General features: G+C 42.8%; 54 protein-coding genes, 1 tRNA gene and 1 pseudogene. 11 read left to right on the top strand and 45 right to left on the bottom strand.

Annotated elements, in window-relative coordinates; genetic code table 11:
* The 4 genes and pseudogenes from AB5542_RS11720 to AB5542_RS11705 all read left to right on the top strand — a co-directional run.
* Nucleotides 1-216: pseudogene (locus AB5542_RS11720) on the top strand (N-acetylmuramoyl-L-alanine amidase); the annotation flags it as partial.
* A 21-nt stretch (nt 217-237) separates the two neighbouring features.
* Nucleotides 238-861, top strand: a complete 624-nt coding sequence (locus tag AB5542_RS11715) for a hypothetical protein (RefSeq protein ID WP_279040813.1) — start codon at nt 238-240, stop codon at nt 859-861.
* 30 nt (nt 862-891) lie between these two features.
* On the top strand, nt 892-1,533 hold the full coding sequence (locus AB5542_RS11710) for a DUF6266 family protein (protein ID WP_270543485.1): 642 nt from the start codon (nt 892-894) through the stop codon (nt 1,531-1,533).
* A 134-nt stretch (nt 1,534-1,667) separates the two neighbouring features.
* Nucleotides 1,668-1,922 (top strand): hypothetical protein, encoded by a 255-nt coding sequence (locus AB5542_RS11705; RefSeq protein WP_229128143.1) that lies wholly within the window; start codon nt 1,668-1,670, stop codon nt 1,920-1,922.
* A 73-nt stretch (nt 1,923-1,995) separates the two neighbouring features.
* Here AB5542_RS11705 and AB5542_RS11700 read toward each other — a convergent pair whose 3' ends face one another.
* Nucleotides 1,996-2,934, bottom strand: a complete 939-nt coding sequence (locus tag AB5542_RS11700) for a ribose-phosphate pyrophosphokinase (RefSeq protein WP_027201316.1) — start codon at nt 2,932-2,934, stop codon at nt 1,996-1,998.
* A 336-nt stretch (nt 2,935-3,270) separates the two neighbouring features.
* Between AB5542_RS11700 and AB5542_RS11695 the strand changes: the two genes are divergently transcribed.
* The gene (locus tag AB5542_RS11695; protein ID WP_118304581.1) at nt 3,271-4,644 is read left to right on the top strand and encodes a dipeptidase; all 1,374 of its coding nucleotides are present in this window, start codon (nt 3,271-3,273) and stop codon (nt 4,642-4,644) included.
* A 61-nt stretch (nt 4,645-4,705) separates the two neighbouring features.
* Here the strand turns inward: AB5542_RS11695 and AB5542_RS11690 are convergent, their stop codons facing one another.
* The 9 genes from AB5542_RS11690 to rbfA all read right to left on the bottom strand — a co-directional run bounded on the left by AB5542_RS11690 (nt 4,706) and on the right by rbfA (nt 12,808).
* A complete protein-coding gene (locus AB5542_RS11690) occupies nt 4,706-6,175 on the bottom strand; it encodes a COG3014 family protein (RefSeq protein ID WP_279040811.1) in 1,470 nt (489 codons plus the stop codon).
* Nucleotides 6,176-6,240: 65 nt separating this feature from the next.
* Nucleotides 6,241-6,837: a penicillin-binding protein activator LpoB gene (locus AB5542_RS11685; RefSeq protein ID WP_087419101.1), complete on the bottom strand. Its 597-nt coding sequence runs from the start codon at nt 6,835-6,837 to the stop codon at nt 6,241-6,243.
* Nucleotides 6,838-6,947: 110 nt separating this feature from the next.
* Entirely contained in the window at nt 6,948-7,814 is an 867-nt protein-coding gene (locus tag AB5542_RS11680; protein ID WP_270543481.1) for an N-acetylmuramoyl-L-alanine amidase-like domain-containing protein, read from the bottom strand.
* Nucleotides 7,815-7,891: 77 nt separating this feature from the next.
* On the bottom strand, nt 7,892-8,914 hold the full coding sequence (gene pheS, locus AB5542_RS11675; protein ID WP_027201321.1) for a phenylalanine--tRNA ligase subunit alpha: 1,023 nt from the start codon (nt 8,912-8,914) through the stop codon (nt 7,892-7,894).
* 74 nt (nt 8,915-8,988) lie between these two features.
* The gene (locus AB5542_RS11670; RefSeq protein WP_279040810.1) at nt 8,989-9,930 is read right to left on the bottom strand and encodes an aldo/keto reductase; all 942 of its coding nucleotides are present in this window, start codon (nt 9,928-9,930) and stop codon (nt 8,989-8,991) included.
* Between the two features lie 52 nt (nt 9,931-9,982).
* Nucleotides 9,983-10,408, bottom strand: a complete 426-nt coding sequence (locus tag AB5542_RS11665; RefSeq protein WP_279040809.1) for a VanZ family protein — start codon at nt 10,406-10,408, stop codon at nt 9,983-9,985.
* 1 nt (nt 10,409) lies between these two features.
* A complete protein-coding gene (locus AB5542_RS11660; RefSeq protein WP_087419097.1) occupies nt 10,410-11,234 on the bottom strand; it encodes a peptidylprolyl isomerase in 825 nt (274 codons plus the stop codon).
* 14 nt (nt 11,235-11,248) lie between these two features.
* On the bottom strand, nt 11,249-12,457 hold the full coding sequence (locus AB5542_RS11655) for an ABC transporter permease (RefSeq protein WP_279040807.1): 1,209 nt from the start codon (nt 12,455-12,457) through the stop codon (nt 11,249-11,251).
* A 12-nt stretch (nt 12,458-12,469) separates the two neighbouring features.
* A complete protein-coding gene (rbfA, locus tag AB5542_RS11650; protein WP_087419095.1) occupies nt 12,470-12,808 on the bottom strand; it encodes a 30S ribosome-binding factor RbfA in 339 nt (112 codons plus the stop codon).
* A 92-nt stretch (nt 12,809-12,900) separates the two neighbouring features.
* Between rbfA and AB5542_RS11645 the strand changes: the two genes are divergently transcribed.
* Nucleotides 12,901-12,976: transfer RNA gene (locus tag AB5542_RS11645), tRNA-Pro, on the top strand.
* A gap of 136 nt (nt 12,977-13,112) precedes the next feature.
* Nucleotides 13,113-14,327 (top strand): tyrosine-type recombinase/integrase, encoded by a 1,215-nt coding sequence (locus tag AB5542_RS11640; protein ID WP_288215049.1) that lies wholly within the window; start codon nt 13,113-13,115, stop codon nt 14,325-14,327.
* 70 nt (nt 14,328-14,397) lie between these two features.
* Here the strand turns inward: AB5542_RS11640 and AB5542_RS11635 are convergent, their stop codons facing one another.
* Nucleotides 14,398-14,802, bottom strand: coding sequence for a type II toxin-antitoxin system HicB family antitoxin (locus tag AB5542_RS11635; RefSeq protein WP_288215050.1), 405 nt, complete (start codon nt 14,800-14,802; stop codon nt 14,398-14,400).
* A 53-nt stretch (nt 14,803-14,855) separates the two neighbouring features.
* The gene (locus AB5542_RS11630) at nt 14,856-15,044 is read right to left on the bottom strand and encodes a type II toxin-antitoxin system HicA family toxin (protein ID WP_118304682.1); all 189 of its coding nucleotides are present in this window, start codon (nt 15,042-15,044) and stop codon (nt 14,856-14,858) included.
* Nucleotides 15,045-15,738: 694 nt separating this feature from the next.
* On the opposite strand from AB5542_RS11630, the gene AB5542_RS11625 reads away from it, so the two are divergent.
* The 3 genes from AB5542_RS11625 (at nt 15,739) to AB5542_RS11615 (ending at nt 17,560) form a co-directional block, all read left to right on the top strand.
* Nucleotides 15,739-16,227 carry a hypothetical protein gene (locus tag AB5542_RS11625; RefSeq protein WP_278701315.1) on the top strand — a complete coding sequence of 163 codons (489 nt, stop codon included), beginning with the start codon at nt 15,739-15,741 and terminating at the stop codon, nt 16,225-16,227.
* 77 nt (nt 16,228-16,304) lie between these two features.
* A complete protein-coding gene (locus AB5542_RS11620) occupies nt 16,305-16,730 on the top strand; it encodes an ArdC-like ssDNA-binding domain-containing protein (protein ID WP_278701314.1) in 426 nt (141 codons plus the stop codon).
* Between the two features lie 32 nt (nt 16,731-16,762).
* Nucleotides 16,763-17,560, top strand: coding sequence for a JAB domain-containing protein (locus AB5542_RS11615; protein ID WP_279040802.1), 798 nt, complete (start codon nt 16,763-16,765; stop codon nt 17,558-17,560).
* A 206-nt stretch (nt 17,561-17,766) separates the two neighbouring features.
* Here AB5542_RS11615 and AB5542_RS11610 read toward each other — a convergent pair whose 3' ends face one another.
* The 30 genes from AB5542_RS11610 to AB5542_RS11465 form a co-directional block, all read right to left on the bottom strand.
* Nucleotides 17,767-19,857 (bottom strand): hypothetical protein, encoded by a 2,091-nt coding sequence (locus tag AB5542_RS11610; protein ID WP_288215051.1) that lies wholly within the window; start codon nt 19,855-19,857, stop codon nt 17,767-17,769.
* A gap of 3 nt (nt 19,858-19,860) precedes the next feature.
* Nucleotides 19,861-20,403 (bottom strand): type II toxin-antitoxin system antitoxin SocA domain-containing protein, encoded by a 543-nt coding sequence (locus AB5542_RS11605; protein ID WP_288215052.1) that lies wholly within the window; start codon nt 20,401-20,403, stop codon nt 19,861-19,863.
* A gap of 230 nt (nt 20,404-20,633) precedes the next feature.
* On the bottom strand, nt 20,634-24,248 hold the full coding sequence (locus tag AB5542_RS11600) for a phage tail tape measure protein (protein ID WP_288215053.1): 3,615 nt from the start codon (nt 24,246-24,248) through the stop codon (nt 20,634-20,636).
* Between the two features lie 140 nt (nt 24,249-24,388).
* Nucleotides 24,389-25,438, bottom strand: a complete 1,050-nt coding sequence (locus AB5542_RS11595) for an HNH endonuclease signature motif containing protein (protein ID WP_279038286.1) — start codon at nt 25,436-25,438, stop codon at nt 24,389-24,391.
* A 6-nt stretch (nt 25,439-25,444) separates the two neighbouring features.
* The gene (locus tag AB5542_RS11590; RefSeq protein ID WP_278701310.1) at nt 25,445-25,945 is read right to left on the bottom strand and encodes a helix-turn-helix domain-containing protein; all 501 of its coding nucleotides are present in this window, start codon (nt 25,943-25,945) and stop codon (nt 25,445-25,447) included.
* 424 nt (nt 25,946-26,369) lie between these two features.
* Nucleotides 26,370-26,615 carry a hypothetical protein gene (locus tag AB5542_RS11585; protein ID WP_368243078.1) on the bottom strand — a complete coding sequence of 82 codons (246 nt, stop codon included), beginning with the start codon at nt 26,613-26,615 and terminating at the stop codon, nt 26,370-26,372.
* Nucleotides 26,608-26,853: a hypothetical protein gene (locus AB5542_RS11580; protein WP_368243077.1), complete on the bottom strand. Its 246-nt coding sequence runs from the start codon at nt 26,851-26,853 to the stop codon at nt 26,608-26,610. Before AB5542_RS11580 ends, AB5542_RS11585 begins: the two co-directional genes overlap by 8 nt.
* On the bottom strand, nt 26,846-27,049 hold the full coding sequence (locus AB5542_RS11575) for a hypothetical protein (protein ID WP_368243076.1): 204 nt from the start codon (nt 27,047-27,049) through the stop codon (nt 26,846-26,848). Before AB5542_RS11575 ends, AB5542_RS11580 begins: the two co-directional genes overlap by 8 nt.
* Nucleotides 27,050-27,362: 313 nt before the next feature.
* Nucleotides 27,363-28,229, bottom strand: coding sequence for an exonuclease domain-containing protein (locus tag AB5542_RS11570; RefSeq protein WP_368243075.1), 867 nt, complete (start codon nt 28,227-28,229; stop codon nt 27,363-27,365).
* A gap of 124 nt (nt 28,230-28,353) precedes the next feature.
* Nucleotides 28,354-28,767, bottom strand: coding sequence for a hypothetical protein (locus AB5542_RS11565; protein WP_368243074.1), 414 nt, complete (start codon nt 28,765-28,767; stop codon nt 28,354-28,356).
* 23 nt (nt 28,768-28,790) lie between these two features.
* On the bottom strand, nt 28,791-29,606 hold the full coding sequence (locus AB5542_RS11560; RefSeq protein ID WP_368243073.1) for a hypothetical protein: 816 nt from the start codon (nt 29,604-29,606) through the stop codon (nt 28,791-28,793).
* Between the two features lie 5 nt (nt 29,607-29,611).
* Nucleotides 29,612-30,364: a DUF1573 domain-containing protein gene (locus AB5542_RS11555; RefSeq protein WP_368243072.1), complete on the bottom strand. Its 753-nt coding sequence runs from the start codon at nt 30,362-30,364 to the stop codon at nt 29,612-29,614.
* 381 nt (nt 30,365-30,745) lie between these two features.
* A complete protein-coding gene (locus AB5542_RS11550) occupies nt 30,746-31,249 on the bottom strand; it encodes a hypothetical protein (RefSeq protein ID WP_368243071.1) in 504 nt (167 codons plus the stop codon).
* Nucleotides 31,236-33,308, bottom strand: a complete 2,073-nt coding sequence (locus AB5542_RS11545; protein WP_368243070.1) for a hypothetical protein — start codon at nt 33,306-33,308, stop codon at nt 31,236-31,238. The genes AB5542_RS11550 and AB5542_RS11545 overlap by 14 nt, the downstream gene beginning before the upstream one ends.
* A gap of 577 nt (nt 33,309-33,885) precedes the next feature.
* Nucleotides 33,886-34,434, bottom strand: coding sequence for a hypothetical protein (locus AB5542_RS11540; protein ID WP_270429703.1), 549 nt, complete (start codon nt 34,432-34,434; stop codon nt 33,886-33,888).
* 18 nt (nt 34,435-34,452) lie between these two features.
* Nucleotides 34,453-34,791 (bottom strand): hypothetical protein, encoded by a 339-nt coding sequence (locus AB5542_RS11535; protein WP_288215056.1) that lies wholly within the window; start codon nt 34,789-34,791, stop codon nt 34,453-34,455.
* 8 nt (nt 34,792-34,799) lie between these two features.
* The gene (locus AB5542_RS11530; RefSeq protein WP_279108369.1) at nt 34,800-35,207 is read right to left on the bottom strand and encodes a DUF5675 family protein; all 408 of its coding nucleotides are present in this window, start codon (nt 35,205-35,207) and stop codon (nt 34,800-34,802) included.
* The gene (locus AB5542_RS11525; protein WP_278701303.1) at nt 35,188-35,646 is read right to left on the bottom strand and encodes a hypothetical protein; all 459 of its coding nucleotides are present in this window, start codon (nt 35,644-35,646) and stop codon (nt 35,188-35,190) included. The genes AB5542_RS11530 and AB5542_RS11525 overlap by 20 nt, the downstream gene beginning before the upstream one ends.
* 124 nt (nt 35,647-35,770) lie before the next feature.
* On the bottom strand, nt 35,771-36,067 hold the full coding sequence (locus AB5542_RS11520) for a hypothetical protein (protein WP_270429701.1): 297 nt from the start codon (nt 36,065-36,067) through the stop codon (nt 35,771-35,773).
* Nucleotides 36,068-36,084: 17 nt separating this feature from the next.
* The gene (locus tag AB5542_RS11515) at nt 36,085-36,390 is read right to left on the bottom strand and encodes a hypothetical protein (RefSeq protein WP_270429700.1); all 306 of its coding nucleotides are present in this window, start codon (nt 36,388-36,390) and stop codon (nt 36,085-36,087) included.
* A 43-nt stretch (nt 36,391-36,433) separates the two neighbouring features.
* Nucleotides 36,434-41,848, bottom strand: a complete 5,415-nt coding sequence (locus AB5542_RS11510) for a hypothetical protein (RefSeq protein ID WP_368243068.1) — start codon at nt 41,846-41,848, stop codon at nt 36,434-36,436.
* Nucleotides 41,841-43,034, bottom strand: coding sequence for a hypothetical protein (locus AB5542_RS11505; protein WP_270430139.1), 1,194 nt, complete (start codon nt 43,032-43,034; stop codon nt 41,841-41,843). The genes AB5542_RS11510 and AB5542_RS11505 overlap by 8 nt, the downstream gene beginning before the upstream one ends.
* Nucleotides 43,025-43,489: a hypothetical protein gene (locus AB5542_RS11500; protein WP_279038273.1), complete on the bottom strand. Its 465-nt coding sequence runs from the start codon at nt 43,487-43,489 to the stop codon at nt 43,025-43,027. Before AB5542_RS11500 ends, AB5542_RS11505 begins: the two co-directional genes overlap by 10 nt.
* A complete protein-coding gene (locus AB5542_RS11495; RefSeq protein ID WP_279038272.1) occupies nt 43,486-44,208 on the bottom strand; it encodes a hypothetical protein in 723 nt (240 codons plus the stop codon). Before AB5542_RS11495 ends, AB5542_RS11500 begins: the two co-directional genes overlap by 4 nt.
* An 11-nt stretch (nt 44,209-44,219) precedes the next feature.
* Nucleotides 44,220-45,116: a DUF6712 family protein gene (locus AB5542_RS11490; protein ID WP_278701298.1), complete on the bottom strand. Its 897-nt coding sequence runs from the start codon at nt 45,114-45,116 to the stop codon at nt 44,220-44,222.
* Nucleotides 45,113-46,456 carry a hypothetical protein gene (locus AB5542_RS11485; RefSeq protein ID WP_278701296.1) on the bottom strand — a complete coding sequence of 448 codons (1,344 nt, stop codon included), beginning with the start codon at nt 46,454-46,456 and terminating at the stop codon, nt 45,113-45,115. The genes AB5542_RS11490 and AB5542_RS11485 overlap by 4 nt, the downstream gene beginning before the upstream one ends.
* Nucleotides 46,456-46,737, bottom strand: a complete 282-nt coding sequence (locus AB5542_RS11480; RefSeq protein ID WP_278701294.1) for a hypothetical protein — start codon at nt 46,735-46,737, stop codon at nt 46,456-46,458. The genes AB5542_RS11485 and AB5542_RS11480 overlap by 1 nt, the downstream gene beginning before the upstream one ends.
* A gap of 160 nt (nt 46,738-46,897) precedes the next feature.
* Entirely contained in the window at nt 46,898-48,607 is a 1,710-nt protein-coding gene (locus tag AB5542_RS11475; protein ID WP_288215058.1) for a hypothetical protein, read from the bottom strand.
* The gene (locus AB5542_RS11470) at nt 48,604-49,179 is read right to left on the bottom strand and encodes a hypothetical protein (RefSeq protein ID WP_270430153.1); all 576 of its coding nucleotides are present in this window, start codon (nt 49,177-49,179) and stop codon (nt 48,604-48,606) included. Before AB5542_RS11470 ends, AB5542_RS11475 begins: the two co-directional genes overlap by 4 nt.
* Nucleotides 49,176-49,451, bottom strand: coding sequence for a hypothetical protein (locus tag AB5542_RS11465; RefSeq protein WP_279038267.1), 276 nt, complete (start codon nt 49,449-49,451; stop codon nt 49,176-49,178). The genes AB5542_RS11470 and AB5542_RS11465 overlap by 4 nt, the downstream gene beginning before the upstream one ends.
* Before the next feature lie 5 nt (nt 49,452-49,456).
* On the opposite strand from AB5542_RS11465, the gene AB5542_RS11460 reads away from it, so the two are divergent.
* Nucleotides 49,457-49,744 carry a hypothetical protein gene (locus tag AB5542_RS11460; protein WP_279038266.1) on the top strand — a complete coding sequence of 96 codons (288 nt, stop codon included), beginning with the start codon at nt 49,457-49,459 and terminating at the stop codon, nt 49,742-49,744.
* A gap of 246 nt (nt 49,745-49,990) precedes the next feature.
* On the opposite strand, the gene AB5542_RS11455 is transcribed toward AB5542_RS11460, so the two are convergent.
* The 3 genes from AB5542_RS11455 to AB5542_RS11445 all read right to left on the bottom strand — a co-directional run.
* Nucleotides 49,991-50,776 carry a hypothetical protein gene (locus tag AB5542_RS11455; protein ID WP_278701289.1) on the bottom strand — a complete coding sequence of 262 codons (786 nt, stop codon included), beginning with the start codon at nt 50,774-50,776 and terminating at the stop codon, nt 49,991-49,993.
* 42 nt (nt 50,777-50,818) lie between these two features.
* Nucleotides 50,819-51,379 (bottom strand): hypothetical protein, encoded by a 561-nt coding sequence (locus AB5542_RS11450; protein WP_270430157.1) that lies wholly within the window; start codon nt 51,377-51,379, stop codon nt 50,819-50,821.
* Nucleotides 51,380-51,432: 53 nt separating this feature from the next.
* Nucleotides 51,433-51,644: hypothetical protein (locus AB5542_RS11445; RefSeq protein WP_368243067.1), on the bottom strand; the 212-nt coding region annotated here is incomplete at its 5' end.

Here is a 51,644-nt window from a genome sequence, read left to right as displayed (position 1 = left end):
CCCGATCAAGTGTACACAACGGAAGAAGAGGGGAGGGCGAGATACTGGCATTCTTTTACCGAGGGGCAGTTCGGGATTACGGAGGAGATCTGTCGTTTGTTGAAAGAGTGTTACGGGATCAAGTATTTAGTGAGACACTCGGACATCACCCCTCGAAAGACGGATCCGGGTCCGGCGTTTCCTTTTGATGAGTTGAGAAAAAGGTTGAAGTTTTAGTAATGAAAAAAGGAGGTAAGTATGGCTTGTTGTTATTCAAATTTGTTTAATCGTTTGTCGGGGCGGGTGGGACGTGTTATTTACTATCAGGTGGGGGATCATCTTTACGCGAGAGCTGCCCCGGGAGAGGTGAAGGATTGTCGTTCGGAGTTGCAATTGTATTACCGGGAGAGGATGAGGAAGACGGCGACTTTTTACGGGGTGATCCGGCAGACATGGTTGGCCCGGATCTGGCAGATATTGGGAGTGGTGGAGCGTCGCTCGGGATATAATCTTTTCCTGAAGGCTAACATGCGGGCGTTTAACGGGGAGGGGTTGCTGTATGATCTCGTGCATTTCAGTGCCGGGAACTTGTTTTTACCGAGTGAGTTGCAGGGATGCCGAGAGGGCGATAAGGTTCGCCTGACGTGGAAGAATGAAAACGTGGTACGGGAAGAGCGTTTAGGGGACGAGTTGTGGTGCGTGGTGATGATGGAAGACATGAGGTTTCGGATTGTGACTCCCGAGGCGATCGGGAGTGTTCGTCGGGATGAGAGTGCGGAGATAGAACTCACGGAAGAGCGGGGAAAGAGGATTCACTTGTATTGTTTCTTTGGTTCGGTAAACAGGTGTGATTTTTCAGAAAACGTGCATTTAGTATTGTAATTTATATGTTTCATTTTAAATTTTAAGATTATGGCTTTATTTAAATCATTTGTATTGGGAGAAGTGAGAAAATCAGTGGCAAACATCACGATGTATGCGGGGGCAAACGGGTATAGTATTGCCAGGGGAAAGAGAAGCACGATGCGTAATCCCAGAACTCCCGGGCAGTTGACGCAACGAGCGAAGATGAAAGCATTACAGGTGGCTTCGCTGTATTTTGCCCCGGCGGCAGAACTCGGTTTCCCGGGAAGAAAAGCGGGAAGTACGTTTTATAATGCCTTCGTGAAAGCGAATATGAAGGCCGTTACGGTTGACGAGGAGTATCGTCCGACGATTGACTACGAGAAGATCGTGTGTGCAGAGGGGAGCCTGCAGGATGGAACGCTGACCGTGTCGTTGAACGAGGATCAGGATATGATAACAATTACCCAGGAGGCGCAAAGTCGCTGGTCGGTGGTGGCGAACCCGACGGACGTGTTGTACGTGGTGGTTTACGAGAAAACGGGAAACCAAATGATCGTGGAACCTTGCCGGAACCGTCAAGAGAATGGCGTGACGACGATTAGCTTGGATAATGGATGGGTAAAAGAGAATCTGGAGGTGTATACTTTCATGTTGTCGAAAGATAAGAGGAAAGCGTCGAATAGTAAACGGTTAACAATTAACGGTTGAAATGGGAAAACTTTAGATTGGTGAGATGGTGATTTTACATGCCGGACGAGGGGAGAAGATTGGAGAAGGGGGGCTGGCATGTAAGTTGTAAAATGTTGGCTTGATGTTTCTGATCTTTCAAATAAGAATTGCTTATGTCTTTTGAATTGACTATATTTGTAATAAATATTTTGGTTATGTCTGAAAAAGAGATGAATTCTTATCGTTTAACCAGTTTGGAAGAACCAACTGATGAAATGCTTACTACTTTGATGAAAGAAGTTGCTGAAGAAGCAAAACGTAAATCGGAAGAAGCGCATAAAAAGTTTTTTCAGGAAATAAGAGAGTATATCCGTAAGCAACGGGCAAAATGGGGGAAAGAATATAATGTAAGTTTTAGTAATGAATGATTTTTGAGATTTTAGTCTTAGTAAAAAATGGCACTCTATGTAGGGTGCCATTTTTTATATCATGAAAAATGAATTACATGAGGAAGTGATCACTGATCGATTTATGCTCGTAGATGTTGCGGATCGTGTCGGCAAACATGGGAGCGATCGGTAATACTTTAATTTTTGAGCAAGGTTGTTTCTGAGGGATGGAATCGGTGAAGATTACTTCCGTCAGTTTTGATTTCTCGATATTTTCGTATGCCTTACCGGAAAGAACTGCATGGGTGGCCACGGCACGTACGCTGGCAGCACCATTGTCGATAAGCATATCGGCTGCTTTGCAAATTGTTCCGGCCGTATCGATCATGTCGTCAACAACGATGATATTTTTGCCCTCTACATCCCCGATCACTTTCATGTCGGCAACTTCATTTGCCCGGATACGGGTTTTGTGGCAGATGATCAACCCTGAATCGAAGTATTTTGCCCAGGAATTTGCTCTTTTGGCTCCACCGATGTCAGGGGAGGCAATGGCAAAATCACGTAATCCTAAAGATTTGATGTAAGGAATCAACACGGTAGAACCGTATAGATGATCCACGGGAACATCGAAGAATCCTTGAATTTGGTCAGCGTGTAAATCCATGGTGATAATTCGGTCGACTCCGGCTGCTTGTAGCATATTAGCCACTAGTTTTGCCCCGATGGCGACACGCGGTTTATCTTTCCGGTCTTGACGCGCGAACCCGAAATAGGGGATTACGGCGATTACCTTGTAGGCAGATGCTCTTTTGGCGGCATCGATCATCAAGAGTAATTCCATGAGGTTATCACTGGGCGGGAAGGTTGATTGCACGATAAACACGTGTTCGCCTCTCACCGTTTCGTCGAATGAGGTGACGAATTCTCCGTCACTAAATCTCGTAAACGTTTTTTTACCGAGTTCCAGCCCTAGAGAACTAGCAATACTTTCTGCAATATATTGACTATTCTCTCCGGCGAAAACTTTAATTTCGGGAAGATTTGACATATCTAATTCATTAGTTGAAACACTTGGCAAAAGTATGAAATTATTTTGTTCCACCAAAGGAATTTGGCGGAACAGTTACAAGTTGCAGGTTTGCAGGTTACAAGTTGTAATCGTTGTGTTTTTTACACGAACCGTTTGATCTCTTCGCTCGAAAATGTTATATTTGTTCCAACAAGATGTTGTTGGAACAGTTTCAAGTTACAGGTCCGTAGGTTACAAGTTGACTAGCTTGCTGTTCAATGATAAGATTGGTTTTCTTAACTTGTAACCTGTAAACTCGCAACTTGTAATTATGTGCAGTATGTTTATTTTATTAATTAATATATTTTCAAATAGATGGAAGAAATCAAAAAGTACGTGGAAGAGAACAAGGAACGTTTCCTGAACGAGTTATTCGAGTTGATTCGCATTCCTTCAATCTCTTCATTGTCTGAGCATAAGCCAGATATGTATCGTTGTGCCGAACAATGGACGAAAATCATGTTAGCTGCCGGAGCTGACCGGGCAGAAGTGTATGAAACAGAGGGTAATCCGGTTGCTTACGGGGAGAAGATCATTGATCCGGCTCTTCCTACGGTGTTGGTGTACGGGCACATGGACGTGATGCCGGTTGACCCGATCGAGTTGTGGAACACGAAACCTTTCGAGCCGGTTATTAAAGATGGCAAAATCTGGGCTCGCGGGGCTGACGATGATAAAGGACAGGCTTTCATGCACGCGAAAGCGTTTGAATATTTAATGAAATCCGGGAAATTGAACTGTAACGTGAAGTTCATGATCGAGGGAGAAGAGGAAATCGGTTCCCCGAGTCTTCCCAAGTTCTGCCGGGATCATAAGGATATGTTGAAAGCTGATGTGATTTTGGTTTCCGATACCAGTATGATTGGCCGTGATATTCCTTCAATTACCACGGGATTGAGAGGTTTGGCTTACTGGCAGGTTGAAGTTACCGGTCCGAACGCTGATTTGCATTCCGGTATTTTCGGGGGAGCGGTGGCAAACCCGATCAACGTGTTGTGCAAGTTGATTGCCGATATGCAAGACGAGAAGGGACATATCACGATCCCCGGTTTCTATGATGACGTGTTGGAAGTAACTGCCGAGGAACGTGCGAAGATGGCCAAGGCTCCTTTCAATTTAGAAAATTACAAGAAGTCTTTAGATATTAAAGAGGTGAAAGGCGAAGAAGGGTTCACGACCAATGAACGTACGGGTATTCGTCCGACATTCGATGTTTGTGGAATCTGGGGTGGTTACACGGGCGAAGGTGCAAAGACCGTATTACCTTCTAAAGCATACGCCAAGATTAGCTGCCGTTTGGTTCCGAACCAGAAACACGAGAAGATTGCGAAATTGTTCAAGGAATATTTCGAGTCTATCGCTCCGGATTACGTGAAGGTGAAAGTGGATTACCTGCATGGCGGACCTTCTTACGTGTGTCCGATTGATCTCCCGGCTTACAAGGCTGCCGAGAAAGCATACGAGGAAGTGTATGGAAAACAACCCGTTCCGGTGCGTTCCGGTGGTAGTATTCCAATTATTGCCACTTTCGAGGAAGTGCTGGGAATCAAGTCCGTACTGATGGGCTTTGGTTTGGGTTCCGATGCGATCCACTCTCCGAACGAGAATTACCCGTTGGAGCAATTCTTTAACGGAATAACGACAATTCCATTATTCTACAAGTATTTCGGAGAGATCATGAAGAAATAAATTTTGTAGTCAATAATTTAGACTCCCCTCATTTTACGGTCGTAAGGTGAGGGGGGTTTTATTATTGTCTGGAATCCATTGTTTGGAAGACGTGAAAACGGGTTTTACGTCCTCCGCCTTCGATGGAGAATTGTTCCGTGTGCTGGGAGCCGTTTCGAGCATTCAGACGTAATGTGAGGTTATTGGTTCCGGCAGATAAGGGCAGTCGGGTGTAGGAAATAGAGTAAGGTAGTGTTTGCCAGTTGCGGGTATCGGCTTTTTCAGTGAGGCTGTTAGCGATACCGACGGCAAAGCCTAGCCATTCGTTTTGCTTACGGGCAGAGTATTCCAGTCCTTTTTTGGCGGCTACCCGAAGAAGAGAATTTGAAAATTCCCGTACCATTCGGTCCCGTAAGGTTTTGAATGCAATTTCATTGATGTTTTCGGCAAGTTCTAACGGGTACGAGTGATTGTCCGTCACGAGAGTTCCCGTGGCATAAAGTGGGGGACGTTCCATGTATTTGGGGAATGCGACACGCAGGGTTTGTAGATTGGCAATGCTTTGCTTTTCGTCGTCACTGTATCCTGAACCGAAGAAGAAAGGGAAGGTAAGCCCGAGGGATTCGTTGTGAAATACAATCGCTCCGTCTCCTCTTTTTTGTTTGACAAAATTTATGCTCCATTCTGCCTTTACCGGACCCATGCCGTTTAGCCAGAAGAACACGAGTTGCCCGTCCGCGGGTGTCGGGGTATGGGTGTATGTCGTGTTGAACTCTTTCTCGTATTGTTTTAATTCAGCTGTAAAACCACAATTATAGGCGGTACGCATCAAGTCCTGTTTTAGTTGTTCCGGGGCTTTCACGCCGAAGTTTTTAATATAGTCGGATTGGTAGACCTCGTAGGCATTTCGATAGGCGATAAACGCATTGTTGTAATCTCCCGTGGCATCGTAGATCAGGCCCATTAGTAGATGAGCGAAAGCATCTCGTTGATACCGGTTCTTGTTATCGGGATACTTGTCGTTTAGCTGGTTGAGTTTGATATTGATTTTGCGAACCTCGACCAAGGCGCCTTCCATGTCATTCAGATCGATGTAGTTCAAGGCCTTGTAGAAGTTAATCATGATGACCTCGAAATCTTCCGGTCGATAGGGGCGTGCTTCCGGGTTGGTAACCAATGCCGCGGCTTCAGCCCCGACATTACTGTGATACTCGTCAATCAGGTTCTCGGCGGTCTCGAAGTATTGATTGCTGTTGGTGGGATTGCCGAGCATGAATTCCACGTATCCTTTGTTGAGATAATAGAGGATGCGGTTTTTACCCGTGGCTTGTTTTTTATCTTTATCTAGGAGTTTGTTTGCTTTCTCGAAATTTCCCGTGTTGACGGCTGCTTGGAAATCTGCCGTTCGCTGGTACCAAGTGGCGCATCCGGAGAAAAGAAAAATGAGAAGAAGTCCTAGGAGTTTATAAGGTTTATAAAGTTTATAAGGTCCATAAGGTTTATGAATCCCGATTTTATTTCTTTTAAAGTATGAATAATGAATATTTATCATTTCTTTTTAAAATCTTAAACTTTTGGGAAAGTTACTTTATAAACCTTATAAACTTTACAAACTGATTAAAGTACCCGGTCGCTGATTTGTTTCTTGATCTTCTTGTCACCCATCCAGACAACCTCGTTGGTCTCGATGTTCGTGAGTTGCAGGTCGATCTGGTAAGTCACGACTTTTTGTTTTTTGTACGAGTCGACGATGCTGTTGATTGTCCCTTGCAAGATGAAATCGGCACCCAGTTCTTTTCCCCACTTTTTGGTGGTTTCCGGTGAAGCGTAATCTTGTTGTTCGGCTCTTTCTTTTCGAAGCTCATTCCGCTTCTCTCCGGCAACAACCAAACGGATGTTACCATCCCGGATAATTGCTTTTTCTACGTCCTTAATAAAGGTTTCTGAGTTGATATGCTCATGACTTTTGTTCTCCACGAGGCCGACAACCACCACGGGGCGTTTGTCGTTTGCTTTCAAGTATCTTGGAATCCAGGCTGAAGTAAGCAGGTCTCCGATCATTTCTTCGGAAACAAGCCGTGAGTCACTATCATTCCAACGTCCGCTAAGGTCGATGGTTTCATTCGGGTCTACCCGTGTGATTTTCCGGTTAGCACATCCGTTAATTAAAGCAATGGTCAACACAACAAGTGTTCCGATAAATATTCTTCTCATATTCCGTTGTTTTAGGTTTCTATTCAATTTCCACGATCACATTTTGTGTTCTTGTAAAAGTTTATAACAATAATTCTACCAAATATACGTATTGCGCAGTTTTATGGATGTTAATTAGATTTAAAATTGATGAGACGACCGATCATTATGCCGGAATGTGACGTGATTCGTTGTAAGTAATCGGGGAGTGTTTCTGTCGTGACGGACACTTTTTTGTCGGAAACCGAGGCGTGGAGCAGGTATATTTGTCCCTCATTTTCAATGGCAATGCCCACGTGGGCTGTGTCGAGTCCTTTTTTCTTCGTGGTGATCAGTATAATATCCCCGGTTTTGATTTGTCCCGCGAAAGGGAGTACTTTTTCTTTCGGGATATAGTAATATGCCCTGCCGTTAATAGTCTTTTCAATATCAATTATTTTTGTAACGAGGGTGGAATCCTGTATTAGAGCCGGGTACTTTTTCCAGTTTTGGGAGATGAAAGATACTTTGTTGGGGAAAGGGATACCTCCTTTTTCTTTCGTGATGTCTTCCAGAAGGTTCAGGCAGGTCATCTCGTATAGCCAGTCGGAAGAGTAATGCAGGCGTGACGTGTAGTCTGCTATCTTCCCGTTCCGGTACCGAATCTCTTGTAAATTCTTTTGGAATTGGGGAATACTTTGTTCTTCGTATTTATCTAGGCGTGCCAGGGCGATGACATTATCGACGAAAGTCACGCAGTCAAATTCTCGCAGGTTGACAACCAGCTTCTCTTGGGGATTGATGTCCAACGTTCCTCCCACGTAAGGCGTTTCGAGAAAATAGCGTCCGATAGCGACAACTTTCTCGTTGATCGGGAGTTTGGCTATTTCCTTTTTATTGGCGTATTCAAAGAAATGTTTTAGCAAAGTTTGATCTTTCCGGTACACGGAATCAGCGGGAGAGCAAGCGAAAGCCCCGAATGAAAAGGTGATCAGGAATAGAAGGACTAAATTCTTCATAGTAACCGGTGTTTGAGAATAAAAAATGAGGAGTCGTGTGACCGACATCCTCATCTCTCTTGTGTTGTGTTTATATATTATTTGCCTGCGGCCGAAAACTGTTCAAGGAAACGGATGTCGTTTTCGAAAAAGAGGCGTATATCCTTAATGCCGTATTTTAGCATGGTGATACGCTCGATACCCATACCGAGTGCGAACCCGGTATATTTTTCCTTGTCTATACCATTTAATTCCAAAACATTGGGGTCAACCATTCCACACCCGAGGATTTCCAACCATCCGGTTCCTTTACAAACATTGCAACCTTTTCCGTGACATAGTGTACACGATACGTCCATTTCTGCCGATGGTTCCGTGAAGGGGAAGTATGACGGACGAAGACGAATTTGCGTGTCCGGTCCGAATAGTTCTTTTGCAAAATAGGTCAAGGTTTGCTTTAAGTCGGCGAAGGAAACGTTCTCGTCGATGTAAAGAGCTTCGATTTGGTGGAAGATGCAATGTGCCCGGGCCGAGATAGCCTCGTTACGGAACACTCTTCCGGGAGTAACTAATCGGATCGGGGGACGATGAGCCTCCATGTCTCGCACTTGCACGGATGAGGTATGCGTGTGTAGCACGATGTCCGGGTTCTTACTGATAAAGAATGTATCCTGCATATCACGTGCCGGGTGTTCTTCCGGGAAGTTCAACGCGGAGAAGTTATGCCAGTCGTCCTCGATTTCCGGTCCCTCGGAAATAGTGAATCCAAGTTTATTGAAGATGGCCAGAATCTCGTTTTTCACGATAGCTAACGGGTGACGGGTTCCTAGTTTTAAAGGATCTCCCGGCATCGTCAAGTCAATACCGCTTAAATCTTCTTCCGCGTTAGAAAGTAACTCTTTCAACTCGTTGATTTTTGCCAGAGCCGTGTTCTTCAATTCATTTAATTCCTGTCCCATGGCTTTTTTCTGATCCGCGGGAACGGTTTTAAAATCATCAAAGAGAGCAGCGATCGTTCCTTTCTTGCTTAAATGCTTGATCCTGAACTGTTCTACTTCTTCTAGGCTTTTCGCCTGGAAACCGGCTATTTCAGCACTGAGTTGTTTAATCTTGTCTAACATCTTCTCAAAATTTGAAATCTTTGGTGGACAAAGTTAATAAAAAAGTCTCATACATTTCAACTCTTTTGAGAACTTCATTTTTCATCCCAAATATTTTTCATCGTATACGGTCCGTCGGGGAAAATCCAAGCCGAGCCGTCGGTCATTCGGGTGTGTGAGTCGAGGGTGGCAATTTTGGTCATATCCTCTGGCGAAATGTTGATGTCCAGTGATTTAATGTTTTCTTTGATTCGCTCCGGGTGAACTGATTTTGGGATAATCACGATCCCTCGTTGTACTCCCCAAGCAATGATAATTTGTGCCGGTGTGCAATTATATTTTTTTGCCAAATCGGTAATAATCGGTTCATTGGTCAGGCCGGGTTTGTTTTTGATGGGCAAATTACGCCCGAGAGGGGAATAAGCCGTCAAGTAAATTCCCTCGGACTGACAGAATCGAAATAATTCATTTTGTTGCAAGTAAGGATGCATTTCTACCTGGTTCATTTCAGGCTTATTTTTCGCCACGGCGATCAGTTCTTTCAATTTCGGGATGCTGAAATTCGAAACCCCGATATGCCTGCATAGTCCTTTTGCCTGCATTTGTTCCATCGCTTTCCAAGTCTCCGTGAGGGGACATTCTTCGGGGGAAAGTAAATCGGATGCTTGTTGCGGGTATTCGATGTCGTGTTTCAGTGCTATCGGCCAGTGAATCAAGTACAGGTCCAAGTAGTCCAGCCGGAGATCGTGCAAAGTCTTTCGAAGAGCCTCTTCCACGTGTTCCGGGGCGTGGTTATTATTCCATAATTTGGACGTGATGAAAAGTTCTTCCCGTTTCACGAGTCCGGACGTGAATGTTTCTTGCAGGGCAGCCCCGATGATTTCTTCATTTTTATAATAGGCGGCACAGTCAATCAGCCTGTATCCGTCTTTCAGTGCGCTAATGATGGCGTCGTGTAGTTCGTTTGCCTTGGATTGATAGGTTCCTAACCCGAAGAGGGGCATTGGGTCCCCGTTTCTAAATGTAATTGTTTTCATATTTATGAATCTTTATATTCCATTTTAGTGAACGAGATTTTCCCCGGAGTGGTTATACTTCTTTCCGGCTTTTTAGTTTCTTGTATAGATAATCAACAAACTTGTCTTTCTGTTTTTTCGCCGTGGGGTATAGCAGGCAACCAGCCACTCCCCCGAGAACGTCGGCAAACAGATCCCACCAGTCTCCGCCCCGGTTGAAATATTTGAATTGCAGGACTTCGATAAGTCCCCCGTAGATGAAACTGAACCCGATGGCGATCAGGTAGATTTTTCGTAGAGACAATCGAGTCTGATAGCGGAGTTCGCTGCACAGGAATATCGACATGATAAAGAACATTCCGAAATGTACCACCTTGTCAAGGTGGGGGATATTTAATTTCGGATCAGGGATCGAGTCGGATGGAATAGCGCATAAGAAAAAGATTACTCCTGCCCAGATGATATTCCTCCATAATAAAGAGTATTTGCGTGGAATCATGTTATTCTATTATTTTTACACTGATTATTCTGACGTCTTTGAACGGGCGGTCCTGCCTGTCCGTGGGAAGAGCGGCAATTTTATCCAGAACCTCGAAACCTTCGATCAGTTCTCCGAAAACCGTGTACTCTTTATCCAAATGGTGTACCCCGCCTATCGTGGTGTATGCCTTTCTTTTTTCATCATCCATGTAGAGCTTGTCCGTGTTGTTTTCCCATTCGAAATTGATGTCCGATTTGATCTTTTCCGCGATAGCCCGGAACTCAGGTACTTTCTTTTGCGCCCTCAAAGTGTCAAGAATGGCTTTTTTCTCGGGGGTATAATATTTCTTCTGGATGGCTTTTTTAATCGGGTTGTTTATTGATTTCTCGATTTTGTCCAGTTCTTCCGGCGTGTATTTTTTACCGACCACGAAATAGAATTGGGCGATATCCGATTCTTTGAAGACATTTACCCGGTCCGGTTGGCGGGGAGCGGCTAGGGCTCCTTTTTTGTGATAATGGTGTGGCTTGATCTCCGCGTCAATCGTGACCCCTTTACCGTAGCCGATAGCTTGGCCGGCAATGGCATTTCGACTGTCGGAAGAGCCTCCCTGTACCACGAAATTTTTAACAACACGATAGAATAATGTCCCGTTATAGTGGCCGGATTTTGCCAACCGGATAAAGTTATCCCGGTGTAAGGGTGTATCGTTGTATAGTTTTGCTTTTAAGTTTCCCATATTTGTTTCGATTAAAACAACAGGCTCTTTCTCCTGACTTTTCGAGGTCAAGGGGAGTAGGGTGAGCGTTAGGGATAAAAGTGAGAGCGTTAAAAGTTTATACATAGCGTGATCCTTATTTATGATTTGACGATTTTGTTCACGAGGTATTTTACCGGGAAATGCGAGGCCAAGTAACCGATGGCAATCACCGTGATCATGATAATCAGAATATCCGACGCGATGACTTTCACCGGGTAAGCGCTGACGATGTAGCTCCCGTTGCCGAGAGTGATGAACCCGTAGTATTCTTGTAGCAGGCATAATATGGTCCCTAATGCCAGACCGATCAATGCTCCGAATCCGGTAATCAGGTTGCCTTCAAGCTTGAAGATCGAGATTATTTTTTCTTTGGTCATCCCTAGAGCTTGATAAATCCCGATGTCTTCTTTTTTGTCAATAATTAGCATCGATACGGAACCGATGATGTTGAAGGAGGCGATTAACAGGATAAATAACAAGATCAGGAAGACGGCCAGTTTTTCTGATTTCATCATGGCATAAAAGGAACGGTTCAGGTCATATTTATTCTCGACTTTGTATGTCGGTTGTATTTGGACGGATAGTTTTTCTTTTAATGATTCTATCTGATTGGGGTCTTTTAATTTTATTTCTATTTTGGAGATTTGTCCTGGAACCCCGAACAACTCCCTTGCTGTTTCTATTCCGGTGATCACGTATTTACCGTCAATGTCTTGTTGTGCGGAGAATATCCCGAGCGGGTATATTTGCTGGCTGTTTAGTGCCGAGCTTGATGCGGAAGACGCTTTTCGATCCGGGTAGTAGAATGTAACGGGAGAAAGCGTTCCTAATCTGATTTTTAAAGCAGCCGCGATGCCATAGCCCATGACGACGGCAGGTTTACCGTCCTTTTCGAGCGAGTAGATGCCACTAACAATGGAAGGGAGTATATTCACGTGTTCGGCATAAGTCGAGTCTACCCCCTTCACGACCACCGGGACTAATTTATCCCCGAATTTCACGAGGGAATTTTCTTCCACGACGGGATCACAGGAGGCGACTTCCGGCATTTGGGTCAGTTGGTCGATCAAAATGGAGTCTTTCGTGATGAATTTTCCTTTTGTCGGGGAAATCGTGAGATCCGGGGTGAAACTGTCCGTTGCTTCCGTGAGGAGCGTGTCGATTCCGTTGAACACGGAGAGTACGACAATAAGAGCCGTTGTGCCAATTGCTACACCGACCATGCTAATGATGGAAATGATGTTTATGGCATTCTGTTTCTTTTTTGAAAACAGGTATCTTCGAGCAATGAATATCGACAGATTCATCGTGGATACGGGCTATTGTTTCAACAGGGAATCGATTTTGTCGATGTAATCGAGGCTGTCATCCACGAAAAATTTAAGCTCCGGAATGATTCGTGTCTGTTTGCCGATCTTTTTTCCGAGGATAAAACGGATACTTTTGTTTTTTTCTGCCAAGCTCTCCAGTACCTTTTCCGTCAGGTTCGAAGGGAAGATACTGAGGTAAACTCTGGCATATGACATATCCGGACTAACTCGCACTGCTGTAACGGATAACATGGCACCTGCGGTGAATTCTTTACACTCTTTCTGAAACATTTCGCTTAGGTCTCGTTGGATTAAGCGGCCAACCTTATTTTGTCTAATTGAGTCCATTCTGAAGAAAAATATTTTATACAATAAAATTTTTTACAAATATAGTGATTATAATTGATACTTTTATTATCTTTGCCCTCGCAAAACGGAAACGAGATGTAGCGCAGTTGGTAGCGCGCCACGTTCGGGACGTGGAGGCCGCTGGTTCAAGTCCAGTCATCTCGACCACAAAAACAAACGCTCTGTCTAACAGAGCGTTTGTTGTAAAAAGGAGACATGGTCTACGAAAAGGAGACAAAAAGTAGACATGAGCGAAAAATGACTGGATTTTTTACGTCGGGGGGCGTTAAAAAAGGTAAATGTCATGGAACGCGTAAAATTGATCACTCTTCCACAACTTAATGATTGTGGGGGTGATATAGAAAAAAGATGGTTCGTGTATTATTCCGTTAAAGATCCACGAACCGGGAAGATGAAACGCTTCAAATATTACAAAGGACTAAATAAGATTAAAGTTTCGAAAGCGAGGTACGCTAAAAGCGTGGAGATAATCAATGAACTTTCGGGGAAGTTGAAAAGCGGTTGGAATCCTTTCATTGATGATACTCAAGTTATTTACGCCGATCAATTGCGTTACAAGAATATCGAGGAGATATACGGTAAGATGCGGGCGTCAAACACGACTTTCCGCCTTTATTCAAACAAGTATCTTGAAACTCGTGAGCGGGCCAGCGAGGGGTCGTTGACAACTTACAGGTCTAAATTGCGTGTATTCTCCACGTGGATAGAGGCGAATTACGGGGAGGTGGATGTTTCTGCCGTGAATAACAAGGTTGTTTTGCGTTTCTTTTCCGAGTTCCTGATCGGGAAAAAGAAACTGGCAGATAAAACAATTCGTTGTTACAAGCAAATCATCAGTAACGTGTTTGATCACGTGGTGAACGAGGGGAAGATGATGTCAAACCCAGTTTACCATGTTCCTAAAGGATACGATAAAGATGAAGCACCGAGGCCAGTGGCTTCATTTGATATACAAAAGTTCCGGGACACGATCAGCAAGCGGGATCCGCAGTTATGGATGGCGATAGAGTTCGAGACGTATTGTTTTCTTCGGCCTGGCAAAGAATTGCGTTTGTTGAAGATCCGGGATATCGATTTCGCCCGTGGATTGATCAACGTGGATCGGTTTCGTTCAAAGACTAACCGGGAGAGATTCGCTACAATTCCCGATCATTTCCTGCTCAAGCTCCGGGAGGTCTATAACCTGCACAAGTATAACCGGGATTATTACGTGTTCGGTAAGGGGTACAAGCCGGGGCCCGAGTGTTTGGGGAAAAATAACCTGAAGAATCGTTTTAACTCGTTCAGGGAAATGTTGAATATGCCGAGCGAGTACAAGTTGTACTCGTGGAAGCATACCGGGAACTCGTTGGCGTTAGATAATAATATAAGTATGTACGCGCTGCGGGATCAGAACGGTCATAGTTCGGTTCAAGTCACGGAGATATACACGAAAAACAAGGTGGGGACGATTTCCAGGGAAATCAAGGATAAGTTTCCGGATCTCGATAATTTGTAAAAAGACCCCGTGGCGATCTGGCCACGGGTTTTTTCAAGCATGTACAGGTGTTCAATTAAAAAGCTCTTTTTTAAAACTGTACGGTACTCAGTTTCTTTATAATATCATTAAATCTATTTTGTATGATAGCTTTTTGTTTGTCCCCAGCGAAGGCTAGTCTTTCTTTATACTTGCGCATAAGAGAAGGGTTAATTCCGACTTCCTTGGCAAAAGCTGAAACGTTGATAAATGGGAAACTTTTAAAAAAAGCTGATAGATCATATTTGTATTCAAACGTGATCTCTCCCTTGAGGAGTTCCGGAATCTCTTTGCCGGTTTCATCAAAATATTCAAGTTGGCTATCCAAAGCCTCTTGAAGACTTTCTTTCGCTTCATCTTCTGTTAGGCCATAACCAAATAATCCGTTCACGTTAGGGGTATGTATTCCGTACCCTCCGTCTTCTGATTTCTCGATAATAGCGATAATTTTTCCCATAGTTTATAATTTTAATTCGTTCAATTATGTACCACCCCGAGGGGTGGTACTTGCTACTTCTTCTTGATTCCAGCTTGTTTCATCATCTCGTTTAACGTTCCCTTGGGAATTTCTTTCGAGGGATGACGTCCAACTGGAATAGAGTACTCGTAGTCGGGATGAACATACTTGTAATGTTTTTTCCCTTTGCTGAGTGTCCACCCTGCGGCTTCGATCAGCTTGTAGAACTCCGAAAACTTCATATCAAAGAGCGTTATAATTGAACAATACAAATGTAACAAATATGTTCCTTGTTTCAAAATATTTTGGAACAAAATTGTTCTTTTTTTTATTGTGGCTATAAAATGAAATTAATTTATCATGTGGATTGCGTTATTTTTCACGATCTACCGACTTACTGACCTACTTTGATTGCATGAATCTTTTTGCAATCAAGGACTAAATTTAAATTATAAAGGGATCACATGTATTTGGCATATAGGACTATTGGCGGTATGTGATGACATGTTAAAGGCCTCTCCCTCCCTTCATATTTCCTGCGCCACGAGGCGAAAAGTTGCGTTGCTGGATAGGGCGGGGCTCTGGGGTTAACTTGCTGTCAAAACGGGAATTTCCCGTTTTGAATGGTGTCAATAACTTGACATTGATGTAATTAATTAGAAATAAACCGTATTTAAGTGCTAATTTATAATGATTCTAAAGTTGTGGCTTTATTACAGGCGATTTCCGCGAGGATCTCGCTATTTCATGACTGAAAAAAGTAAATTTTTTTTTTCGCGAGGTAGAACTATTTTAATTGATCTCATTCGAGATGTTTGTATTTAAGTGGCTGATATGTAGTGTATTGGATAAGAAAAATACTTGTATATTCTTGATTTTCTGCGTATATTTGTAATACAGAAATCAAACACAATGTCTAACTAAAATTTAAAGATTATGACAACGAACAAAAAAGTAGAGAAACCAAAAGAGGAAACGAAAAATTTACTTCCGATGGAATTAATCCCCGAGAAAACTAAAATTGTTCCTCCCTTGAAAGAAGAGCCAAAAGAGGTGAATAAGGATGAAGAAATCGAAAGTTTGAAAAAACAACTTGAGGAGGCCAACAAGAAATTGCAGGAACCCGTGAACTTGGAAGAAAGAATCCAGTATTACCAACGGAAACAAGAATTAATCATGCAGTTGGATAGGCTTGTAAGCGAATCGGAACGTTTAAAAACGATCCAGGAAGAGATAGAAGAATGTATCGAGGATGATGAATTTGAATGTGAAAGTTACAAGTTAAGTCTTGGGAAACTCTCGCAATATCGAAATGATACCGTGTTTTCAATGAATAACCCCGTTGTTATTGGTGATGTGATTAATTGTGTTTTGAACAGGATTAATGCCAAAATGGATAAGTTGAAAACTGAAATTGCTTGTTGATAAAAATGGGGAACGGCAGCCACCGTTCCCCGTACAGAAATCAAATTTTTAAAGTGTCTAACCAAAAAAATTCAATCATGAGCAAAGGTAAACAATTTAAGGAAACTAGAACGAAATTAATAGAACTTTCTAACGTGGCCAAGCAGATGCGACAGAAAGAAAGGCTTGATATGACAATTAATGAAATTCTATTGAAATTGATCTACAACACGAACGGGGCAACAGAGTTCAACACTTTTGCCCAGTGGAAAGAGCTAGGATATACCATTTTAAAAGGTTCTAAAGCGTTTGTTATTTGGGGGCAACCGAGAACGGGAAACGAAAATAAGGAAGAAACAGACACGAAACGGGGGGAGGGAGAAGATGACGAGTATAGTTTCTTTCCCGTGTGTTACTTGTTTTCCGATAAGCAAGTACGCAAGGTCGAGATTGCAGGAGTGGGAGCGAGCAAAGAAATCGTGTTAGAAACGAATCCTGATCATAGTATTGATGATATTTTGTAAGTCTTTATTATTCAAGTTTTAAATTTAGTGATATGTGTTATAGTGGAAAGTTAGCCATGAAAAGAGAGGCTTTAGTGGAGGCCTCGAAAGTGGCGAGATCGTTAAAATCATTAGAGGAAATTGACGGTACTATTAATTATGTCTTGCTGAACTACATATACGAAACGGGTGATGCTAACGAGTTCAAAACCTTTGCCGAGTGGAAGGTTGACGGGTACGGGGTGCGTAAAGGTGAAAAGGCTTTTATAGCGTGGGGAAAACCTCGGGAACGGGTGACGAAGGGAGGGAAAGAGTTGAAATATTTCCCCGTGATACATTTGTTCTCCGATAAACAAGTGTACAGGATAAAATCGGGTAACATGATGGAATCCTCCATTACACGAGGGGATCGGGTTGGGGAGTTTAAAGTTTCTTACGTTCGTGACAAGGATATAAAGTATAAACATATCAATTCTCCCGGCCAAATGGCGGAAGTGTTTACAAGCGTGTGGGATCAAAATGAAATAGAATATCGTGAGAGTGTTTACGTGTTGGCATTGAATAATAATTGTGACGTGTTAGGTTACTCGAAACTTTTCGAGGGTGGAATAACTTCCACGGTTGTTGATGAAAGGATGATTTTTCAGTTTTTACTAGGAATGAACGCTACCGCTTTTGTCATTGCTCATAACCATCCAAGCGGGAAATTGCACCCGAGTAACGAGGATATAAAATTAACACGAAATATAAAGAAATGCGCTGATATTATGCGGATGGCGTTCGTGGATCATTTGATTATCACGGGGGACAAAGAATGTTATTATTCATTTTCGGATAACGGGCAAATGTAAAGATTCGAACAACTGCGGCGAAGTTCTCCTTACATGATAGGGAAAGGAGGGCTTCGCCGTGGCGGGACTACTTTTTAACTCTCAAATGCCGAGATAAAAAGTAGCAAAAATTTGGCTTCTGACGCTCTTTTTTAAGCGGGTGGCCAGGGTGTTGGTCGTTAAACTCGGATTGCCAAGGGGATGAATTTATAAATATTGAAACTGATTTATTTTGTTTTAGTATTGGGACGATTTGTAGAGACATTATTTTTTTGTGTAACATCACTTTTTTCCTTTATTACTTTGGTCGATAGTGTATCTTCTTTTTGTTTTTTGTCATTTTGTGGATAAACAATGTTCCGAATAGAAATATTGTTTATATTTATAGAATCGGTAGGAATGGTTATTGCTTTGTTTGGAGGGGCGATGGGGGTGTTTTTGAAGGTATCACTAAATATTACATAAATGCAAACACCTAATCCCACTGTTAATAAACCACATGCTATTTTGTGTGCTTTAGACATCTTATCTCCTTCCTTTTTACTGACAATAAACCAAATAACGACTGAAAACAAGCATAAAGAAAAGGCGAGGCTAAACGTAAAAACGATAGCTTCGTGGAAAGTATTTACCATGCGATATACTTGGAAATTTCCCATGGCGAAGACAACTAATGCTGCAAATACGGATAAAATTTGTATGTTGTTTTTTTGGCTATCATTTGCAACATCTATGGCCTTTTGGCTTTCATCCTTTGCAAAATCCATGGCTTTTTGGATTCTTTGATTAGCATTTGCAAGAAGTTCTCCAGTTTCTTGCTTTGTTGTATTTATAAACTTTTGTGTTGCGAAGATTGTTTTGAAGATCTGATGCTCGGACTCTAACTCCGATAGTTCTTTTATGTATTTCTCGTAATTAGTGGGAATAATATAGGCTGATGCAACAAAAACATTAAAATTTTCTTCATCTATTTGGACATGGCAGCAGCAACCAGAAAAATTAGGTCTAAATGGTAAAATACTGTAAATGTCGCTTCTTTCTAGATATTTTTTAGAACAATCGATACTTGTTTCTAAATTGTAGATTGCCTTTTTTACATCAGAAATGTGGTCGTTAATATTGTAGTTGTGGATTATTTGGTTCAAGAAATTTATATAGCATTTGGCTATTTTTGCATAAGGGAAAAAATTATATATACCTGTCTTGTTTTGAATTTCTTGAGTTTTCTTGAGTATGGAATCTATATCTTCAATATTCTTAAATGTTCGTTTGCTTAATAGTGATATTTTATTATTAAATAGATAATTAAGACATATATCAAAACTTCTTTTATTGAAACCTTTACGGTCAGCTTCAGACTTAAATCTTTCCTTGAAACGAGATATTAATGAATCGATATCGTTGGTACTTTCTGTTACTTTTCTGTAAAATTGGACAAAGATAAAAAAGTCTTCAAAGGTTTTGGGTTCTCCATTTTTATCTTGATAGTATTTTTTTAGATAATCATAATTTTCTTCTCTTTTACTAGGGTATGCTTTCTCTATTAGATCTTTAAAATGTGTCAAGTATGACGTTTCTATTTTTGAAGGGGCTATATCAATATCAATAAAATCATGAGAGATAGAGAATGCACGAAAATATTCGTCATTGTCTTTAGCTATAAACTTGAAGATAAGTAAATTACATTTGTCAATTAGTAATTTACAAACTTTGCTATTTTTTAATGTGTGCTTTTGTAATTCATGTGTTATTTCAAATAGCTTTTTTAATATATTATTATTTAATGAAAAATCACGATCTAGAATGGAAATTAATATATTGTGATAAAATATATCTGCATAAGGAGTTAAATCAAGATTTAAATTTCCCTGGTAGTTTCCAAATGGTTCGGCTTTAAAATCATAGAGAAGAAACAATTTATCAGGATTATCATTTCTAACTTGAAGTTGATGTGTTAGATATTGGTATTGTTTTAAACTATTGATTAAAACTTTTGTAAAACAATCGCTGATACAGTTATAGAGTTCGATATCTCCTGGTATGTCAAAACTACTTAGTGTTTTGTCGAATTTGATAATTCTGTCTTCAAAATTACCATTTTCTACATAAGATCCCCGGATAACAGATAAATTTAAGTTTTCATAAATTTCAATACCAATACCTCTAATTTTATCGCATATTTCTAAACGTTCTTTATCAATATCCGCTTTGGCATCTTCTATTTTATTAGGTTCTTCGAGTTTATCTGGGGCAATATCTTTATAAATTAAGGGAATCGAATTTAAAAGATTTTCCGCTTTAGAGAAATATTGACACATGAACTATCTAAATATTTTTGTACTAACTCTTATGAGTTCTGATGGCATTTCAGTACTTCTTTTACCTTGTTTTATAGCTCGATTATATAGTAATCTCCAAACTGGCCATTGATGACTCAGTTCTACGAGATCAAATGCAGGATAAGTTACAATTTCCTCATTTTTTTCACGTAATTGCCGAATGGATTCATTCACATAATCTTTTGTCGTTTGGCTCAAAGAATTAAAATAATTCCCAATAGCTCTTTGTTGAGAAATTGGACCATTTGTTATGGTATAAATTTGTAGGTCATCTAAGTGATTATATACAAAACTTTCAACAGGTCCGTATGGAAGAGCGTAGAATGCATCAAATGTATCTAGGAGATCTTGCTTTGTATCTCCTTCGCTTTTAGTATCTATGGCAGAAACAAAAAAATGCAATTTGAATAACTTTAGCTTATTGAATTCTTTTAAAGCTTGGCTTTGTTCATATCCAGTTAAATCCTGAAGCCAATCAATGAGCTGGGAAATGATATATTCAAATGCTATTATTTTTTTATCCATCGTTTCTTATCTTTATGTGCATAATCTAAATTAAACGAGAAAATCTCATGAATGTTAGATCTGTTTAAATGATTTTGAAGAACGAAATTATAAACACCCTTGTCTGTATTATAAAATTTATGATGCAAATGTAGAATAATTTGCTGAATTATTAGTAAAAGTATTAGTAAAAGTATTAGTAAAATCAAGAATGTTATTATCGTTAATAACATTCTTGATTTTAAAATGACTTATAGTTGCTTAAGGTAATTCAGTAGGTTCATTTCCTTCTCGTTTTGAATCAACACGTCGTTACTGATATACGCTTGCCTGTTTCTTGGATCCGACAAGTACGTGTTCATTATCCTGATCTCGTCCCGGAGACCTTGTACCGTTTCTAGGAGGCGTGTATCTTCCGTTGACGTTTGGTAAAAATTCGTCGTGTTTTGTACGGGTCCGGAGAGGCCTCCTGTCGCATACATCGGTATCGAGGTCATCGTGGAGAAGTCCGGTAAAATGGGACGCAATTGTTCCGGGGAGAGGATTCCGGAGCGAACGAGTTCGAGTTGCTGAATGATCGGCCCCGTGATCGGGTCGTTGAGCATATTATTGGGGGCAATCCATTCCCTGCCGGCTTCCCCGGCGATGTACACTCTAGCTCCATCCGTCATTCCTCCCTGGGCATACTCGGGTAGGGGTGTACTGGCAATGGTTGCAATTTGAACGGCTCCCATTGCGGCAGATATGGCGGCAAGGACGTAGCTGTATGGAGGAGCGACGTTCGCGAGAGCCTGCATGATGGAGGATGCTGTATTTATAGTTGCTGAGAATATTCCTTGCGCCTTATCTCTTTTGGCTTGTCTATTTGCGATTTCCGTTTTCTTTTTGTCAAGATCTGCGTCAAGTTGGGCAATTCTGGCATTATACCTTTCTTGACTAATTCGTCCAGATTCAAGTTGCTTGTTTAGGAGTTCCTTTTTCTTGTTGGTGTTTTTCTCGTAGTCTTGGAGCTCCTTTTTATCTCGGTTATTCTGAAACTCGTTGAATTGTCCCCAGATGTTGTTGAGTTGTCCGGCGAGATCTAGTGCCATGTTCATTTTTTCCTCGAATTCTTCCCATTCTTCCTCGGTGATGTTAAATAGTTGCATCCCGCCTGGATCTTGAATATTTTTAAGCTCTTGATCCATTTTTTCCTGGATTTGTTGGCGTATGGCATCCGTGTCAATGCCATGTTGCTGGGCGAGGGCTAGGAGATCCGAGTATCTTTTCTGTATTTCATTCTTTTGTTTCTCGGAGGAGGAGCTTAAAGCGGCCTGTATTCTTTCTTCTGCCTCGATCGTTGCCGTGACACCTTTTTCGAGTTGTTTGTCGAGAATGAAGGAAATTTCTTGGTGATGTGCCTCGTAAAGCTCCGTGGCATCCAGGTTATATTTCTGACATATGGATAATAGCTCTTGAAATTTGTTGTGAGCTGCCATGATCTCTTTCTCGTCTTCTTTCAAGGAAGAGATTTGTACCTGGTTGTTTATTTCTTGAATCTTTTGGGCGAGTTGTTCTTCGATTTCTTTTTTCTTTTTAGCTAATGCTTCCGCGGCCTGGAGTTTTTTCGCGTGTTCTTTTTCGGTCGCTTTATCTTCCGTTTCCGTGGTATAATCCCTGTTTTTAATAGCCTCGTTAAGTGCTTTTTGTGTGTTGACGAGTTTCGTCTGGACACGATAAAATTCTTCACTTTCACGAGTGGCGTTGTCGAGAGCTATTTTATACAGGTTTATTTTTTCTTCTAGCTGGGTGATCGTGGATGAACCGATCTTGTCCGCGCTACTCTCGGCGTTGAAAATGTTATCAAGTTGTTTTAAATCTTGCTCCATGGAGTTGATGGATTCTTGGATCTTGTTGATCCCGGGATCAAGTTCGGCGGCCGCTTCTTCTCCTTTCTTCCGGGCTGTTTCTTTTAACTTGTCAAATGTTCTTTCTATACCTTTTTGGGGAGCGAAGGGGTTCTTGAATGTTGTCAGTGTTTTCCAAGTGATATCCCATGTCCCGACGGTAGTATTCTCTTTTTTTATATTTAATTGTTTGGTTTTGTAAAGTTCAAGTTCGGCTTTGGCAGATTGGATTGCAAGGGCGATTTTTTCACGTAAATCGAGTTTCTCTTGTCGTGAAAGGGTGTTCAATCTTGATATTTGAGTGTTGTAACTTTTGTACTGTTCGGAGAGTTTTTCGTTGCTTGTTTTGAGGGTGTTCATGACTTCCGTTTTCTCTCGTTCGAGTCGGATACTTTCCTCGTTGTTACGGTCGTAATAGGTAAGGGCACTCCGGAGGGCGGTGAATGCGATCGTGATGGCCCCGATGGGATTGGCCACCATGGCACGGTTAAGCATGACGAATGCGGTTCTTGCTTTTAACAAGGCCGGGTGTAGACGTCCTTGCGTGATATTATACTGGTTTGTTTTTTCGGTTAGAAAAGCGGTGACAAGGGCGTTTTTTTGTTTGGCCACCGTGTCAAGCAAGAGAGCTGCCCTGTTTTTAATAATTGCGGTGGAGGCAAGGAGTGTTTTCCCGGATAAGGCGAGGATTGCCGAGGCGAGAGGAACGATAATTTCTTTGTTTTCTTTGAATAACCCGGGAGCCTTGGTCAAGGCTTTTAAGAAATAAGTGAACGTGTTGGTTCCTATCGTGATTGCCGGGGAAATCTTTTCCCCGACCTCGATCATTTGAAGTTTGAGTCGGTTCATCGCTTGGGCCCGTTCTGCCATCCTGTTGTTCGTGTTTTTCGCGGCCATCTCGATAGCTTTCTCTGCTCCGGTCACGGCGTTCGTGTACCGGTTAATATCTTCTTTTGCTTGAATCAAGACCTCTGCCATTTTCGCGTGTTCAACCCCGAATATTTTCGCGGAGGATTCTCCCTTGGCTATTCTTGTTTCAAGTTCCTCTAGGGCTTGGTTTATATCAAAGGTTCCGGTTTTAAAACCGATTTGTTTCTCTTTTAATTTTAGTAAAACTTTGTCTAGGCTGTTGCCGGCCATGCTAGCTTCTTTAAATTTTGGAGCGACCGCTTCTATTAGTCCAACAGCCTGGTTCGTTTGTATTCCCATTAAATAGGCCGTGGTACCGCACTTTTCAATCGCGTCGGAAAGGTATTGAATATCCCCGGCCCCGGCTTGAGATCCGGCCGCTAGTTCGTTGATGATTCTTCTACTGTCAGAGGATTTCGCGTTAAACTGGTTCATCACGTTCGCGAGAGATGCAGCGGCGGGTTCCAGTTGCATTTTGGCGGCTTCTGAAAGGATGATGGCGTCCTCGGTTACTGCGGCGAGAGCTTCTTTATTTTTCAGGAGTTCCGGGCGTTGAGAACCCATTTTCGTGAAGGCATCGAGAATGTCTGTAGCGGATTGTTTGATATTTATTCCTTCCTTGGTCGTGGTTATTGACATTTCCTTGGCCTTGTTACTTAGCCATTCAAGGTTTTCCCCGGCAAGCCCGGTTAACGCGGATAAGTTACTGAGGTTTTCTTCAAATTTTCCGGCTTCATCTCCACATTTTCTGAAACCTAACACGATACCGGTAAGGCCGGCAAGAAAGGAGGTAACCATTCCGAAATACGTGTTAAAACCGTTGGTTATTCCGGAAATAGATAACCAACGGGTATGTGTCGTTTTTAGCGAGTCGTTGTGTTCCTGAATGATACCTTTTAATATTTTGATTTTTTTGGCATGGGCGATGTATTCGTCACTGCCAAGTTTTAGTCGGGCTTGCTCGTTCACGAGTTTTTGCATTTCGGCCTTGACTTCTTTTATACTGTTGGCAGCTTCTTTACCATTGATATACAGGTTTACCCGTTTGTTTGTCGTGTTACTTCTTGCCATGACTTCTTCATTTTACGGGCAATAGTACTTTATCGAAAACGGGAAAAAAAGGACAAGTTTTGAAGAAAGAACCCCGTTCGGGTGGAACGGGGTAGGTGTTTTCATCTTGTGATATTTTTAATTACGATATTCCAATCTGATTAGCAGTAATCATCTATGCAATCATCACCAGTCCATTCTTTTCCCTGAAAGAGTGTTATTGTCTTTAATGCGCCATTCTCCTCGAAAAAGGAACCTCCATTTTTATGAATATACTTATCATCCAATATATATACATAGGTAATATACCATTGTTTTAGTCCCTCTGGATTATGGGTCGCAACACACAACTGTTTTCCATCATCTGATATAGCGAATTCTATGATGGTATTTGTACCATAGGTGTTGTTTGAAAATATTTTTCCTATTTCCAATGATGAATAATATGCCTCCAAAGATATTTTGTCTGTGGGACATAAGGGAAATTCCGTTGGCGTTTTCCAATATTCTTGCATGGCATTAGAAGTTAATGATTCCATTAATGAAGGCAACGCCATTTCTTCCTGTTGTTCACAAGCATGTGGCATCTGTGTAGACAATTGTGTCCAATCCTGACGAACACTATCGCCTTGTTTCACGGGCTGATACTCTTTGTATATCCATTCACCGATACCATTGCCTTGCGGAACACCTGTAAATTCTGTATCTTCTTGATTCCATCTTTCTAAATTGGCCTTACATTTGGCGGCTTCCTCTTCAGACACGGTGCGCATCCACTTGAAATTGGGGTCTGCAGAACTATCTCGCAGCAAGGTAGGATTTTCAAGAAACGCTGCTACGCTACCACATATATTGATAATTCTTCGGCGAGTTATCGGATTGTTCAATACGTTTTCAAGCTTCGTTACCCAATGGAGGTTTTCTGCTCTATTATTGCATCTGTTCGTGTCTTTATGGTCAACAACCATCCCTTCCGCTTTCTGATGTCCCCAAAAAGCGGATGCTACAACTTGATGGACACGAATGTTTGAAGCAAAAAACATATATCCATTGGCTTCATTTTTTTCGCCAAAAGTCCATTTGTTATCCAAAGGTCTTATTCGACAAGCTTTTTTAGGATGCCTCATAATAGCACCATTATCCCGTACAGAATATGTTTCTCCTTTATATTCGCAAGAAACTTCAACCTTGAAATTGTTTATGTCAATCATAACAGACTAATTAAGGTCAACAAAATCTATTTTCTTTCCTAAGACGGCAGCTATTTTAGACAAAATATCAAGCCCTACTGAATACTTTCCATTTTCAATACGGCTGAGATTAGCGGCATCAATGCCAGCAAGTCTTGCCAAGTCACGAGCTTCCATACCTCTGTCTTCACGTATCTGACGAATTCGCTCACCGATACGTGCTCGATCCTTATGGCGTGTACCAGTACTAATGCCTAAAATTCCACCACCAATGGCAAATTGTACAGATTCTCGCCAAATAGAATTTGTCATTTCCTCTTTATCATCGGAAAAGTTTTTGTCAAACAAGACTTCCAACCAATGAAGTTCGTGATCTTGGGTTTCTTTACTTGTGTATGCACCTATTTGGCACAAGACCGTGAAAACTTCTCCATCGGGAGCTATTACTTCGACCTCATTTCGGCTAATAATCTGGGCTGATGATTGTGTCGGAATTTCCAAAAAAGAATGTTGTCCTTTATCTGTCATAATCGTTTTTACCGTATTTTAAGTGTTGTCGCCACTTTTAATGATTACTAAATACAGGTGCAAAGGTAATCGTAATTGGCAAATATGCCAATCACTTTCCACGCTTTCTGTATTTCTTTTATGAAAAATTACTTTTTAAGTCGAAATTAGTGGCAAATGGAACTTCAACCAGCCTCTTTGTGATCTTTCCGGGAACAATTCACACATCAATAACAAAGCTGGCGTTGTTGCTCAATCGCTTACATAGACAATACAACACATGGCGAGAAGTAATTCGGTTGTTTCCAGATCAAATATTAGAAAACTACTATACATTATTTTTTTTGTTTTGATTTTGCGGGGGATAAAATAGTACTTTATCGAAAACGGGAAAAAGGACAGGTTTTGAAGAAAGAACCCCGTTCGGGTGGAACGGGGTAGGTGTTTATCTTGTTTTCAGTAGCCAGACGAATTTACCTTGCCCGGCCACGGGAACGCACTTGAATCCCTTTTCCCGTAGTTGCTCGTAAATGTCTTCCAATGGAATAGGGTAAACGGAGTTAAACATCTCGAGTATCTCGGTGGAGGTGTATTGCTCGTTTGACTCCTGCCACGTGTCGGCGGGGAAATATCGTTCGAGGAACGAGTCCATCAATTCTTCGAGAGCTTCTAAGTACTTGTCGTTACACATGTTTTACCTCCTTTCTGATGACGGATGTTAAGAGATTCCCGGCAGAAACGAAAGCGGCTTGAATGGATTCGATGAAGTTACAGGCTTCGCTTTCCGTGTTGGAAAGTCGAGAGTTCGGGATGTTCGTGTTGATGACCGGGTAAAGGCCTTGAATGGATTGACAGATGTTTTCCATGTCCCGGATGCAGGATTCGATGACGGCTTTCTCGGCTTGAATCGAGGCTTGTTGATTACTCATGACACGCCTCCTTTCTGCAAAAATGAATGGCTGTTTGCATCTCGGATAATCTTGCTCTGGCTTTCGCCCATGCCTTGCGGTAAATCTCCACGTGAGGGGAGTCGAGGTTGTTCAAGAATAGTTCCCGGAAGGTGTTTACCTTGTTTTGTTGCGAGATGATGCCCCGGGGTGATGGGGTTTGAAATTGTTTTTTCATGTTACGTAATTTTTGAACGTTTTGGGTACGAAAAAACGGTGTACCTGTCCCGTTGTTCAAAGTCTTACGTAAGGCTCGTCCACGTCATTATAACGTGAACACGGGGGTATACACCGCGTATCTTGCAACATAGTTTCCTGATAGATATAAAAAATCCACCTTCGTGAATCCGGGGTGGTCTATCTCCACCTTACGTATTAAACTTTGAACACTACAAATGTAGAAGAAAGTTACGATATGGCAAAATTTGAGGGGAAGAAAAAAGCGAAGTGAGAACTTCGCTTTCAATTTTATAGTTGCTTAAACTTTACTTTTAAAAGTCTAATATTTTTCCACAATTGACACAATACTTGTTTTCATCTTCTTTGGTAGGAGTATCTTTTTTACAATGAAAACATGGGGTGTATGAAAATTTATCAAAGCATTCAATATTTGCAGAATAGAATGTAAAAAATTTTCCACATATTCTGCAATATGTGGCGTCTTCATCGTTTAAGGTGTTGCATTGAGTACATGATTTTCTCATTATTGGATGCTTGATTGATTTTTGTGGTGGTACTTTTTTTTGTTTTTTAGCGTATGGTATTCTTATATTTTTGAATAGATCAGAGTTATCTCTCATCAAAAAAATGAAACATTGTAAAGCTAAATCAACGTCTGTTTGAGCGTTATGTAGATTTGAATGGTTAATCTGAATTGAATCTTTTGAAATTGCATTACAAAATTCTGCTAATTCAATGAGTTTTGGATACTTTTTGTAACCCCAGTATTTTTTCCCTGCCTCCATGGTGCACCATAAATTTTTTCGTGCTAATGGTCTATCGTAACCCCATCTATAAAGTTCTGCTTCTAAAACGGGAAAGTCGAACTTTATGTTGTGAGCGACTAACACTTCGGCATTAGAAGCATCTTTTAAGAATTCATCAAAAACCTCATTTGGTTGTGAACCATGTATCTTGAGGTAGATTTTTGATAAACCATGTACCTGTTGTGCGGAAGGAGAAATTTTACAAGAAGGACATAAATAGAATGATTTTATTTCGGCATTTTGATATCCCATTCTTAATAGAGACCATGATATTTGTACTATTTGTGGGTATGACTCGTAATTTTCTGGTGAGTCATTCGTTTTAAGTAATCCGGTTGTTTCCAGATCAAATATTAGAAAACTGCTATACATTATTTCCCTTGTTTTGATTTTGCGGGGGATAAATTACGAATAATAATTCGAAAGATTATACTTTTTTTGAAATTATGAAAAAAAAGAAAAGCGAAGTGGAAAACTTCGCTTTTTGTAAAATCTTTTATTCCCCATGTTCTCGTGAAGGTAACAAAATATATCCGTTAGGTACCAATTTTAGAATGAATTTACCATGGATATGGGGGTTATCTCCTCGTAATAGCGAGTTTTCGTGTCTCCAACATCCTGTTAAATAATCGTACACGTCATCAGATACTTTAAGTTCTTTTGCCGTGAAATCCCATGACAGAGAATCCCCGTATCGTAAATGGCGTGTCATGCGTTGGCACGCTTTCATGTAGGCTGTTTCTTGTTGTTCGATTACTCCCGGTCTGTTTAGATCTCCTTCACAAGTGATAAAAAGAGAATCCACGTATAATTGTTCATAATACGTTCTTTCGTTAGCTGGTGGAGTACAGCTTGTTAAAAGCCAAGCACATGAGTAAACTATGAATTTTCGTTTTTTCAAAAAAAGCATGGATGAAGCATTTTATTTACCGGTTATTTAGCGGTTGTTACAAGTATATTAGCACATATATGCTTGTGGCTAAGATTTCTTACAGCTCGAATGATTTCCCCGATCCCATCTTTATCTCTTGAATCCTTTATATATGGGGATCCGATTTTATTTGCATCGCATAAGTAATTAGGAGTCGTGTAACAACAATTTGCTGCGTAATACGTTGCATATCCTGTTACGCGACTAGCATTTAGTGTGTTCTGTATCCCTTGGATACTATAAATACCATAGCCGTCAGGGGAAAATTCTGAAGCATGATAATCAATATATTGGGCTAAAGATTGGAATTTGTAATATTCTCTGTATATCCGAGCGCATAAACCGAAATTCTCTCCAAACCTGTTATTGCCTTTGAGCATTGGAACTGGGTATGGGGGGTCTGAACGTGAACTTGATAAAGGAATCTCTTTAGGCATAATCCTGTAACCATCAGCAACTAGATCTAATTTATATTCACCGGATGCTAGTAATGTATTATCATATTTCCAGCATCCTATTAAGTAGTCATAAATGTTTTGGGATACTTTTACTTGGGAGGCAGAATCGAGATCCCAGGATAAAAAACCTTCTTTGTAGGTTAAATGTTTGGTCAGCCTTCGATAGGCTTGCATGTATTCATCTAAATTGGCATCAATCACTCTAGGATCATTCAAGTTCCCGTCAAAACTTAAATAAACGGAATCTGCATATAATGATGCGTATGATAAATTGTTGTCAAGCATTGCTTTTTCACATCCTCCTAAGCATAACAACGATAATGTAATGCTTAAAATGAAATACTTTGATAAATTTCTCATGGTTTTTAATTTTTTTCTTCAACATAACATCTAATAAACACGGTTTTTAACGGTGTTTGAGGGTCATTTGTCACTAAACGGATTTCTTGCCAAAATGATCCGGCTAATCCTTCAGGGATAAATTGTGCGTGCAATACGGTAGATTTTCCGGTTGCAATTGTGGTGTTATCAAGTTTTGTTGTCACGCATGAGCATGTCGTTTCTATTTTTCTCACGATTAAGTCGGAGTTTCCATTGTTTTGAACCTCCACGTCAAATGTTACGGGAACTTGCTTTCCCTGTTCGAACCGGAACACGATTGTATCTCGATCCAGAATTCCATGTGGGGTTTCGCTGGGAGGTACGTTTTCAAAATTATCAACCACGATACCCCCGACTTTTATCCCGGTCATTAATATTTCTCCATTACATTTGAGATACACGGTGTTAAGAAATTCCCCGTATGGAAAATCATTCTGTGGTAAAAATGTTACTAACAATGAATCCACTTTACCACTTGGTATGGTAAATGATTGTATCGCTTGCACACGTTTGTTCCCAACTTTTCGTGAAACTTTTAGGGATGAATTTTCCTCGGGAGTTTCCACGACTGATAGTGTCACGTTTTCTCGTGTAGGGTTAAAAATATGAACCCATTTTTCTTGAACTTTATTCATTTGTACGGTTCCTAGTTCTAACCATTCCTCGCTGAATAACAAATGGCCGATCGGGATGTTACAATTTGATGGCCGATTTTGTTTGTCTGCACATCCAGTCAAGATTATGTGAAAAATTATTGTACTAAATATAGTTATCTTTCTTGTGGAAAATCTCATGAATAAATCCTCCTTTTTGATAATTTACTTAAAATAATAGCAAGAATATTGTTTGAAATATTATATGCATTGTTCTTTCAAACGAGCATGTAAGCGGTGTAAAACTGGTGGTTCATTCATGGTTTATAAGTTTTTAGGTTTAGCAATAACTTGTAAATTGTGAAATAGGATCCTTTTGCATATGCATAACAAAAATATTAAAATATTTTAAAATAGCAAGTTTAAATTCATGTTTTTTTAATGATTAGATATAAAAACTAGATCTGATAGATCAAAATATTGGAGACAAAAAAGCAAAACAGAGGGGTAGGCCTTGAAGTTACGTTACCGGATGGTCATCCGGGTAGCGTTGATTACCCGATCGGCGTAATGCTCGGCAACGATGTCGGCGAGAGTTTCAACTTCTCTTGATATTAAACCGTTGAACCAGTCCACGGGTTTACGTCTGATCGGGCCAGCGGTGGCGATGAAGGTGGTTCTTTTATCGTGTTTGTTTATCCCAATTCTTTTTTTCTGGCCACGTGTAACGATCCCGTTTTGCATGACGTAGCCTCGGCCGACACCTTTCTGCCAGAATACCCCGTGCCGGGCGAACGAGAACCCGATACAATCAATTTCCCCGTCGCTCTTGTACGTTTTTTCCCCGATGGATTGGCTAAGAACTTCTTCATCGTTACTTCGCATAGTTTTAACTTTTGAACGGGGTCTGGCTGCGGGATTTTTTAATTTCCGGGCGTTAAATATCGTTTGATTCCGGACTCGCTTTCCCCAGCCGGCAACGTCCTTGTTGAAGGCTTGGATCTGTTGGTTTATATCAGTTGTTGTCATTTTTCATGAGTTTGGCTTGGCAAATGATGTTATCGTGTGAGAACTCGAACGTGAATTGGAACGGGATGTATTCCTGGTTCAGAACCCTGACCCGGCGGGTTTGTTCTTCCGGGGTTCCTTCCTGCGGGTTAAACAAGGTGAGGATCCGGAACACGTCTTCGATGTTCACCCGGAAAGAGAAGGTGTAAGTGTTGGCCGTGGAGATAAAATCGTACCAGGATTTTAGGTACTTGTTATACGCCCCGTCATCGGCTTCGAGGTCAAAGGAGAACATGTTGGATAATATGGAATATCCCATGTTTGCCGTCGTGGCCCCGTAGGCATCGGTTCTTAACATACAGATCAGTTTGTCTGTTTTGCTCGTGCTTGGCGAGTACAGGGCCGAGACGCCTTGTTCCGGGTAATAGGGATGAACGGAATCCTTGTATTCATCCATGGCGATGGGTTGTAACTTGATATCAACACTCTCTTTTTTCGTGTACTTGTGCGTGACAAGGGGTTTGTAGACATCAGCGGCTCGAACCCATTGCAAGGTGTTGTCAACGATCTTGGATTCGTAAAAACTATTGATGTTCTTGATTCTAACGAGTAGTTTCTCACGAATCGGGGAGGGGAGTTCTTTTAACGAGTTGTACTGGCCTTCGTAGGTGTAACCGTTTATATTGAATTCGTCAATATCATATTTTAACTCGTACGCTTGCGGTTCTTTGATCTCTGTATCCGGGGTGTCCGAAATGTATTGTTCAGTGAGATCAAGAGCCTTCGTTTTCAAGAGATCCTTCATGAAAATGACTTGCAGGGTTTTATTCGTGAAATCGAACAAGTAGATGAACCCTAGCAATTGTTTGAAGGACACGAGAAAATCACTGCATGATATTTCCGGAAGGTGATTCACGGGGTTTATTTCTTTCATGTAGGTGTTGAGATCTGTGGTCGAGGAATTGATCCGGCGAATCTCGATGTATCCTTCCGTGATCTCGTAATTTCTCAAGATGGCGTTACCCTTGCTATTGTAAGCATACATCTCGAAATATAGCCAGTTTTCCCCGGGTTGTTCGAAAATTTGCGTGAAACAAATATCGATGAAAACGTCAATTTTATCACGGTAATTGGGATCGTATTCAACTTTAACACGGTTGATTTCTTTGCGGGTACCGTTTGGGTTCCCTTGATGTGCCGTGTAGACCATGGATGCTTCAACGATCATTTGTGTATTTTCGGGGTTGGAGTGAGAGGTGAACTTGGCTTTGGCGAAAATACTGATTTCGTATTCTCCCGGGGTGGCGTAATACTTGTTAAACCGGATGCTGTTCGTGGGGTCATCTGTGGCAGTAAGGATTAAATTCGTTTTTCCAACGAGATTCGAGAACGCGTAGTTTTCCACGGGTAACTGGTCAAGGGTGTAATTGTTGAAAAGAAGGAGTTCTTTGAAAGAGTGATCGAAAGAATTGAGAATCTGGTAACCTTCCGACTTGAACATGGTCTCGATGATGTATATGGCGTGAAAACAGGGAATGACCGTGTTCACGTTCGAGCTGGTATTCTCGATATTCATGGCGTTCACGATTTTTCCGAAGTCTTGGTTGTCTGCCGATTCTCCTTCCCCGTAAAGGTTCGGGGCGTAAATGGAAGGAAAAGAGAGCGTGAATGATTTTTGTTTCCTGACCTCGTTGACGTATTCTTTCATGCTTTTACTACCGAGTAAGATTCGGTCATAGGTAAAATCGGTTATGTTTCTATCACCGAATTCGGTCGGTAGTTGTTTGATGGAGGCTGCGCACCTGAATTCCGTGTTTATTTGCGTGACGATTAATTTCCCGGAGAATATCCAAAATCCCTCGAATCTCATCTTCCAGTTGTATTCACGGTATTTGTTTTTTACTTCAACGTAATTGGCGTAGTTGAAAACTTCTTCGTTTTGGGTGACCGGGACGTTAAAATAATAAACGATACTGGAGGGGATCACGTCTGATTCAAATGCCGGGGAATTGATCTCGACCCGGATCTTTAAATCGGAGGGTAAAACCAAAGGTTTGTTATTGATGAACATTTCTATCATGACAGCTATTTTTGTTACAATGATAGGTATTGAGAAGCAGGATAAAAAGGACAGTTTTTTTGGGGAAAGATATGTTCTTTTTTTATTAAAGGGGTATCCTTTCTCCGGATACCCCTGCCAACGAGAGATTCGTTGACGCCTTGCATTTCACACACAGCCGTGTCGCATCTCCGACATTACCAAGTCTATAATTGCAAAATTTTAAGCATGAAAAAACGTACCCGCTTAATCTCACTGCTCCCCACGGTGGAACGATCGGAACAGTTCAATTAAGACGGGTACGTACACGTTATATATACGTACCACGTCTCCCCAAAGATACTCGATCGTTCCACCGTGGGAGTATCAATGGTTGTGTAGTACACGTTAATCCTTTTAAACCAGGTGAAATCTCCTTCACCCGGTACAAATGTATAAATAATTTCTAAAAATAGTATAACTCGGGGCCAAGAACACGTGAAAAGACTTGTATTCAATCCCGTGTTTACCCTAATTTATTACCGTATAGAATCCTGAATTATTTTTGATGCCTTTTTACGCCATCGTTACATATCAAAAAGTTGGAAATGATCGAGAGTTAAAATTTATACATTATTCCCCAATTTAAACCAACCGGTGCCCATTCTACTCGACACCCCAAGTTGTGATAGAAAAATCCCCCGCCGATACTAAACGAGTTCAGGGTTAACATGGAGACCGACACGAATGGAGTAAAAATATCATTTTTAGTGATCTTAATTTCCTTGTGAACGGGAGTAAAAGAATAGTCGAGTTGTTGTAACTCGTTATATTTCACAAGTAAATCTATCGAAAACCTGCCATGCTCGTTATCGAATAAGGTTTTCTTGTAACTTCGTGTTAAGTTCCAATCTCTCACTGTTTCCGCTAGCGTGGCCTCACGATCCACGATAGGAACATCTTTAAAAATGGTGTCTGTTTTATAAATGTACTTGTATTTCAATTCTCCCGCTAGGTAAACGGTATCACAAACGAGGTGGGTAATCGTGTCATGGATCGTTTTACCCTCCACGTGATGAACGGTTTCTTTTTTTTCCACTGTTCCACGACCGAAAGAGAATCCAATCGCGAAACAAGCCATACAACACACGACTAGAAATTTATTCATACTGCTCTTGTTTCGTCATCAAAATACCCGACCCATTACACCCCTCTCCCCGGGATTATCTAGATGCCCTCCTTTCAAAAAATCCTCGGTTGCTTTCTTCTGCCAGTCATCCGGGATGGTTACAATCTTGGGGTTCAATTTTGTCCGAGCCAAAATATCATCGAGATTATTACAACGTGATAGCAACAAAGATGTTCCCCCTGTTTGTTGAACATCCCTATTTATGGAAGATAATTCTTCATTTCGGGAACACACGCCAATGGGGGACCCTCGATGAATTGTTTGCTCACTTGCATTCACAGGCTGATGACAGTTACGCTCTCCCCCTTCAAAAACTGAATACTCTTTTGCTTTCATAAAACTTGCTATTTTACTGTTATGGTTATTTTTTCCCCGGCCACCATCGCTTCCTCCAGTACACGTGTTAATCTTAACTCGTAATTTGTCGAGTTAATCACTCTTCCGGGTATCCTGTTTTCTCCCACGAGAATACACCCGGATGTGTCCTTGTCTGTATTACCCTTGTGAATTCTTATACCCGTGAAGTGGGGAACATTCAAAAGCAAAGGCAATTTCCGTTTAAATTTCGCGGACACGTTCACGATAACCTCGTAGGTTCCTGCCGGGATCGCCGTCTCGTTCATCACCTTCTCTTCCTTGTCCAAATCCCGACAACGATCTTCCAAGGTGTCACAGAAATATTCCCCGTCCACGAATAACCGACCAATCGTGTATAAAGGTTTCTTCGCTATTCTATTTAGTTCTAGTTTCATCATCGAGTTTTTTTAATTTGTCCAGTAACTGTTCCGCCGTTTTAGCGTCGGCACATTGAATTATCGCCCGGATAGCGTCCGGCAGTTTCGCCACCTGGCTCTTCTTTGCCCTCTCGTTTTCCCAAACACTTCGGCCCTCGATCAACACGATAGCGGCCGTCACGAGCATCGAGGCGAAAGGTAACGTGTACCAGTCTATGCAACTCCCGATCAAGTCAAATATCAAGGCCATGACTTGTATTCGCCAGTAATCCCCAAGCTTCGAAAAAGTTCTCCGCAAACCGCCAGAATAAATCTTCTCTCCCCGGGCTTTAGCACTATCCGTACCTGCCCACAAGTCGATACAAACAGCGAGAACCATTATAGCCCACATCGCCAGTATAATGTACACTTGCGATTGAATAACGTTAAAATCACCTGTTACAAAAAATTCTATCATTACTCGCCTCCTTTTATTCCATTATTTTTCAATATTGCATTATTTGTTACTATTTTTGCGTATTGAAAACTCTAATTATGGAGGGAACAAGTACCGTGATGGAAAAAGTTCCCCCCTTTTTTTATCACCTTTCCTTGATCGTGTTGTAGAACTCCATGATCGGTTGTTCCAGCAACGTCAAGAAAACGGGTGACACCGGACCACCACTGATGGCTGTGAAAGAGTGATTCTCGCAGTCGTAAGACCCGCTAAAATTCAAATAATCGGAACGCCGTGAATTCTCGTCCACGAAATGCCCGTCGCAACTAAAAGTCACGATACCGGGGATGTTGTTCTCGTACTCCGCCGAAAAATTCACGTTGATCCCTTTCAAAATAACCGGGATCGTGGTTGTCGCTACTGTCTTGTAATTAATTTCCATTTCCTATAATTTTCAAATTAAACGTTCGTGTTCTTTATCTTGCAATAAGAATCGATAAGCTGCAATGGAATCGTTCCCGCTTGATCCATCTCGTCGATCCTCTCTCTCAGTACCGCTAACTCGGATTCCTCGAATACCACATCTATGGTCTCTGTGATATTGTTTATAATCGTTTCTTCATTCAAAAGTTCATGACGATCTATCTCCTCCGGGGTGAAATTCACTTTTTTGGCGATTGAATTGAACAACATACCTTTTATGATGTTAGCCTGATCAGGAATGAGATTCTTAATGGCAAATCTGTCTACAAATGTCAGTTTCATACTCGTTAATTTTACATGTTCGATATTAATTCACTTCTTACAATCAAGGATTCCACGTCCCAAGCCAGTTAATAGGCAGCTGGCAGGCCGTCCACTTGTACGTGTCCGTCTTCATCACGAGAACAGTATCTTGTCCACTTGACTGGACAGCCACGTACGTGTTCCCGTTGCGGTAAAATCTTTCACTTCCCGTGCATAACACGTCAAACCCTTGCGAGGCCTCGCTTGTTATGAAAAAATGGCTTCCGATTTCCATACCCGCGTACAAGTTTACTTTCTTCCTGTTACCAGTACCGTAAAGGCATATCATATTGGGATGCTCGTTACCCAGCGTTATACCCGGGTTGGTTCCCGTCATGTAAGCCCTGGAAACTCCCGACACGATGTGCGCGTTTGAGAACATTTTTAACATCCCCTGTGTCACCGCCATGGCATAAGAATTACCATTATTGGGGGCTCCCGCGATCAACGCCACTTGTTTATTACTACCCAGACCTCCATAACCTCCCCCGGACAACATGAAAGTCCCCAGCTTGGCATTCCCGGCGGTAGTCATGTCAGGATGACTACCCACGTACACTTGATGGCCGCTATAACTGAAATTTAACTGGGAACCAGATAGAGCCAGGTTGCTACCCCTTAGCCACGATCCCTCGATAGCGAAAGGACCGAGCTTGTTCGTTATCCCTAATTTTAACAGTTCCGCACCTCCCACAACCCCTTTCAACCCCCAGTCACTAGCGCTATTATAGTACATGCTAATATAGTTACTAGCATCCTTGTAAGCTTTAAATGATTTCTCCGAATCCGTTGATGTTACCTTTACCCCCGGTCCCACACCAAAGTCTTTGCCGCCAATTATCTTGTTGTCGGCAAACGTGAAACCGATAACGGAAATCATATTGGCCGTGATAACGTTAGCCTTTAGGATGTTCGTTCTTAACTTGTCGATAAAAGCGTTATTGGCCGCCAGCGTGTTGACATCTATAACATCCGCGTTAATAAGCCCCGCTTTTATTAGCGGACCTTTAGTTAAAGCGTTCGCCTTCAGTGCCTCGAAATTCGTAAACCCAAGCTGTACCGCGAAAGAATCTTTCGTGACGATTTCTATATCGGCATACCCGTCCGACGTTTGGTCAAAGACAGTTGCGTAATCCACGAACCACTCGCAAGGGGCGGCCTCGGTTGTCACCGGGCCAGAAAGGTAAAGGTGATTCACGGTGTTAAAAGTTCCGGTTGGACCGCAAGTTTCCTTGAAAATATAAGTCTCGTATTTCCCCGTTCCCACCATGGGGGTTAGAAATTCTTGCTTGTAACCAGTTCCATGTGAATTATGAGCGTTTTTAAGCGTGTACCCGACGGGTATTTTGGCACTAACTTTAACGATGAACACGGCATTCGCTCTCGATTGATTCCCGAAGTAGAATCCTCCTAGATGACCTGTTGACGTGCCACCATGACACTTGATGTACAAGCACCAATCCGATTCCGAGTACGGGGAACCCGCTAGTTTTTCCTTTATTTGGGCCGCCTCGGTGGATGTCAACGATCCCGCTTGATTTTGACCTGTTGATTTTTTCGTGCGAGATATTACCACGGTTCCCCCGCCATTTTGCGCACCATAAGTTCTAGTCCCGTTTAACCCTACTTTAAATTCCGGGTCTTTATACAACATCTTCCCGTTGACAGACTCGCCGGGTACCCCTTGGGTTCCCGTGTTACCCATCTTTCCCACGGAGTAGATTGTCGAACTAGTTCCATTCGTGTAACTAATTACCGTTTTCGTCCAAAGGAAAGAACCCGCCGACACCGATGGAATCGTGCCACTCCATGCCCCCGTGGGGGCGATAGTACCAGACGTTGATGCTTGATAAGTTACAGTCGTGCTACTTACCCCGTTCCCGGCATTACCATTAGTCCCGTTCGTGCCCATCCTCGCCACTGAATACACGGTACTCTTCTGGTTATCCGTGTACGTTATCTCGGTCTTGCTCCACAAGTAGGAACCAGCAGGTACTGCCGGAATGCTTGATGACCACGTGCCTGTTGGCGCGGTGGTACCGCCAGTACTAGATTGGTAGGTCACGGTCGTGCTTTTCACGCCCTTCCCCGCTGCACCCGTGTCGCCCTTGTTTCCGGTGGCACCATGAGTCCCGATGATCACGGGCGTGCTAGTGTATTTACTATTATCCGTGTACGTGACAATCTCGTAATTCCACAAGTACTTCTTTGTCGTTGTGGTGACTTGCATCCCGGTCGTCCATCCCGACGTGGATGTTGTCACGCCACTTGCACTAGCGGAAGCGAGGTAATACTCGGTGATCGATTTAATCCCCACTCCCGTGGCTCCGGTGGCTCCATGCACCCCGATCACCCGCTTGTTCGTTTCCGTCGTCGTGCCATCCGTGTAGGTTATGATCTCGTAATTCCAAAGGTATCTATTCATCGTCGTCGTGGATGGTACCGTGTCTGACCACGACGTGGGGGCTGTCGTGTTGCTTGACGAAACGGCGTACTTGTTCGCCACCGATCTAACACCACGACCGATTATGCTTGTCCCAACCGGCTTCGGCCTACTCGTTTGCGGGCTTACCGATTGCGTGTACGATCCACTGGTCCACGTGTACCCGTCAGGCCTTGGGGTCCACGTGACGGGAAAATCAGTTTTCACGTGATACTTGCCCCCTCCACGCAAGTACAAAACCGGGATGCTTGAATACGTCATTTGCCCGCAACTCGCCGGGGACTCCGGGCAGAACTTGTACGTGTCAGCGTAAATCAGAGTTTGCGCGTCAGTCGTTCCCCACCCGCTCGCTTGCATATCGAAATCAAAGTCAACCGAGAAACCAGAGGCATGAGTACTCCAAGCCGGTTTAGTTCCACTATTAAGCGCCACCGAAACGCATATCCTGTTGTATCCCATTCTTTGCAAAGCCGTACCGGTAAAAGGTATCCATTTGTCAGCGTCATAGGAGGACGCATCCAGCCACACGTCAGTTTTCCAGTAATTTTCCCCGGATTTCGCTTTCGTGACAATAAATGTTTTCTCCACATAGAAAGAAGTGGATTCAAGATAAACTTTACAAGTGTATGACGCCGTGTCCGCGTTCATGGCTGTACATGTTATCTCGTCATTACCATTTAATTGAAATGCTCCGCCAACACTTGTTAAACTAACGACATAGAATTGCCCCGTCGTTGCCCCGGAATGAACTGCCGCTAATTTAGAAGTCCCCTTGTAGGCAGTTATCTTCGTTTTCGCCTTCGCCAATTCTCCCGGTAACGGATTCCCGTTGGCATCGCAAGCCACCGTGTGAGCCTCGTTGGTTAGCAGGATCGTGTAAGCGTCTTTCCCCGCCGCTCCCGTGCTTCCCATCTTACCCACGGAGTAAATTGTCGAACTTGTTCCATTCGTGTAACTGATTACCGTTTTCGTCCAAAGGAAAGAACCTGCCGAAACCGGGGGAATGGTGTTACTCCACGTCCCAGTCGGTGCGGTCGTGCCGGAAGTTGAGGCTTGGTACGTCACCACCGTGCCGCTTACCCCGTTCCCGGCGTTCCCGTTAGTACCATTCGTTCCCATCCTTGCCACGGAATACATCGTGCTTTTAGAGTTATCCGTGTACGTTATCTCGGTCTTGCTCCACAAGTAAGAACCAGCCGCCACGGGTGGAATACTTGCTAACCATGTTCCCGTGGGTGCCGTCGTGCCGGAGGTAGAGTCTTGATAGGTTACCACTGTACTTTTTACCCCCTTGCCCGCCACTCCGGGCTGCCCTGTTGCACCATCCGCTAACTTGGCAAGCGTGAAATTATCCGACAATTTCTCGTCACCGTTACATACACACCGGAATGTTCTCGTGTAAACACCGGGAGGAAACAACGTGGTGTTACCCGGTGCAACCGAATAAGTCGAGGAGGTCGCCCCGCTTATGTTCGTCCAAGTGCTGCCATTTAAGAATTGCCACTGGTACGACGTCGGCGTGAAATTCCTCGGGAGTGCCATTAAAAGGATGCTTGCCGGGGTTGGGGTACCCGTGTAAGCCGCCTCGTATTTAAACACTTGAGAGGGTGCGGTTATGTCTACTGTTTTGGCTATGGCGTCTTGAATTTTTTCCTCCAACCCCTCGATAACATCAGAGAGCTCCCCATTTTTCGTGAATATTCCTACCCGGTTACTCCCGTCTGGGGCTTTACCCACTCTAATAGCCCATTTTCCCGAGAGCGTGTAACTATCCACCCCAGCGTACATCGTCATCCCCGCATCCTCCGGCATAGAGGAAATAACAAGGAGCCAAGAGAGATTCGGGTCCGTCCTGTGCCCGAACTGCGCCAGCTCATCCCCCACCTCCGGCACGTCAACACCGTCCCGGTCTGTTTTCGACAAATCAATATAATTCTCCCCGGTACTTGTTACAAGGTTCCAATAATATTTTTTCCTGTCATCCCCGTACTTGTTACAACGCATCTGAGCCCCGACCGTGCAAGTATTCTTTTGTCCCTTGGAAGTTTCCATGTAACAACGCCAGTAATCGTCATATTCCTCTACCTTGTTGACCTTCATTCCTGATGGAGAATACACGTCTTGCCCTCCACGCCAAAATACCTGCGCAATGGCGAGAGCCATCACCTCCATGTAATTCCGAACAGTCAACTTCCCGGTAGTGAAATCTTCCGTCCCAACCATGCCCGTGCCAGCACCAAGAACACCGGGAATGAAATCCGCCGTTTTGAAACCTTCCCGAAGGATTAGTTTACGGAACTCCGCGTCACCCATGGCGTCTATTATCCATCCTTTTACCTTGGTTTCGAATTCTGTAGATTTAAGACTCTTAAATTTCACATCATCGAAAGTACGAAGTGCCTGATTAAACCAGTCTTCCCAAGCGTGTTCATTAAATAGTTTTGAATCGGGTACTTGTTTAACAGTTTTGATTACTTTCAATAAGTCATCCCATACAGTTGCATTACCATCAGCCATTTCTCTGTTGCGGGTTACTGCTGGACGAAGTTTTCCCCGAGTTTCTCCAATTTCGAGAGAGCCTATTATTTTTTGATTTCCAACAAACTCGTTATCTGCCGTTAATTTAGCGAAATTACTTAAATCAACGAAATCATTAATGTCTACATTTACGTTTACAGAAACTTCGATTTCATGTTTTTCCCAGTCAAAGCCGTTCCAGTAGATTACTGCGAGGGGACTGTTTATAACAAGATCTCCGAAATGAGGGTAATTCCCTTTCTTTGTTGCCAGGTAAAAACATTTGATAGCCGGGGATTGTTCCGGTATAGTCTCGGGTGTGGTGATACCTAAAAATACGTTCGCACCGATTCCGGCCAGCGTGTCAACAAGAGTTTTTAGGATACGATTATGTTCCGCGGCGTCGATTTTCTCTTCGGACGGTAATCGACGATGAATATAGTCGATCAATTGTTTTAATTCTTCCAGGCTAGTCATAATCTTCATTATAATCGTTATCTGAATAAGATTCGCTTGCACCAACAGAAAGGAATATCAAGTCTTTTTCAAAGGCTGGGGAATACTTGAACGTGAATGATTGAAGATCTTCCTTGTCGTTAGCAATATCAAAAGTTCCTTTGTCTATATTGATAGCGATGAAAGATTTTTTCCCCACGAGGAACACGGTTTCACTGATGGCCATTTCCTTGCATACTTCTGCTAATTTTCGGCTGATATATCCGGTCGAGGCCTCGAAAATATTCGTGTACCCGGATACGAATGTCGTGATGTTGTAACTATTTGCCTTGTAATCCATGGGCAGGTATTTTTGGAAGGCTTCTCGTTCCACTTTTAGTGAATCGGATTGATATTCCGTGATTATGGTATCAATACCCCCGAGTAGATTTCCAAACAAGAAACAACGATTTGCCGGGTTGCCGGGAAACACGTTAAATGTTATTTTCTTGAAAGCGATCTCGTGAGAAGAATTTTCAACCCATATAGTGTAAGAAACAAGTGAAATACCTGTTTTCGCGAGGTTCAAGTGTTTCAAGCCAGACGGGATGGCGAACACGTTGTATTCCGTGACAGAGGTGAAAGTATGCAAGTCTATCGTGTTTTCAGTTCCATCCGAATACCGGGCAGATAGTTTTGTCGTGTAAGTGTCCGGAAACAGGGTTAATACCACGAGATAATGAATTTCCCCGGGGTGGGTGTCGATTGTTTCCGGGCGATGAGACAAGTAGTTTTTGCCTTGAATAATGTAATCCTCGATTGTTTCGAGGGGATAATTATAGAAATTCAAGCGACACTTCATTGCAGTTAAAATACTCGTTTCTTTCATCGCTGATTGATTCCCATAGTATTCCGAGAATAGGACCTTGTAACGAAGCGTGGATTTTAAAAGACGGGTAACCCGGGAATCCTCGAAAGCCGGTAGCTCTGTTTGCATTCTCCGGTGAATGATAGTGCTAACGTCCAAATCTGCCACACCTGTTTCATCGGGATCCAGATTCATGACGGGCAAGGCGTGAAAAATCCCGCTGTCCGGAACCGTTTCGATTTGAATTTGGGCAGTGAGTCGATGCCCGGAAATGGCGTAGTTCCCCGCCCGAACTTTGAAGTTCATGGGATTCCCGGAAGGGGCTAGTTTAGCCGGTATTTTTAATAATTCTACTCCCATACTGATAGATCCTCTACGATTTTTGTTCTTAACGTGAAGGTGTAACGGCAAAACACGATTCCATGAGCTGGGTTCGCGAAATGAATACCTTCGATGGAAGACAGGTCGAAAGTGGTGAGCAAGGGGTGACGCTCTTTCTTGTCTTTCGCGATTTTCATGATGAACTGGTCCCCGATCGTTTCGAGGTGATCAAGGGTTTGTGTTCTTTCCTCCGCGTTATTGATATTGCAGGGAAGCACTATATTGAACCCACCTGTCCGGTTTTTTAACACGTTGTCAGGAGAGGAGCCGGAAAAGTCGAAGTCAAATCCCTCTAGCACGAGGGCCGGGTAACATGCGAACATGGCGTTTGAAAGAAGTTCATCTAACTCGTAACGTTTGAATTCTTTTATTTCCTTGTGCTTTTGTGCCAAGTCTTGGAAATAGTTCGCTATATCAGAATATTCCTGTTTCATTTTCTTCCCTCCTTGATTTTTTTCGTTATGAACCTGAAGACGGCGTTCACGGGAACTTCGGCGTATTTATCCCGGTCTTTTAAATCGTCCCCGACAATATTGTCGAACACGTCAAGCCAGGAAGAATCGTGACTTTTTCTCGTGTTAGAGTGTTTCGGGAAAACGAGGGGGTAACGTTCCGTGATCCATTTCCTGATAAGCCCGTAGTTTAAGGAGATAGCCTCTAGTGTCTTTTTGTCGAGTTTTCTTATCTTGTCTATGTTAGCGTCTGCTGTTATCTTGTTGAAACCGGTTTTAGGAGAATACAGGTAAGATACAAGTTTACATAATGTTTCGAAACGTGGATCAACGGCGTAACTCATGTAAAAAGTATCCACGTAAACGAACTGCATGAATGGCATTTCTTGTAGTTTGGGGTTCGGGGAATGAAGGATTCCCGCGGACGGGATTCGCAGGGTAGTTAAAGAGAAAGATGAGACTTTTTGATCTCGTTTTATGAAATCAAAAAGGTTGGCCAGCTCGTGGATCTGCAATAATGATAACCGTTTCACGATTCGCTTGGGTATATCTAGCATGACGGCAAGTAATTCATGATCATCCGGGTGAGATGTTAAGGCAAGGAATTGTCTTGGTGTCATCTCGGACCAACATGACGGGAAAGTCGTTTCAATGCTCTTTTCCCGGAACCAATGATGATATGTTATCTTGATGTTGTTCATGATATTTTGGTTTATATCCAAATAGTTTTCTTGTTCTTGTTATCCCTAGCGAACACGTTAATGTTTTCCGATACCCCGGAAACTTCTTTCGTGAGATGATCCATGTACCGTGAGGCGAGTTCTCGATATCGTGTGACCAAGGCATCGCTTGTCTCTTTCGATAACGGGTTTCTCTCGATAATTCCGTCCGCGGGAATCTTGTTTTCAAGCCAGACCCCCGTTTCATCAATATTCACCCCCGAATCCTCGATGGCGTAAGCCACGGCAAGGTAAACCACGATCGGGCGAATCAGTTGTAAAAGGTTGGTATCTTGCAAGACCGTCTCGTTTATGGTGATGATGGGAGAGATGTCCAGGTCGATAGCCCGGTGGATGAATGGTTGAAGGTGTTTGAAAACGACGTGTGATATTGTTTTGTAAAATTTCGAGAACACGAAACGATCCGGTATCACTTCGTGTTGCCCGGAAATGTAATAGTCTGATGTTTCGAATTCAGGGAAACGTTCCCGGTTCTTCATGAAATATTCCACGATAACATCAAGCTGATCGAAACCGTTACGCCGGAATATCTTTTTCAAGTCTTCTTCTTGGTACTTGTACAAGGAACTCGTGTTTTCCCCGCTGATTCGAGTGAAACCACCCGGGAGAAGTTGCGTGTTTAGCAAGGTAAAATTCATGTAAACCATGATATTGGCCACGGCTTTCCTGCACATTTTGATCTCTTCGTTGTACGTTCCCATGTCTTTCGTTAGACGTTCGTGTAGAGCCGTGCCAAGGAGTGGGGTGAGAAAATGTTTTTCCGTGTCTTCCAGTAACGGGATTACTCGTTCAAGATCGTAGTTCGAGGCGAACGGGAGGAATTCTTGAATTTCCCGTAAAAGGGTCGTTTTATCTGTCGAGAAAATCATGATATTACTTTTTGCGTGCCGGAACCGGTGTCCAGCGTGGTTAGTATCGTGTTTCTAAATCTCAATTGGATGTCTTTAATACCGTTAAATTGTAACATGGTTTCGATAGGATCCAGTATATTTTGCCTGTCAAGCCATGCCATGGCCACGTTCACAAGAAATGCTTCCCGGATGTTGCTTCCGCCTTGATTTCCCGCGTAGGTCCCGCCCGGCATCCCGGCACCGAGAACGTTCGGGTTTACCATGAGCGAGAACAATATCTCGGAGTTTGCCGCGGCTGAGGTTAATAGTTTATCATCTGCCTTGTATTTGTTGTCCAGTGGTTCGATAATCCATTGCTCCTCGGGTTTCCCGTTTGTGCCGATCGTGTAATGCGTGAAAATAGCCTTGTTGGCGTTTGCCGAGTCGGTTAAACTCTCCTCGATCAGATCCATTTCTTCTTGGATTTTTTGTTGGCGGATTGATTTATCCGGGTAATCTGCTACTGGGAATCGTTTATCCCAGTAAGCGTATGGAATTTTCACGTGCCACATCCAGGTGATTTGATTCTCGTATGCTTTCGCGAGGAAGGCGGGGATTTTATTTGCCACGTCTATCCAACCCGCTAATTTTGCTGACCACCACGAAGGTAAAGGGTAAATGTCATCGTTATCCCATTCGTCTCGAAGAGGGTAAATGAAAGATTTACCTTTTAATTTGCCTTCATACCGGAGGATTTCGAGATCCGCCAAGGGGTCATAGTTATCGAGTACCGGGTAAACTTCCATGTTGCGAGAGTTTACATCAGGCCATTCTCCGGAAACAATACAATGTTTTATTTGACCATTCTCGGGTTTGGTTAGTCTGGAATGAAGGGCGTTAATGGTATTTATTCCGACGATTTTGCTACCGTCTTGATTGGGGATAAGTTGTGGAAAGGATATCCCGAATTTCAAGATATCCCGGTAACTGTTGGCAAGATAACGGCGGATCATGCGGGATTGCATGAGGTTGATGATCTCGGGATGATTGACAACTTCGAGTTTCTCGTTCCCTTTTTCATCGTAACCACTGACACGACAAGGGAATATTCCTTGACCGAGAACAACCTTGTGTATGAATTTTAACCCGGTGTTTAAAACTCCCGTCCGGCTGATAACTTTAGAGGCTTCTTGCGGGAAGTTATTCCCGGATGCCCAAGAACAACACACGTGTTCCCCGATAGTGACTGTATTATCAACGTCTTGAATTTGCTCTGTATACTTTGTTTTTTCTGGGATTCCCGCGGTTGAAGCGAAATAGTTTTTCCCGTAGGCCATTAATGGCACTCCCTGATCGTTATATATAACTGTCGCTGCCATTAGAAAATAACGCTTAAATCGTTATACTTGATGATCCGGTCTATCCCCACGGGTGTTGGGTGAGAGATTGCGTTCCCGTTTTGGTCAACGGCAAGGATTCCCCGGCAACGGTTCGCTTTCAGATCCATGTTTAGACCACAGGAAACGGCACGAGGATAGTAAACCCGTTCCCCGTTTTTCTTGTCAAAAGTGATAGAAAAAACACGTTGCTTTCCAGTGGTTGGGTCTTCTTTTATATCGAGTTCTTTTAAAACGAGGTTTCTTTTGATTGTTGTTGCCATGTTACTCCTGTTTTTCCGCTAAAATAAAGGAGAGTGAACATGGAAAAAAGGACAGATTTTGAAGTAAAATCCCGTTCGGGAGGAAACAGGGTAGGTGTTTATCTTGTTTTTAAATGATTCTATTTTTTACGTTCATGTTGGATTTTAAAGATGTCTTGTATTATTTTAGCCTGATGGGTATGAATGTATAATTTGACTTGTAGAGACAATTGTTGAATTTCGTCCAGAAAATTTTATCCACGGCATCACCAAAATGGGTTGCTTCCTCGGGTAGAACCCCGGAGTGAGCGCTTTCGCTTTTCTTGTCTTTCCCGAAGCGGCCGTCCCGTTCGATAACCCGGGTGTTGTTCATGGAAATGAGTGTGTATTTGCATTTTACCCCGTTAAATCTTGCGGCTGGGAAACGTTGGTCGGATTCTTTCAATATGTTCTGGATAAGTAAGAATTTATCGTGTTGTGGGGGTTCCATGCCGTGATGTACAAACGGGATGACTGTCCAGCCGTTTTTTTGTAGCCTGTCAATGGCTTGTTCGTTATATGATTGAGAACTGTTTGCCTGACGGTGATCCCCGTAACGATCCCGGTAGTAATGTATGATTTTTGTTTCGTGATGCGTGTAATATTTGCAAAAATTGTCGATCAAGGCGTTGATCATGGTGGAGGGAACGTCCGGTTTCACGAAAAACTCGTTGATGAACGTTTGGATCGGGTAATCGGTCACGAGCCCCGTGGAAAAATCGAAATGACGTTCTTGCGATACGGTCATGAGGGAAATACGGGCTCCCCAGTCGAAGGATAACTCGATCGGGGAACGGGGATCACAATCTGCGTCGTACCTGCAATCGGATTCCGATAGTTTGTTCCAATCAAAATTCGTGTTCTCGGCAACATCCCGGATGTAACTGTCGTTTGTCGAGTTATAATAGACGTGACGATCGGAGAGAGGGTAATAACAATCCTCCACCTTATCCACGATCATATTCATGATCTCGATCAGGAAAGTTAGTAACGTTTGTTTCTGGTATTCTCGTTTGATATACGAGAAACCGACGTTATCTATGTTGTCGAAGGCGTTGGCGAAGGTGAATAACGTTCCTTCTTTACTCACGAATGGAGCGATTTTCTGTTTGAGACGAATGGTTTCGTTCCAGATTCGTTTGAACTCTTCCCGGGATTCACATTCGAGTAATTCTAGTTGAAGGCGAATGATTTGATTCCATACTTCGAACAACCGGATCTCTCGTTCTTCCTCGTAATAATTACCTAGTTCTAAAAGCCATTTTTGCTCTGCCGTGTAGGGCATGGAACTTGAATAGTGAAAACCGTGGTGCCAAGGAATTGGCCTGGGGCTTTTAGGACCGAATATTCCCTCGTTTCCTCGGTTCGTGGGGGATGTCTCTTCATCGTATCGTTGTTTGTTGATGGTTAAGGCTTCATCCAGGATCTCGTAGTCAACGGATGGTCCCCGGGAAGATCCTGCCCGGTCTTGTGATAGTAGTAACAAACCGTTCCCGTTCGAGAAACTGATGAAGTTGTCGTATTTCATGATTTTTTCATGGGGCGTGATAAAGTGATCGGGAGGACGGCGATTGATAATGTAATTACCGGGATCTTTTGCTGAAACGTGTTGCTTGTATCCCATGAGTTCAAGCAATTTAAACGTGGAGGGGAGTGTTCGGGTGAGTAATTGCCCGAAGGTTTGCCCGGTCACGGAAGTCAGTGCCCTGGGCATGGAGCGATTGATCAGGTTTATATCCCAGGCGATGCCCGCCGATTTCCCGGTACCTCGTCCCCAGATATCCACTTTATTCTTGGCTTGCAAGATAACCCCGGTTTGTTGCGCCGGGTTCAGTTGTAATTTTTGGATCATGATTTCATGATTTTAATAATATCCTCGTCCGTTGCCGGGGCGACGAGAGCATCGGCAAGTTTCGTTCGTTGATCGATGGATAGACTTAAAAACTTGTTGAAATCCACGTTGTACGTGTTGTTGTTGACCTGGATCGGAATTACGATCGGGTGTTTTTCCAGTAATTTCGGGTCGATATCTTGTGCCGGAGCCTCGCCAAGGGCGGCGATTAGGTTACGTTGTGCTAATGCCCATGATTTCAGATCCCCGGATTCTCGGGCCTTGATACATAGTTTTATTATGTCATCGAGTAACCAGTTACGCCACAAGTCAAAATCGAAGTCTTTTTTCGAGTTGAACATTCGGATGGCGTTTCGGCAATCCTCGTACGCTTGCGTCCGACTTAAACCCGGGAATTTCAACCGGAGAATGGCCACGGCATTTTTCATCACGGGATTCTTGTCAAGGAGCTTTGACGCCGCGACCCAGCGATCCAGCATGAGTTTTTGATGGGCGGGTAAAGCGGCCTCGTTACCTTCTAACAAGTATGATTTGATGTTTTCAAAATCTTGGTCTTCCAACGCTTTTCTCATGATCTGATCTTTAAAATTTTTTGAATATCTCTTAGCATGGCCTGTGCGGGGGAACTACCTTGTAGGGCTGATTCCGTGATACTTTTCCGGAGTTCCACGTCACTCTTGTAATATCCTTTCATGTAAGCGGTATATATTTCGCCGTTCTCGGAAGCGATTTCATTGTCGAGATCTTCCGGGTCAACTTCCAGGATGATGGCAATCTCCCTCGGGGTGTAAAATAATCCCGCTAGTTGCTCGATCATTTCTAACTTCGTGCTTTCTAAATTCATTGTCTATGATTTGTTTGTCAAAGTCATGGATGTCATCCGAGATGATGATAACTCCTCGTTCAAGTTTAGGATTATTCGTGGCGTTTTGGCTGCTCACGATGGATATTTTCCACTCGTTGTTCTCGATCGTTACTACTTTCGCGTGTACCCGGGTGATGGCGTGTCGAAAATTACGGGTGATCATCTGCAAGGGTTTTGCCTTGCAAACTTTTACCCTCGGGTCAAGCAAGAAACGAATGGATAAAATCTCCCCGTTGTTGTGTTTTCTCGTGATTTTCTCTATGGCGTCTTGACTGATAGACCAGGTACATAGGTTCACGTGTGCTGGCCCCGTTTGCTTGAGCAAGTAGAACATGAGTTCATGTAGAGAGTAAGATCCGAATGACCAAAAATGAATGCATTCGTCGTGAGAGATTTGCCCGATTTCCTCGTGGAGGGAACTTTCCGGGTTTGAAATCTTTTTGCAGAGAGGAGATTTTAAACGAAGAACCGGGGGCGTTTGTGCTTCCGGTTCTTCAGTTTGTTTTCTTTTCACGATATCAGTTATTGTCAGTAGCATCTTTAATCCGCTTTTCAAGCTCTTGTACTTCTTTCTCGTTTTTCTCGATACGTTTCAAGATTCGTTCCTTTTTCGGACTGTCCGGCATCGGGTTCGGTTTTTCTTGTCTTGTTTCTCGTTGATAAACTAAGATGTTTTTATCTTTCGAGATATAACTCCGGAGATTTTTCAATCTCGTTTGCAACTCCTCGATGGATTGTTTCGATTCCTCCAGGGGAAATAGGGCGTTCTCGTCCGGGATGATGCCTCTTTCGAGGTAGGCTTTTTTCGCCTCGAAAAGTAGCTGGATGCGCCCGGAAAGGGCCTCGATCATATCCACGAGATTCTTTCGTTTTTCGACGTTTTCCGGAGTGTTCTCGTCCGGGATCGCGTTTTGTTGTGTCTTTAGCATACTCCGGTCGTTGTATAGCCGGCTCATTTCGTGTATTACCCTGCGAATTAGGGGTGGGTATTCGATCATTTTGCGATTCGTTTGTCCGGTTAAGCCCGTGTCTTCGTTGTTCTCGGTCGTGTTTTTTTTCGGGGATACGGGTGTTACTTCTTCTTGAATCACCTGATCTTTTAAGAAATCGGAAAAGGAAAAGCCTGCCAGTTTTGCCAACTCGTAGGCGAGTTTTTGCGCTTGGAATTTCTCCCGACCGGGGAAGATACGTTTTAAACTATCGTTGTTCCCGTATTTGTTGTACAGGAATACCCCGTCATTGTAGTTCCTGTCCGAGTTCAGCCAGTTCCGGATCTCTATAACTTGGTTGTTAATCTTTCCCATGTGCTTGTGGTGTTAAAAAGGATCCCTTTCGGGATCCGGTATTCATGCTGTTACTTCCGTGGGGGTGCTGGCCGGGAATTTCCCGACATAACGATAGACGTTCGCTGTTTTGTAAGCGAAGACCATTCCCGCGCCGGGACGTTCTTCTGTTTTTTGCCCCGTGGTCATGTTCTCGATACTGTCGAGGGTTGCTCCCCGGAGGGTATCTCCCATCAAGAAGTAATTGTCATTACAATCCGGAACAAGGAAAACTAGGCTTTCATTTTTAGCAATATTCACGAAGCCTAATAATTTCGATTGTAACCCGGGATTGTAAATTCTTAATTTCTCGGAGAAGCTCTTTCCATCCTTTTCCCCCACGCTCTCGAAATCGAGTTTTCCTTCATCGTCCGTGATGTAAAAAGAATGCATTTTTTTACCTTCTTTCAAGGTAAGGTCTCCTACTAGTTCACCCATTTTCTCCAGGGTTATATCCTCGTCGGACATTTTAGGTTCGGTAGGGAACGTTAGCACGTCGGTATGCAGGCAGAAATACACGATCTGGGGAAGTCCACCCATGTTCTTCCCGTCGGGGAGATTTTTATCAATATCTGCGAAATCCATCTTGTTAATTATTTAAGTGTTACCCTATCCAAGGGTAACACGGTTATTAATATTTATTCTCCTGTTCCTTCTTTCTGGTCCTCGGTTGAAGTTTTGGTCTTGTTTGTCCAGACTACCTCGTTGATTCCGAAACCTACACCTTCACCCCAGTCTGTCATCACGGAAACACAACGCTTGCTTTCCTCGACCTTGAATGTTTCCTTGTTCATGGTTTCATCCGTGACGTGGATAAGGTTGGATTTCGGGGTAATGAACATATCAGTAC

This window comes from Butyricimonas sp. RTP31003st1_G1_RTP31003_210430, assembly GCF_040920905.1.
Classification (GTDB): domain Bacteria; phylum Bacteroidota; class Bacteroidia; order Bacteroidales; family Marinifilaceae; genus Butyricimonas; species Butyricimonas paravirosa.
The sequence above is the reverse complement of the archived record's forward strand: the minus strand, read 5'-3'. Positions and strand labels throughout refer to the sequence as shown.

Coding starts and splice junctions, on each gene's coding strand:
- AB5542_RS11575 (WP_368243076.1), bottom strand. CDS start 27,049: ATGAAAAAACAATTTCAAACCCCATCACCCCGGGGCATCATCTCGCAA.
- AB5542_RS11715 (WP_279040813.1), top strand. CDS start 238: ATGGCTTGTTGTTATTCAAATTTGTTTAATCGTTTGTCGGGGCGGGTG.
- AB5542_RS11510 (WP_368243068.1), bottom strand. CDS start 41,848: ATGACTAGCCTGGAAGAATTAAAACAATTGATCGACTATATTCATCGT.
- AB5542_RS11485 (WP_278701296.1), bottom strand. CDS start 46,456: ATGGCAGCGACAGTTATATATAACGATCAGGGAGTGCCATTAATGGCC.
- pheS (WP_027201321.1), bottom strand. CDS start 8,914: ATGTTAGACAAGATTAAACAACTCAGTGCTGAAATAGCCGGTTTCCAG.
- AB5542_RS11530 (WP_279108369.1), bottom strand. CDS start 35,207: ATGAAACTAGAACTAAATAGAATAGCGAAGAAACCTTTATACACGATT.
- AB5542_RS11475 (WP_288215058.1), bottom strand. CDS start 48,607: ATGATCCAAAAATTACAACTGAACCCGGCGCAACAAACCGGGGTTATC.
- AB5542_RS11450 (WP_270430157.1), bottom strand. CDS start 51,379: ATGGATTTCGCAGATATTGATAAAAATCTCCCCGACGGGAAGAACATG.
- AB5542_RS11685 (WP_087419101.1), bottom strand. CDS start 6,837: ATGAGAAGAATATTTATCGGAACACTTGTTGTGTTGACCATTGCTTTA.
- AB5542_RS11595 (WP_279038286.1), bottom strand. CDS start 25,438: ATGATTGACATAAACAATTTCAAGGTTGAAGTTTCTTGCGAATATAAA.
- AB5542_RS11565 (WP_368243074.1), bottom strand. CDS start 28,767: ATGCTTTTTTTGAAAAAACGAAAATTCATAGTTTACTCATGTGCTTGG.
- AB5542_RS11680 (WP_270543481.1), bottom strand. CDS start 7,814: ATGAAGAATTTAGTCCTTCTATTCCTGATCACCTTTTCATTCGGGGCT.
- AB5542_RS11635 (WP_288215050.1), bottom strand. CDS start 14,802: ATGGGAAAAATTATCGCTATTATCGAGAAATCAGAAGACGGAGGGTAC.
- AB5542_RS11570 (WP_368243075.1), bottom strand. CDS start 28,229: ATGTATAGCAGTTTTCTAATATTTGATCTGGAAACAACCGGATTACTT.
- AB5542_RS11470 (WP_270430153.1), bottom strand. CDS start 49,179: ATGAGAAAAGCGTTGGAAGACCAAGATTTTGAAAACATCAAATCATAC.
- AB5542_RS11620 (WP_278701314.1), top strand. CDS start 16,305: ATGAGCAAAGGTAAACAATTTAAGGAAACTAGAACGAAATTAATAGAA.
- AB5542_RS11535 (WP_288215056.1), bottom strand. CDS start 34,791: ATGAAAGCAAAAGAGTATTCAGTTTTTGAAGGGGGAGAGCGTAACTGT.
- AB5542_RS11710 (WP_270543485.1), top strand. CDS start 892: ATGGCTTTATTTAAATCATTTGTATTGGGAGAAGTGAGAAAATCAGTG.
- AB5542_RS11600 (WP_288215053.1), bottom strand. CDS start 24,248: ATGGCAAGAAGTAACACGACAAACAAACGGGTAAACCTGTATATCAAT.
- AB5542_RS11490 (WP_278701298.1), bottom strand. CDS start 45,116: ATGATTTTCTCGACAGATAAAACGACCCTTTTACGGGAAATTCAAGAA.
- AB5542_RS11455 (WP_278701289.1), bottom strand. CDS start 50,776: ATGGGAAAGATTAACAACCAAGTTATAGAGATCCGGAACTGGCTGAAC.
- AB5542_RS11695 (WP_118304581.1), top strand. CDS start 3,271: ATGGAAGAAATCAAAAAGTACGTGGAAGAGAACAAGGAACGTTTCCTG.
- AB5542_RS11465 (WP_279038267.1), bottom strand. CDS start 49,451: ATGAATTTAGAAAGCACGAAGTTAGAAATGATCGAGCAACTAGCGGGA.
- AB5542_RS11520 (WP_270429701.1), bottom strand. CDS start 36,067: ATGGAAATTAATTACAAGACAGTAGCGACAACCACGATCCCGGTTATT.
- rbfA (WP_087419095.1), bottom strand. CDS start 12,808: ATGGACTCAATTAGACAAAATAAGGTTGGCCGCTTAATCCAACGAGAC.
- AB5542_RS11590 (WP_278701310.1), bottom strand. CDS start 25,945: ATGACAGATAAAGGACAACATTCTTTTTTGGAAATTCCGACACAATCA.
- AB5542_RS11550 (WP_368243071.1), bottom strand. CDS start 31,249: ATGACAACAACTGATATAAACCAACAGATCCAAGCCTTCAACAAGGAC.
- AB5542_RS11625 (WP_278701315.1), top strand. CDS start 15,739: ATGACAACGAACAAAAAAGTAGAGAAACCAAAAGAGGAAACGAAAAAT.
- AB5542_RS11630 (WP_118304682.1), bottom strand. CDS start 15,044: ATGAAGTTTTCGGAGTTCTACAAGCTGATCGAAGCCGCAGGGTGGACA.
- AB5542_RS11540 (WP_270429703.1), bottom strand. CDS start 34,434: ATGAATAAATTTCTAGTCGTGTGTTGTATGGCTTGTTTCGCGATTGGA.
- AB5542_RS11690 (WP_279040811.1), bottom strand. CDS start 6,175: ATGATAAATATTCATTATTCATACTTTAAAAGAAATAAAATCGGGATT.
- AB5542_RS11500 (WP_279038273.1), bottom strand. CDS start 43,489: ATGAAACAGGAATATTCTGATATAGCGAACTATTTCCAAGACTTGGCA.
- AB5542_RS11615 (WP_279040802.1), top strand. CDS start 16,763: ATGTGTTATAGTGGAAAGTTAGCCATGAAAAGAGAGGCTTTAGTGGAG.
- AB5542_RS11670 (WP_279040810.1), bottom strand. CDS start 9,930: ATGAAAACAATTACATTTAGAAACGGGGACCCAATGCCCCTCTTCGGG.
- AB5542_RS11610 (WP_288215051.1), bottom strand. CDS start 19,857: ATGTGTCAATATTTCTCTAAAGCGGAAAATCTTTTAAATTCGATTCCC.
- AB5542_RS11580 (WP_368243077.1), bottom strand. CDS start 26,853: ATGAGTAATCAACAAGCCTCGATTCAAGCCGAGAAAGCCGTCATCGAA.
- AB5542_RS11585 (WP_368243078.1), bottom strand. CDS start 26,615: ATGTGTAACGACAAGTACTTAGAAGCTCTCGAAGAATTGATGGACTCG.
- AB5542_RS11655 (WP_279040807.1), bottom strand. CDS start 12,457: ATGAATCTGTCGATATTCATTGCTCGAAGATACCTGTTTTCAAAAAAG.
- AB5542_RS11700 (WP_027201316.1), bottom strand. CDS start 2,934: ATGTCAAATCTTCCCGAAATTAAAGTTTTCGCCGGAGAGAATAGTCAA.
- AB5542_RS11640 (WP_288215049.1), top strand. CDS start 13,113: ATGGAACGCGTAAAATTGATCACTCTTCCACAACTTAATGATTGTGGG.
- AB5542_RS11495 (WP_279038272.1), bottom strand. CDS start 44,208: ATGAACAACATCAAGATAACATATCATCATTGGTTCCGGGAAAAGAGC.
- AB5542_RS11480 (WP_278701294.1), bottom strand. CDS start 46,737: ATGGCAACAACAATCAAAAGAAACCTCGTTTTAAAAGAACTCGATATA.
- AB5542_RS11605 (WP_288215052.1), bottom strand. CDS start 20,403: ATGGATAAAAAAATAATAGCATTTGAATATATCATTTCCCAGCTCATT.
- AB5542_RS11665 (WP_279040809.1), bottom strand. CDS start 10,408: ATGATTCCACGCAAATACTCTTTATTATGGAGGAATATCATCTGGGCA.
- AB5542_RS11460 (WP_279038266.1), top strand. CDS start 49,457: ATGATTTGTTTGTCAAAGTCATGGATGTCATCCGAGATGATGATAACT.
- AB5542_RS11560 (WP_368243073.1), bottom strand. CDS start 29,606: ATGAGAAATTTATCAAAGTATTTCATTTTAAGCATTACATTATCGTTG.
- AB5542_RS11660 (WP_087419097.1), bottom strand. CDS start 11,234: ATGTATAAACTTTTAACGCTCTCACTTTTATCCCTAACGCTCACCCTA.
- AB5542_RS11505 (WP_270430139.1), bottom strand. CDS start 43,034: ATGGGAGTAGAATTATTAAAAATACCGGCTAAACTAGCCCCTTCCGGG.
- AB5542_RS11525 (WP_278701303.1), bottom strand. CDS start 35,646: ATGATAGAATTTTTTGTAACAGGTGATTTTAACGTTATTCAATCGCAA.
- AB5542_RS11515 (WP_270429700.1), bottom strand. CDS start 36,390: ATGAAACTGACATTTGTAGACAGATTTGCCATTAAGAATCTCATTCCT.
- AB5542_RS11545 (WP_368243070.1), bottom strand. CDS start 33,308: ATGATAGAAATGTTCATCAATAACAAACCTTTGGTTTTACCCTCCGAT.
- AB5542_RS11705 (WP_229128143.1), top strand. CDS start 1,668: ATGTCTTTTGAATTGACTATATTTGTAATAAATATTTTGGTTATGTCT.